This window comes from Ruegeria sp. AP7, from assembly GCF_056539905.1.
The window spans coordinates 56,747-113,511 of sequence record NZ_JBQFVT010000003.1 but is presented as its reverse complement, the minus strand read 5'-3'; the positions used below and the strand labels follow the sequence as shown (position 1 = coordinate 113,511).

Here is a 56,765-nt window from a genome sequence, read left to right as displayed (position 1 = left end):
ACAAACGCCGGATGCGAAACTGCAATTGGTTCCGAACCGCGGGCCGGTGATATCGGTATAGGTGCCTCGGCTGTTGGTTGTCGGAACGCCGCCACATGCGGGTGGCATCACTGCAGCCATCCGAGCGGCGACCTGTGCTGTTTTTTCAGCAGCAACATAGTGGAAGGCCAATCTGCCGAAATCTATCAGGCCCAGGAAAATCAAAAGGAACAACGGCAGGACAAAGGCAAGCTCAGTGACCGTCGACCCATCTTCGTGACGGCCAAGTCGCGACATTTCGCGGGTTATCTTGTGAATGCGGCGGGTCATGGTCCAAACACCCGGCTGCGATCTGTGATCGTGGTTTGGATCTGCGCCGTCGCCGAACCTCCGACCAGTTGGAACAGGGGCGTGAACGGCAGATTTGAAATCGTCAGTGACGCGGTCAGGACGGCAACCGGTGTGGGCGAAACGCGGTATTCACCTGCGTTGCCAACGCATTCGAGGGACAGCGAGTCTAGACCAACAGCAATGTCAGTGGTCGAAAGCGATGTCAGAGTGTTTGAGACAGCAGCTTGGAAATCGCCGATTGCAGCGCTTGGCGAGGTGGTGCACAGGTCCGACGGAGCGATCCGGCCAACATAACGAGCAGTGTCCCGAACCCCCGTGATCGCATTTTGATAGGACCAGAAAACCCGCCCCCCTTCGACGATCAGGGCAAATGTCACTAACAGGATTGGCAAAAGGATCGCAAACTCGACCAACGCCGCGCCGGACTGGTCGTTGCGGAACCGGCTAAGGGTATTGCTGATATGATGGGAGGCACCAAACATGATCATTACTCGTAAAGCTGAACTAGATCGTGAACGATGCCGCCAACTCCGGCGCCGCCGATGCCATCCGATACGGTCTGAATGACCTCACCATAGATGACGGCGTTCGCACCGGTGCTGCCGGATTCCGAGGGGCGGATCAGAAACATCTCGATGAAACTTGTCACCGGAATGGCGCCCGACCCGCCGTTCAGCTCATCCTGAAAAGTCGCGCAATCGATACCGGCGACGGTGATGACACGACGCGTGGGATCGGCACGACCGGCAGAGGGGGGTTGGCACGAAGGCATGCTGCTTTCTGCTTTGCCACCTGCGGTCAGGATAGCTTCCAGCGTGGCCTGGTTGGTGACTTCTGCATTATAGATGTCGTACCGGGTGCCACCAGTCGGGAACCAAGGCGGAATGCCAGTCGGGAGAGGGCCGCTGAAATCTGCGCCATAGTTAATGGTAAGATACTCAGTAAGCCCGTTAGTAAAGACGCCATTGCCTATGCGAGGTGTCGGGCAAGTGCCACTGGCAAAACAATCGTCTAGCGGCAGTCCAACGGTCGCGGCCGGATCAAGGACCCCGTTCGCGTCATAGGTGGGCGACAGCTGGCTGGTGCAGTTGTTTCCATTACCCGCAGTGATCCAACCGTCCAGGACATGCGGGGAAGAGGCGAAATTGTCGACGTCGTAGCGCGAGCCGTTGCTGAACTGCCTGGCGCTGGATTCAAATCGGTCGAAACGTGTGTTAAAGCCCGCCACCATGTTGCCCACGCTCAGACCCGGTCTGGTTTCAACGGCTCTTTGGCTGAAGCACATGGATACAGCGCGCGACGCGGCCAGAGCACATGAATCTTCCTGACCGTTTGGCGCAGGTTCGCAGGCGCCGGACGTGTCGATGGCCAGATTCTGATTGGAAGACAGAAAACCGAAGTTTCCGGGACCCCATTGTCCATTGCCGCCCTGACTTACCATTCTGATCAACTGCCCTTCGGTTAGATCGAGGCTGGGTTGCGGCAGGCAGATGAACATGGGGGTGATGTCGCAGGCCATCAAGGTGAACCCTGCCACAGCCTCGGCATTGACGCTGGAGAAAGGCTGCGCATTGCCCAGCAAAGCCGCCGCTGCCGCTGCGAGCGGAGTACTGACCTCGTGCGTATCGACGATCACCCGAACGAATGCAGCAATCGGCCCGCTGGCAGGATCGGTCGCGTCCAGCAGTTGCGCGGGTTGAGCGGGATCGGTTGCAGTGGTCGGCGGGTTTTCGTAAAACCGCAGCTGGTAATCCGTTGCACCGGACAACAGCTGATCCTTGTTGCGAATGCCAAAGCTTTGACGGTCGCGGATCATGTTTGCAGCCGCATTTGTGGCGCGGGTGATTGAATCCGGGCGACCATCAAGTTCCCCCGCAGCCGCAAGGGCAACATTGTCCGCAAAGCTCTGCAATTCCGACTGAGTGGTGGTCACCCGACCAATGTCGAATGCAAGGGCGGCCATTCCGAGCATCACCGACAGGGCCACCGCAACAAAGACCAGTATCGCGCCGTCTTCGGAGCTACGGAATTGACGTATGAATTGAGCGAGGGACACGGTCGAAACCTTCGTTGGTCGATTCAGTTGATGATGGATTCTGTCACTTCGGTGCCGCGGCGGACCCGGACTATGGTTTTACGCACCGGTTCTTTGATGTCCTGCGCAACAACCGGCTCATCAATCAGAAGATCGTTAAGTCGCGTCATGGTCAGCGTCTTGTCCTCGGTGTCATCAATAGACCGCAAGGTGAGGCTCAGCCGACCGGCACGTTGCGCCAGAGCAAGGCGCTGGACCTGATCCGGGGTAACGGCAACAGTAACCGTACGTGCAACAACGGGTTGGTCGGTCTGTTCGTCAGATTCCTGATCAACACCAATGACCCTGATGTTTTGCAAAATTGTGACGGCGTGCATGTCTCTTTTTTCGCCAGTGGTCATTACTACATCGACCCGATCACCGGGGGTGACAAAGCCCCCTACGGCGGTTTCGGCATCAACCTCAATGGCCATGGCGCGATGATCTGCGCCCAGCGTCTGAACGATGGTGACCTTTTCACCAAAGTCGGAAACCTTGCTGTTCAGGATCAGTTCCCCCTGAGCAATTGCGCGACGAGCGCGACGGGTCGGCATGCTGGCCGCCGCAATCAGGTCGTCGTAATCTGTAAAGACGCCCGCGGGTACAGCACCACGGGGCCAGTCAATGGTTGTCAGCGCGCCGGGCTCGATTTCTTCACCAAACGAAATATCGCGCGATGCAACGACCACGCTCACCATCTCGCTCTGGGCCTCGACATTTGCGGACTGAGCGTCAAATTGAATGTAATCCCGAGCGACGTAAACCGACCCTCCGGCTACGACCAGGCCCGTCAATGCAGTGAAAATGGCAGAGAGTCTCATCTGGTGCTCCTTCAGCTATTTCCTGGCGTTTTTCGAATGAACCGATCTGAACGGTTGCACTTTGCCAGCGGATCAAAAAATTTATCCTGGGCGATAAGCACGCGGAGCTGGGCGCACCGCGTGCTTTGTATTCCTTAGGGCATCAAGTTGTCTGCGGCGGTGAACTGGCCTAGAACGTCACCGCTCACCGCTACCAGGACGCCCGTCCCAAGCGCCGCGACGATGGTCAGGGCGACACCGTATTCCACGATGGTCGCACCGCTTTCGTCGCGTGCCATGGTCTTCATCTTTACATAAAGCTTCAACATTTTACTCTCCTAGTTAACTCACTAGTTACTCATGGATGCCGCCCAAATTCGCGGCGTTCTAACCCCCCCATATGGACGGAGCCTTCCATAAGGTTAGGTCCCGCCATCAGGGCGCCGCATCCTCCAAACCGCGGAGAAATACACGTCAAGATTGTAAGATTTGGCAGTTTGGCCGGTTCTTTGCCGCAAATTGGCCCGATTCCTTAACGGAATCTGAATGGCCAGATCCGTGATTCTTTCCCACCTGACGGGCCGCTAATTGCGGTGCCCGGCGGCTTTGCTGCACAAATGGACTGAAGGATTCACCTCATGAATCCAGCATGATAGCCGAGAGACACGACCCGTTGGAACCGGACGAAGTACAAGACCGGGAACTGGCCTTCGTACAATACCGCATTGAAAGAACGAGGATCGCTTTCGATCTGGTTTGATCCTGAGATGGATTGGACACCGCCACCTTCAGCCAGGCGCGGCCGTCACCAGAGTTTCAGCAACGCCGTGATCCAAGCGTGTCTGACCCTGTTCTGTTCGGGATGCGGCTTAGGCAAACCACAGGCTTCGTGGGCAGTCTCTTGCGGCTGACTGGCTTGTGGACTGAGCCGTGCCTGATTTCAGTGCCCTGTGCCGCCGTAAAAGAACGTTGAACGTGAGCCTTCCGTATCGTGGCGGATGCGGCCCGCTGCATCTGCTGATCGACAGCACCGGCATCAAATCTGAGGGCGAAGGAGAATGAAAGTCCCGCAAGCATGGTAACCCCAAGCGGCACATTTGGCGTAGAATACACGTAGGCATCTACGAGGAAACACTGGAAGTGCACGCCGTTGAAGTTACCAAAAGCAACGCCGGACACGCGCCATTACTTCCCGAGTTGCTTGATCAAAACTACTAGATCAGAACATCGGGTCAGTGACCGCAGACGAGGCATACGACGCGCGCAAATGCTACGGCGCGATTGTCGCCCGCAATGCCCACGCCATCATCCCGCCACGCAAGAACTCCAAGCCATGGAACCCCACATCCGCCTGTGCCATTGCCCGAAATGAGGCGGTCACTGCATCTCGATACCCGGGCCGCGCTATCTGGCAACGGTGGAGCGGGTATCACCACTTGCAGAACGGCACTGCTGACGCATTCGAGTGGCGTTGCTATTCGCCATCTGCAATTGGTGGCAGCAAGTCCGCACCATTTCTTAGCGGGTCAACTGGAACCCTCGGTGGAGTGTGCCGCGCGCAGCCTATTTATGTAGCGACGTGAGAAACGTCTTTGTCCGGCGAATAAATATCCAAGATGTTCCAATGTCCGGTTGTTGGCGTCGGGTTGTTGATCATCGGGACATCCAAAACCGTTGGCTTGCCACTGGCGATTGCCGCCTCCAATGCGGGCAACAATTCGTCAGCAGCGCTGAGCCTGTGTCCTTCTGCACCATAGGCCCGCGCTATGTCGGCATAGCCCGGCCCGTTTGCGGGCGCTTCGGCTGATCCGGGGAAGGTCGTTCCATAGGTCAGGCCGTAATGCGCTTTTTGCAGTCCTGCGATGGTCCCAAACGCGTTGTTGTTCATCACAAGCCAGATGATGCCCAGATCAAGTTCGACAGCTGTTGCCAGCATTGACGGGTTTTGACCAAACCCACCATCGCCGACCAGGCTAAGCACCACCCGATCAGGCGCCGCCAGTTTCGCACCGATCGCACCCGGAGGTCCAAAACCCATCGTAGCGAACCCGCCCGGTGTTAGGATCGAGCCGGGAGTCAGGATATCGAACTGTTGCCCTACTCCGTTCTTGTTCCATCCAACGTCAGTGGTGATGATCGCATCTTCAGGCAGTGCCTTGCGGGTATCCGCCAGAATACGCTCAGGCATCATCGGAAAGGCAGATGAGGTCGCCATTTCCACGTTACGCGCTTTGAAGTTAGTCCGGAATTCAGCAATTTTCTTTTCAAGCGCGGGGCGTTTGAAACCGCTCGGATACATCTCGCGGGCAACCCGGTTGAGGACGCGCAACGCGGCCTTGGCGTCCGCAACGACACCGATCTCGGTGGGATAGTTCCGGCCGATCTCTTGCGGTTCGATGTCGATGTGAATGACTTTAGATCCGGGAATGTTGAACGTGTAGCCGGGATACCAGCTGGAGCAATCGGCCTCTTTGAACCGGGTACCCACGGCAAAGATATAGTCCGCGTTCAGGCAGGACTGGTTGACCAATTCGGTGCCCCAAAACCCGGTCATGCCTAACACTAGCGGATGGTCGTCCCGCAACGCACCTTTACCCATCAGTGAATGCGCAACGGGCAGCCCCATATGCTCAACGAATGCGCGCAATTCCTCACTGGCTTGTGCCAGAAGGATACCGCCGCCGACATAAGCAACCGGTTTTTCGGCCTGCGCCAGTGCTTCAATGATTTCACGCGCGGTCTCGTCGTCAATCGAGGGCTTCTTGAGCGCGCGCGTGTTGTCGCGGATACGGTCGAAGCTGTCCGAGGGGATCACTTCCGAGAAGATGTCCATCGGCACATTGACCAGCACCGGTCCTGGCTGGCCGCTTTCGGCAAGATGAAACGCCTTTTCCAGTATCTCGGCCATCAAGTCTGCCCGGTCTACCCGCCAGGCGCGTTTGACAAAGGGGCGATAGATCTCCCACTGGGCAGCGTCCGCGTGCAAGTTCACCTCCTGATGCGGATGCTTGCCGTAGTAATGCGTGGGAATGTCACCTGCGATCACGACCATGGGGATACAGTCCAGCGCCGCGTTGGCGACCCCGGTGGCGCAGTTTGTCAAACCTGGGGAGAGGTGAGACAAGACCACCGAGGCCTTGCCCGTCACGCGGGCATATGCATCCGCCGCGTGGCTAGCGATTTGTTCGTGTCGTACTGTGACGAAATCGATGGGGCTTTCGGCAAGCGCAGCCAGAACCGCGATGTTCGTGTGGCCGCATAGACCGAACACATGCTTGACCTTACGGCGTTCGAGAAAGTCAACGATATGTTCGGCAACGGTTTTGCCTTCCAGTTTCGCTCCGTCCATTACGCGACCTCCTGTCCGTAGAACTCACCGAACAGGTCCGGCTCCGAGGGACGGTCCTCGGGGATCGGACGACTGACCCAGGTGTAGTTCATCATGTGTTTCATGGTGACGTTTTCATTTGTGATGTTGCCGCCCCAGATGCCACAGCCCAGGCTGCTGGTCATGGGCATGCCATTTGTCCAGGCACCTGCGTTGGCTTTGGACTGAGGCTGTCGCACCATCATTCGGCTGACCGGAGCCAGACGCGCGAGCTGATCGATATGATCGTCATTGTGGCTGTAGATGCCGCAGGAATGGCCCTTGCCCCCGGTGCTATAAATCTGGTTGACCGTTTCTAGCGCGTCATCGAACGTGTCGAAGTGGTAAAGCGCCATCAATGTGGTCAGTTTTTCCTTGGAGAACTTGTGCTGCGGTCCGATTTGTCCCTGATTTTCAACCATCAGAAACTTGCGATCTTCGGGAATGCTAAAACCGGCGACCTTGGCCGTTTGCTGCGGCGGGCAAGCGATGGTCGGGAACGTGCGGCTGCCCTTTTCATCCCACATGGCGGCTTCGAGCATGGCCTTTTCTTCATCAGAACACAGGTACCCACCTTCGGCCTCAAGCGCTTTGACCATATCGTCGTAAATCGAACGCTGGATAATGATGTTACCGTCGGCCGAACATCCCGAGCCAAAGTCAGAGGTCTTAGAGATGCGAGTGTTCTGCGCGGCGATGTCCAGATCGGCGGTCTCATCGATGACAATGGACGAATTGCCCGCGCCGACGCCATAGGCCGGACGCCCTGAACTATAGGCCGCTTTAACCATGGGCTTGCCGCCCGTCGCCAGCGTCAGGTCACAAATCTCCATCAGATGCTGCGTCAACGGGATCGATGGTTTGCGGATCGACTGGAACAGGTCTTCGGGGGCACCGGCGGCGCGGCAGGCTGCGCGCATGACTTCGACCATCTCAAAGGTGGTATGGGCGGTTCGCGGGTGCGGACTGAAGATAACCGCATTCCTGGCGTTTGCGGCGGACACGCCGGTCACCGGTGGTGTCATCGCAGGATTGGTCATCGGGATCAGAGACGCGATCACACCGGCAGGTTTGGCATATTTAACCAGGCCCTTTTCTTCGTCGACTTCGACGATACCGGTCGATGGCGTGCGCAGGACATCGCGCAGTACCATATGGATTTTGAACCGTTTCGCAGGACGTCCCTCGCGATCACCGATACCGCTCTCGTCCACGCCTTGCTGGGCCAGACGCGTGAAGGTTTTCTCGTTTCCTGCGTACCACGCAATGGCCTGAGACAGGCGGTCCAGCCTGTCCTGATCCCAATCCTCGATCTCGGCCATGGCATCGCGGGCGCGTGCCAGCATATCGGCCGCCATATTGCGGTCGTTTTCAGTGAGCTCTTTGCCCATGATAATCCTCTTGGTGTTTTGGAATTGCTGCATCGGGCATACGGCGCTGTGATCGCGCCTCGCCGAATGTTCGCTTGGCGTGGCTGAGACAGCGACGCGCGTGTTCTTCATATCCCAACTCGGCAACGCGGCTTTGGTTGGGCAGTTCAATAGAATAATCGACGGGCGGCATCCGTTCGATGATGCCGGTGAAGTCAATCCAGCCTTCGCCAGGATAGAGCCGCGCATCGCGGGCAAGTTGGATCATGCCCTCGCGCGTATCAGCGATGCCGGGCAGGCAATCAGAGATGTGCAGGAAGTGAAACAGGTCCGAAGGGACGTGCAAAAGCTCCCCGAGATCCACTCGGCTGAGGTGCAGATAGAGCGTGTCGACCAGAATACCACCATTCGGCTGATCAGAGGCGCGGACGATATCCAGCGCCTCATCCAGAGTACGAAGGCGGGAAAAGCTTGGGAACTCAAGGTCCACAGTCAGTCCATAGGGTGCTGCCAGTTCGCAGGTCTCAGAATAGACGTCGATCAGAAAGTCACGATCATCGCGGGTGTTGGTCCACGCGCTCATGATCATGCGTTTGGCGCCGAGTTCCCCGCCGATTTCCAACGAGCGCTCAAAGCTGCGCGGGTCCACGTCTTCGGTGATGCGCGCAATCTCAACATCAAGGACTTTTAGGCCGGTTGTCGAAAGAGCCGTCTTGGTGGCCTGCACCTGCGCCTTGTCGATCGGGGATTGGGTGAATTCGCCGGGCACATGCATCGGAATGAACCGAGGGCTGACGGCATCGTAACCGGCCCGCGCGGCGATATAGACCAGCTCGGGCGGCGTACAGCCAATCAGCGTCAGATGCGCCAAGGAATAGAGAGAGGGGCTTGTGCCAGCCTCTTCGGGTTTCACCATGAACGACAGCTCCACGTGTCTGCGAATCTAAAATTCATCACACGTAGTAAAAAATATATGATATTTTTTAAAATATCAACTTTTAATACTGGGCAGGAAATGAAAATGCCCGGGCAATAGCCCGGGCGTGCTTAACCTTCGTATTGGCAAAGCTTTAGATAGTGACCCAGTCGCCTCCGGACTGGTGAGAGCGAACTGAGGCATCAATGAATCGAACACCGTCTGCGCCTTGATCGACACTGGGATAAGAGAGCCAATCGGCCGGAACGGCAACGCCATCCCGACGCGCGGCGACGGCCATGGCAAATTCCGTATAGAGATTGGCCCAGGCTTCAATAATCCCTTCGGGGAAGCCGCGCGCAGTCCGGATCAGGCGTTCCGCGTCGGGGCCGACGCCGTGCCCGTGACCTCGGCTGATGATACGATCCGGCTCACTAAACCGATTGAACTTCAGCTGTTCCGAATTCTCCAAGTCCCACTCGAGGCCTCCTTCGTTCCCGAATATCCGCAACCGCAACCCACCCCGATTTCCGGGGGCAAGGCGCGTCGCCATCAGGGTTCCCGGAATTTCATTTTGGTAACGGGTGAACATGAAAACTGTGTCTTCCAAAGGCTTTGGCGCGCCGCAAACATGGAATTCAGCCCGCAGATCGGTCATCGGCAGACCCGAGACAAAACTGGCGAGATGCGCGGCATGGGTGCCGATATCGCCGACACAACTAGTCGGGCCTGAAATCTCTGGGTCCAGCCGCCACTTTACATGAGGCGCATCAGCCACATCGTCGGGCGTCATCCAGTCTTGCATGAACTCAACATGGATTTGGTTGATCTTGCCGATGCCGCCTTCTGCAACGATCTGCCTGGCCTGACGGATCACAGGAAAACACGACATCGCATAGCCGACAGCAAAGACCTGCCCCGTACGCGCAGTGATCTCCTCAAGCCCATCGGCCTCGGCGACCTCATTGGTCAAAGGCTTGTCGCACAACACGTCAATGCCCGCCTCCAGAAACGCTTTGGCCGCGCCGAAATGAACGTGGTTTGGGGTCGTGATCATGACGGCATCTACGCCATCCGGGCGCGCCGCCTCTGCCTGTGCCATCTCGTCGAATGACGCATAGCACCTGTCTGCTGGCAGATACCACTCGGCGCCACGCGCTTTGCTGCGCGCGGTGTCGGAACTGAGCGCACCCGCGACGACCTCCCACTGGTCGGTCATTCGCGCTGCCGTTGCTTGCGTGACCGAGATCCGTCCACCGCCAACAACGCCCAGCCGCAAACGGCGAGACAACCGGGGGAATGGGCCGTCAAAGTTCAGGTCTTCGGGTAAAAGTCTCTCAGCCATTCTGAACCTCCATTCCGGGAACCCACGTGCCTTCGGGCAGAATTTCAACCGCCATGAAGATGCTGGGGGTAATCGTCTCGTATTGATGCCAGGGATAGTTGCCTTCGGCGTCATACATCGGCTTGTGCGTCGTGCCCGGGGCCATGAACTCTTCGAGGTAAAGAGTCCCGACATCCCGCTCTCGGCATTGCTGCATTTTACCGAAGCCAACGATTTGCGTGTGCACTTCGCGAAACCCCGGAACCGGGCAGAACGGGTGATCCTTGTGCAATCCGACATTCAGCGGAACCGAGCCGGAATGGTACATGGTCAGTCCGACGTTACCCACGAAGACCTTTGGCGACATGTAGTGGCTGACACCGCGCAAGCGTTCCTCTTGCCGAACGTCGAATGCAGATGGCCATGTATCTTTCACCCATGCGAACAGCTCATTGTCATCAGCATGGGCGTCGAACCCGTAGACAATAACTGCGCGTGCTACGCCTTTGAGTGAGCTATCTTGAACGATAACAGACGAAAGCGGTGCAATGTTTTGATCCTCAACAGAGATATCCCGCTCCCCTAGGTTCAGAACAATTGCGCGACCCTCGACAGACATTCTGTCTTCATCGGTGATGTGCTGGACACGAAAGAATGGCTGGGCAAAGTCGAGTGTCTCAATCGGCATGCGCCAACTCCTTCCTCTCATCGATCAGGAAATCGACCGGCAGAGGTTCCGGTGCTGCGCAACTGCTTTCTATTGTCTGGTAAGCACCGAATTTCGGTGCCCGTTCAATTGCGTCCATGACCTCGAACACATGGTAGGCAAGCGCTCCACTTGCGCGGGGTTGGCGCCCTTCTTGTGCCGCAAGGGCCAGGTCCAAAAGACCGAGGCCACGGCTGTCTTTGTTAAACCCGTGTTTGTTTTCGACCACCTGCCAGTCTTCGCGACCGGCTGGGCGAGGCTGATGAGACCAGCGCGAGGTGTCCTGCGTTTTCAGCCAGACATCCCCCTGAAAGATATTGGCACCATGAACCGGGTCAGGGTCGGGAATGCTGATGGTGCCGTTTTCACCGTAGACCTCGAACCGCGGCGTTTCGCTGTCCCAGACGTCGAAGCTCATGGTCATCGACCCTATGGATCCGGAGGAGAACTGAAGCAGGCTTAGAGAGTGCGTGTCGACCTCGACATCCATCCATTCGCCGTTGCGCGGGCCGTTTTCGATCATCCTTTTGTCGAACGTGCGCCGTGCCATTCCGGCGACACGGTCAATTGGTCCAAGACAGCAGATCATCGCGGTCAGATAATATGGCCCAAGGTCCAGCAAAGGCCCACCTCCGGCCATGTAGTAGAAATCCGGGTTGGGATGATGGCGTTCCGTCCCGTGCGTTCCGACATGGGCAAATACCCCAGTTGGTTTCCCGATAGCACTTTCATCGATCAAGCGCCGAACAGTCTGCCAGCGACCGCCTAGAAACGTGTCGGGCGCGCAACCGACCAGTAGCCCCTTTTCAGTGGCCGTATGCAGGATCGCTTTTCCATCCGATCGGTTCATGACCAATGGCTTTTCCGAATAGACGTGCTTGCCCGCCTCCAAAGCGCGCAGGCTGATGTCGGCATGAGCTGCCGGAATAGTCAGGTTCAGAACACAGTCAATTGTCGGATCGTCGAACACCTCATCCGGTGAGCAGGCCTTGACGATGCCATATTGATCCGCCTTGGCGCGGCTTTCTGATGGATCGAGGCTCGCGCAGGCCGCGACCTCGACGTTTGAGAATTTGGATAGTGTTTTTAGATAGATATCACTGATACGACCACAGCCGATAAGGCCGACCCGGAAGGTTTTCGATGTCTCACGTATCATCATTCCTGTCTTCGTAAAGAGGTAAGTAATTCGGGGGCATGGGTCCTTTGTTCCGACCGCCCTGGTTCATCTGCTCCCAAGCGTGGGCAAGTATTCCGACCGAGCGGGACAGGCAGAACAGGCCCCGCGACAGGGGCGCGGGAAAGCCAAGTTCGCAGAAGATCACGGCTGTCGCGCCATCGATATTCATGGCGATGGGTCGACCGCCACGTTGACGGCCGAGTTCGGCCTGAACCTCTTCTCCGATATCGGCAAACCTGCCGGAAACTGTGCCATCACTAGCGGCATCGCGAACCAGCTGCATCAACCGTGGCGCGCGTGGGTCGACGGGCTTGTGGAATCTGTGACCAAAGCCCGAGACGATCTTGCCGTACGTCTCGCGCCAGCTGTCCAAGCCGTCCCGAACAGCGTCATTCAGCGAAGCTCCCGCATCCATGCGGACCGCGATATCATAGTACAGCTCGGCGCATTGTTCACCTGCTCCGCCATGCACATCACCCAGCATGTTCACCGCAGTCGCCATGGCATTATTTAGACCTACCCCACAAGTGGCCGCCATACGCGCAGCCGCGATTGAGGGGGCCTGTGGACCGTGATCCACGCCTGCGACCAAAGCGGCCTCGAACAGGCGCGCTTGTGCGTCGCTGGGCAGATCGCCCCGCACCATCAACCAGATCATCTGCGGGAAGGTAACATTCCCGATCAGGTCTTCGATGGGATGGCTACGAAACGCGATCTGGCCGGGCTTCATGTCGATGATGGAGGTGCGCCACCATTGGCGCACAGCTTTTTCATCGCTCGTCATTATGTTTGCACCTCTTTCATCGTCTGGGTTTTGCTTTGCGCGGCAAGGCGAATGGGCGCATTGCGCGCGCCATAACCAGCATAGCCCATACGGCGTTCAACGATTTCGAAGAAGAAGCCGTTAAATATCGGGCGGCTATATATCTGAAAATACTCGGCACCCGCTGCCCGGTCGTAGAGAATGTTGCCCTCGCGCAGTTGGGCGATCAGATCATCATCCAATCCGAAGGTCGCTTGCAGATCGGCGTAGTAGTTCTCTGGGATCATCAAGCTGGGAAAGCCGGATTTACGCAGCTGATCCGACGTTTCAAAAATATCGTCCGACTGGAAGGCGATGTGCTGAACACCGGCCCCAAACCCATCTTCAAGGAATGACGCTGCCAGAGTTCTGCGCCCAACGGCCCCGTTCAGGTTCAGGCGCACTTCGCCTTCGGGACTTTCGATAGCCTGGCTTTGCACGACACCGGACGGGTCGGCGACGTTCACGATAGGAGACTTTGCCATCTCAAAAGTTGAAATGTAGTAAAGCAGCCAGCTTTGCATCTCATCATGGCGCATTGTCTGTGCCAGATGGTCGATACGGCGCAGACCAGCAGGCTGGGTCGCCTTGGTTTTCGCAACCGGCTCAAACTCGATGTCCCATACCCGATGCAGATCGGATTTCTCGTCGATGAAATGAACGACATTGCCACCGACACCTCGGATGGCTGGGATATCCAACTCTCCGGTCCCCACCGGCTGAGAGAAATCAGGAGCGCCCAGCGCGGTCGCGCGCTGAACCGTCTGATCCGCGTCTTTGACGCGCAATCCCATGTCACAAACCGAGGGACCATGGCCCAGGAACGCCGAATGGGCAAAACCTTCCTTTTCGGTATTCACAACGATGTTTATCGCGCCCTGCCGCCACAGCTCGACGGACTTGGTGACGTGTTTTCGCTCCATTCGAAAACACATTGCTGACAGCATGTCTGCCAGCTGCGCGCCGCTTGTTTCATCCGCTGTAAATTCGACGAACTCAAAGCCTGACGCATAGACGCGTTCCGGTAGATCCGGGATGCCGAAGTCGGTTCCCGGCTCGGTCCGGGATACCTCATCCAGGAGGTTCACCAGCGATCTGTAACAGTCACGCGCCAGCGTTTGACCACCGGGTTGCGGCGCTGCTTCGTTGACACGTGCGATGGACCAAGGCCCCGTGTATGCGGCGCGGGACAGCACCCGTACGAAGCCCGCTAGGTTCAGCGATCCAAGCCCCGGCAAGAGCCCGAAATGCCGCTTGAGCCTGCGGATATCCATTTCAAGCCGGGGTGCATCGGACAGTTGCACATGGAACAGGCGCTCTCCGGGAATGTCTCGAAGGCGCGCGGGCTTGGACCCGTCAGCCAGCGAGAAAAAGGAGTTTAAGGCCAACCCGAAATGCGGGCTGTCAATCGCCTCGACAATGCGCAGCGCCTGTGCGTCCGAGTGGATGAGGTCGGACCAGGGCAAGCCCATATAGGCCAGACGTACCCCCATCGCCTTTGCAATCTCGGTCGCTTCCCCGAGGTCCGTGATCACCTGATCTTCGGTGGCGTCGGCGTCCATCTCAAAGGCAGACCCAATGAGCAGCAGTTCTGTGCCCAACTCGCCCATCAGATCGAGTTTGCGCTTCAGCCGATCAAAGGCGCGCTGTCGACCGCCGCCAGATTGACCTTCAAGGTTATGGAACGGCTGCAGCAGGCAGATTTTCAACCCGAGGTCTGAGGCAATGTCCCGGATTTGCGATGGTGACACGTCAAAGGCAGTCAAATCCGGTTCATGCAGTTCAACCCCGTCAAATCCTGCCCCGGCGATGGCATGCAGTTTCTCTGCCAAATCGCCGGGGATGGATGTTGTCGATACCGACAGGCACATTACCCCTGGTACCCAAACATACGTGGCAGCCACAGAACCAGATCGGGCATCAGCATCATGATTATCAAGGCGAAGATGAGCACCGCCAGGAAGGCCCAAATCTCCGAGATAATCTCACGCAGCGGAATGTCCGTCACGGCGTTGATCACAAAGAGCAGAATGCCATACGGCGGTGTGATCAGGCCGATCATCGAGTTTACGACGACCAGCACTCCGAAATGCACCAGATCAATCCCAAGCGCTTCGCAGGTTGGAATGAACAGGGGCACGATCACAAGAATGATCGTCGTCGCATCCAACACGCATCCCAGCGCGAGGATCAGCAGGTTTACGAGGATCAGGAACACAATTGGGCTAACATCCGAACCCTCCAGCAAAGCCGAGATCGACTGTGGAATCTGCTCCTGAATGACGATGAAGTTCAGAATGAACGCGCCACCGATGACTACACCAACGGCTGCCGACGAACGGGCACTGTCAACGAAGACCTGATAGAGACCACGGAACGACAGGGCGCGATAGAAGAACGCTGCCAGCAGCAGGGCATAGAATGCGGCCACCGCGGCGGCCTCGGTAGGTGTGGTGACACCCCCGTAGATACCGTAGAGCAGGATCGCGGGCATCAACAGCGCCGGAAATGCGTTCGCGGTTTTTGCGGGCAATTCACGCAGAGGAATGGGTTCTTCCAAAGCAAAGTTCCGCTTACCGGCCAGATAGTAGTTCATCGCCATGAGGACAACGCCCATGATCAGGCCCGGCAAAATACCGGCCAAGAACAGCGACCCGATAGAGGCCTTGGAAACGAGCGCATACAAGACCATGGGGATCGAGGGCGGAATGATCGGGCCGATCGTCGCCGACGCCGCAGTGATTGCGGCTGCATAGCCCCGGCTGTAGCGGCCATCCTTGGTCATCATCTCAATAATGATCTTGCCGATCCCGGCGGCATCCGCGACAGCCGAGCCAGACATGCCTGAGAAAATCAACGACGCAACTACGTTGACGTGCCCGAGGCCGCCCTTGAACCGCCCGACCGCAGCGACGCAGAAGTTCAGCAAGCGGTCGGTGATCGACCCCGCGTTCATGATATTGGCGGCGACTATGAACAAAGGCACGGCAAGCAGGATCGTGCTTTTGTAGAAGCCTTGCAGGATTTTTTCACCCGCCAGCGCGACGTCCAGACCAGCGACACCCAGATACATCAGTGACGCCAAAAGGATGGAATAGCCGATAGGGGTCCCGATGCCTGCCAGAACAAAAAGGGTTAGCAGGCAAGAAAGAAGTTCAAAACTCATTTGCTTGCGTCCTCGTCGTCTTCCACGTCAACGCGAGGGTGATCGTCGACCACGTTGTATCCCACAACCATTTCAAGTTCGGTTTTTGGTGGGCCGTTGCGCATGATGTCAAAGAACAGCCAAGCATACCGCGCAGCAACGACCAGCATGAACACGGCATAGATCGAAAACACGGTTCGCAGCGGTATCTTTTCGCCCGAGAAGGGGTTACGAACGGTCGCGGTCTTGCGGATTTTCATCCAGTCGATGTAGTCCCAAGTTGGTAGAAAGCTGTAGAGCATCCCAACCACGATTGCCGCTGCCGCCAGCATCGCAAAGACCTGACGGACGCGTCTGGGCACAGACAGATAGATAATGTCGAATTTTACGTGATCCCGCTCGCGCACGATGAAGGCGCAGCTGAAAAAGATCACCCAAACCCAGAGGATGCCGATCAGTTCCAGCGTCCATCCTGCAGGGGTAAAGAAGTACCGCAGCAGGATTTGCAGCAGAAATATCAGGAAGATTGCCGCCAGCATCCCGCCGGCAATCGCTTCGGTCAGTCGGGAGAACCCCTTTATGAAGTCTTTCATTGCGGTTCTCCCTCCCTTGCAATGCAGGCTTAGTTGCCCAGAGCGTTGATCTTATCCAAAACGCCTTCGGGCCACGAACCGGCGAATTCGCTGTCCAGATACATGGATTGTACCTGATCGCGGAACGCTGCGAGATCGGGTTCGTAGATCTCCATGCCCTGCTCTTTCAGGAAGCTTACAAGATCTTCTTCTTTCTGAAGCTGCTTTTGGCGACCCGATTCAGCAGCTGCATCTGCAGCTTCTTGAACCTTAGCTTGCTGTTCAGGGGTCAGGCTGTCCCAAACCTCTTTGCCGATGGCAATATAGTTCAGGTCCACCAGATGTGACGTCAGAACGATCTGGTTGGTCACTTCGTAGAACTTTGCGTCCACAACGGTCGGCAGCGGGTTGTCCTGACCGTCAACAGCACCGGTCGACAACGCAGTGTAGACCTCCGAAAACGCCATTGGTGTCGGAGCCGCACCCAGAGCCTTACCCAGGAACTGCCATGCGTCGGTGCCCGGCATCCGCAGGTTCACACCTTCCAAGTCGGCCGGTGTCGAAACCGTCAATTCATCTTTGGGCTGGCGCAGGTTTACCTGGCGACGACCCAGATACATCACCGACAGCAATTTGACGCCCAGCTCTTCTTCAGCCTTCTGCTTGAAGGCATCCATCAAGGGATCGTTGAAGACAGCAACCTGATGCGCGGCGTCCTGATGGACATAGCCTGCGGTGAAAATCGAAAACTCGGGGAAGAACTGTGCCAGTTCCTGCGCCGAGGTGATCGACATTTCCAGGTTACCGCGGCTGATCGCGTCCAACTCGGTACCTTGTGCAAAGATGGTGCCGTTATAGCTGGGCTCATAACTCGCGAAATCGGCGACCATCGGTGCGAAAACTTCGGCCATGGCGACCGAACGCTGATCGGTTTCCGACCCCGAGGTCGCGAGGCGAAGTTGCACTTTATCCTGCGCCAGCGCACCGCTTGTTGCGCTGAACAGAACACCGGTGGCGACCAGGGCTGACACAGCAGCCCGGCGTGTAAGTTTGAAAGTCACTTTTTTCCTCCCTGAGACATCATTGATGCTTCTTTTTTGACGATTCCAAGTTTTGACCTATTTTGGACATTTTGCAAGATTTTTTACAAAATATCTGATATTTTATACAACCGATACATTTGCGATCGGTGCTTGCCGAAACCTTTCTATCCTGATCGTTTCGCCTGTTCTGCAAGAATTCTGAATGGCTTCAATGACTTGAAGCGTTCTGAAACCTTCCCATCCCGACACAATAGGCTCGGCTTCGTGCCGGGCCACTTCAACAAAATGCCTGAGTTGATTGACCAACGGGTCAGAGGCGCCCTTCTTGAGCGCTGTGGACGAAATGGGGGTCCACCAATCTCTTTGCTCACCCCGATAGCTCCAGAGCCGGAGGTCAGGGACGGATAGCGACCCATGAGAGCCACCGATCATGTAGCTGCTTTCAGTGGTTGATGGATAGATTGGATATTCCTGAGACGTCATCTCCCAACTCCATGGCGCGACGATGCTGTCAGACACGCTTATGGTGCCAATGGCTCCGCCTTCGAACGTCAGCAACGCGCCAGCAACATCCTCGTTGTCGTAGCCACGCTGCGATGCAGCCGATTGCGCCTGAACGGTTACGACCTCTCCGGCCAGATACCGCAGAAGATCAACGTCATGGACAAGATTAACCGAGATGGGTCCTGCGCCGGGTTTCTTTCGCCAGGGCGCAGTGTCAAAATACTCGTCGGGCTTATAGAACCAACAATTCGCATGGATTGCACGAACATCACCGATCTGCCCATCCGAGATCGCCTTCTTTGCCGATTTGATCAGTGGATTGTACCGGCGATGGTGTCCAACCATAAGCGGTACGTCTGCCTTCTCCGCCTCTTGAACAAGCTCTAGTGCCGCAGCAGCTTCAACGGCAATCGGCTTTTCCACGAGTATGGGGCAACCGTGCCGTATGCACGTGAGGCCCTGCTCGACATGAAGTGTCGTTGGGGTCGCCAGCACAGCGCCGTCCGGGGTCTGATTGGCGAACATTTCTTCAAGAGTCTCGTAACACGCGACCCCATGTTCATCAGCATACGCGCGGCCTTCGTCGCTGGGATCGACAAATGCAACAAGATCGACATGACGCAACGCACGTATTGCATCTGCGTGGCGACGCCCAACAAGGCCAATGCCGACGATGGCAATGCGAAAGTTCTGAGGCACTTTGGTTCCTTTCGGAGGATCCAAAAAGCTCTGGATCCTAAGTTTGCGACTAGGCTGCAACGCCCAATTTGAACACGACCGTATTGGGGTTTTTCCGATTCCGCAATAATGTATGATATTTTTATTTTTACCATACATCAGTTTGGATTGCTGATGACCTTCAATAATGATAGATGAACGAGGAAACCAAGAATATCGGGTGAAATGCATGGCGAAGCAGCCGTCTACGATAGGTGCAAGCACGTATCAGCGCATCAAACGGGATATCATTTTCGGAGAGTTGCAGCCCGGCTCGAAACTTAAGCTGGACGCTTTGAAAGAGCGGTACTCAGCAAGCCTTTCGACGCTTCGTGAAACGCTGAACAGGCTTGCCAGCGACGGGTTTGTCGAAGCTCCCGAGCAACGGGGTTTCCTGGTCACGCCGGTTTCCCGTGAAGATCTGACCGAGATCGCAGAGCTGCGCGCCCTGTTGGAATGCCACGCATTGGAATTGTCGATTGCAAACGGCGACACGGATTGGGAAGGCAACCTTGTCGCCGCGCACCATAAGCTGCACCTGATGGAACAGCAGCTGCTAAAGGGAGATGACTCTGAGAAAGAAACCTGGAAACGGTATGATTGGGAGTTTCACCAAGCCATGATCGCGGCGTGCAACTCCAGGAACCTTCTGACGCTGCACTCGATCATCTACGATAAATACCTGCGCTATCAAATGCTTGTACTAACCTATCGCGGCGAAGAAGCCGTCGAGGAGCATAAAGGCATGTTCAATGCCGCCTTGGCCAGAGACGCGGATACAGCCAAGAAGCTGCTAGTGGATCATATCCGGAACGGCCTCGCACACACGTTAGAGGCCATGTAGCCCGCCACATCTAATTGAATTGCTGTAGATCCACCCGCGAACGACTACAGACGCGTCTAAGAAGCAATGTAGGTGCGTGCTTAACGTTGCATTCCTATCATTGATTTCATTCAGAAAATTTGGGTGTCTTCGCCCATAATTTTTCACAGCACTTGCGCATAAGTTTGCACGGTTCACTATACGCGCTCAATTGTCGATTGTCGTAACGTGGCTCGATCAACTTGGACACACCAAACTCAATCTAAAGTGCATTCTTCTTGGAAGTATTCAATCCAAAACTGAACAACACAACTCAATTGCGAGGTAATGGTAGATCCCTTTCAATGTAGCGCGGCTCGGTCGGCCTTCTCGCAGGCAGCCAACTAGTACTTTGGCGACATACAAGTTTTGCAGCAACTCTGCAAAACGCGCAAATACATGGCTCCGTAGTGCGAGCCCACTCTGTTTGGAGGAGCTTGTTTACGGTTAATTTGAAGCTGTATCTAGCTCCTGTAGAAAGGGCTTCAGCCGCAGTACTTTCGTACCTCAGTATCCCTAAGCCCGGTGGCCACAAGCATGCATCTGTTTCGCGCCTCGTAATAGTACCCACGAGCATACCACATGACCGCTTCGGGCTCGTTTCCATCTGAAACCATCCAAGCTCCACGCAAGTATTTCACGGCGTATGTCAGGTTGGTCTGAGCGTCCAAGAGGTCGGAAGGCTGTCCGCGAAATCCCATCTGGCGCGCTGTCGCAGGCAGAATCTGCATCAGGCCGTAGTAAGGGCCATTTCGAGCATTGGGACGATAATCGCTTTCTCGTTGGATCACACGGTGGACTAGGCTCCTCGGAACACCGTTTGCGTCCGCAGTTTCGTCGATCATCACACGCAGCTCAGGGGTCTCACCGGGATAAAGTCGGGTAATTGGCTCTGCGGGTTCCTTGCCGCAAGCGGTAATAAATAGCGCGGCAAGAATGACTGTGTATCGCATCAAAATTCTCATCTCATTAACTACAAGATTCATCAGCGCTCAATTACGTTTGATATTCAATATCCCAAGGTATTGTTGGGCGGGATTTAGCCAGATTTGATTTGGCACCTAGTACCGACGGTGCACTCTCTTTTCAGTAACGACATGCCTCTTTTTCTGACGCTCACGCAAAAAGACAAACAATCCTGACCCCAAGATCAGTGCGATACCGATAGCGACAGGCAGGTTTGGGAGCTCGCCCCAGATGACCCATCCCCAGAAAATGGCCATGGGAAGACCGACATATTCAAACGGTGCCACTGTAGCCGCGTCTGCCATGCGGTAAGCCTGGCCAAGGCAATACCCGATGATTGCAGAATTGATTCCTAAGCCAATAAACAACCAGCGGTCAGACCCTTCGGGCCAAACCCAAGCCCGCAGCAAAAAGATCAAGCTTTCGTTCTCGAACTCGTTCGCAAAGCGCCCATCCCCTGCCACTGACCAGAACAACAGGCTGACAACGATAAAGCACGCCTGAATGTAAACAGCCATTGCTGAGGCCTTGGACTTTGCGCCAAGAAAACGGGTTAGCACGTTGTTGAGGGCATAAGTGAAAGCAGCTGTAGAGACGCGCATAACATTGCATTCCTTCCATTGATTTCATTCAGGAAATTCGTGTGTGCTCGCCAATAACTTTGCGCGGTATTTGCGCATAAGATTGCACGATTTGCCCATAACTTTGCGCTATTGAAAGAGCTCGTTCAATTTTTGGTAGTTGTCGCGCAAGCCAGTCAACTATAAGCGTTATTCCTCAATCGAAAGTGCGCTTCCATAAGCGAAATTCAACCCTAATAAGAAGGATGCAAGGTTACCTGCAACTACTTGGTATTAGTTCAGCGATCTTCTCGCCGAGCATCAAGACCACTATTTGGTACAGTCTTGTTATAAGAACAGAAACCTCGATCAGCATTGGCACCGAGATGGTCAGGCCCGCCATTTCACCAAATTCCTATAAGCCGACGGCGACATTCCAGACCATTTTCGGAAGGCCCTCGAAAACGCGGTGGGGTCTGCATAGCCAAGCCGCAGTGCGGTCTCACCAACGGACTTCCCTGCCGGACCCAGCAGCTTCTTAGCTTCTTCCAGTTTGACGCCAGATATGACCTGAGAGGCTGATTGCCAATATGGGGCCAGCCGCTTGTTCAATGTCTCCCGGTGGAAACCACATAGGCGCGCCAGTTCGTCTACACCAAACCCCGGCTCACCAAGATGGATTCGGATCAGGCTCTGAAGCCCAGCCAGAAAATCTTGCGGTGCCGCAAGGTCAGGGTCAGTGACAGGAAGGTCTGACGGGTTCTCCAATATTTCCGGGATCAATTGATGGCTCAGCCAGGTTGAAGGAAACCGGATCGAAAAGCCCTGAGGGCTACACTTGATGGCATGAACACCATGAAAATGCTTGGGCAGCACGTCAGGTTCGCTGACCCGTAAGATGATCTGGCTCGGGTCCCATCTGAAATCCATAACCCGGTGCAGTAGTGATATCCAAATGCTCGCCAGAAATGCGTCGGTCTGTCCGGGCGAAACCGAAATGTTGAAATTCCGCTTAGCACTGAAATAAGCGTGCTCGCCTTCCACAAGCAGTGATTGTGTGACCGCGTTGGATTCTTTCGAGACGGCTTGAGTGTAGCGCGTAAAAAAGTCGCCCAGCGTCAACGCCTCGGCCAACATGTCACCAAGAGGCAGAAACCGAACAAGGTCAATTGATTGACCAACTTGCGCACAGAAATCCGGCGATGTTGCGTCAGCAGCGGCTTGATGAATTTCATAGATCGTCTCGTGTGGCAGGAAATTCTGGCGATCCATCACTTGGGATTCACTAACCCCCAGAGGATCTAGAACGAAGGCCGGTTCAACACCGGCGCCACGCAATGCAGCTACCACGGGTGCAGCAACCGATGCCCGAACCAAAGGCAAGGCCTTCTTTGTGTTTTGATCAAATGCGCCCATGTCGCCCTCAAATACCATGAAGTTGACGACAGAAAGACAGCAAACACACAAAAAGGTTCCAAAAGCTTGCAGAATGCCAAATTAATTTGGCAAAGCCTGTCATGCTGTCAGGCAATATCCGGCAATCACTCTAAAATCACATTCAGAAATATACATCAGTGATTCGCATTTGGAGGGCCTCAATGACACCGAATCTCAAACATATGGTGGCCACAACGGCCTTTTCTGCAAGCTTGGCAATCGCGGGCCAAGGTTTTGCGCAGGAAGAGAGCTTTCCGATCCTATTTACCAATGTGCACGTGTTTAACGGTGTCGATGAAAAGCGAATTGAGAACGCAAACGTTCTGGTCTTGGACAACCTGATCGCAGAGGTATCGGCGGAACCGCTGGCCGTTGCCAATGCCCAGATCATTGACGGTGGAGGTCGAACGCTGATGCCGGGCTTGATCGACGCCCACGTGCATATGGCAATCACCGAGCCTGTCGCGGACCTGAGGGACAACTTCGACTGGATGTACTGGGGCGCAGTCTCCACGATTGAGGCCGAGAAAATGCTCTTGCGTGGTTTCACAACCGTTCGGGATGCGGGTGGCCCGGCAATTGGTCTGCAAAAAGCGATTGATCGGGGTAAGGCCGTTGGCCCACGTATCTACGCCTCTGGGCCTGTGATCTCGCAAACCTCGGGGCATGGCGAGCATCGGGTTTATACCGAACCCCATCCGAACTTCATGGGGGCGCAGCCGTCTTTCTTCAACCAGCATGTCGAGTTCCTGGCCGATGGCGTGCCCGAAGTCTTGCGTGCAACGCGCGAAGCGCTGCGCATGGGCGCGGTGCAGATCAAGGTGATGGCTGGAGGTGGCGTGTCATCTTCGGTTGATCCGTTGCACACCGTTCAAGGATTACCGGAGGAGTTGGAGGCGTCGGTTCGCGCAGCAGCCGATTGGGGGACCTATGTGATGGTCCACGCCTATAACGACGACTCGATCCTGCGGTCACTGGAAGCGGGCGTCATCAGCATAGAACATGGACAACTGATGACTGAAGTATCAGCGCAGGCCATCAAGGATTCTGGTGCCTGGATTGTCCCGTTTTATTCTCTGCTTGGGCTTGATGAGGAAGTTGTCAAGAAGGCGCTTGGCCCTGCGGCGGCACCCAAATTCCTTGATGTGCAGGCAGGTGCGCGCAACCAGATGAAACTGTTGAAAGAGTATGAGATCGAGAACGTTGCGTTCTCGACCGATATCATCGGCGACCCGGTTGCTCTGACCAAACAGAACGATGAGTTCAAATACCGGCTGGAGGCGTGGACTTCGTACGAAATCCTGCAACAGGCCACGTCAAAATCGGCCGCACTTCTGGCAATGTCAGGAAAACTCAACCCCTACCAGGCAGGCCCGCTGGGCGTGATCGAACAGGGCGCATACGCCGATCTGCTGCTGGTCGAGGGAAACCCGGTCGAAGATGCCGAGATCCTGGTCGACTACACCAACAACATCGACCTGATCATGAAAGATGGCGTGATCTACAAGAATACACTCGATTGAGTGTCGCGCGGGGTGAATTTACCTCGGCATCCCGCGCATCCCCGGCTTTACAAATGGGAGCCTATTAAAGTGAGAAATCGAGCCAAACTGAAATTTGCTCCAACGGTTCTCGCATATTTCTTGGCTTTGCCGGTTCATTCGGAAGTCGCACGTATCGAATGGGCAGACTTGATCGATGAAACTGCTCAAAACTACGAAGATCCATTCGTCGAATTGACGGGCAAACAGCTTAACGCGCTTCGCAAATTGGTCCGGTTGCGTGCACAGCAAGGAAAAGGCGGGTCGACGCCAGAGCTGTTGGATCAGATTAAACTGGATATCGAGGCGACCGAAGCAAACCTTGCTGAGGAAGGTGTTGATGCAGACTGGCTGATTTCCCAACGCTGGGTTGTGATGGAAAGACGTGATAAGGCGGGCACGGCCGCTAACCTTGATTATGATGGCGTGACCGTTTCATTGGGCGGATTTGTGATCCCAGCACCCCGCGACGAAGATGGCTCCCAAATGGCATATATCGTGCCGGAACGTGGAATGTGCAGCCACGTACCGCCTCCGCCACCAAACCAGATGGTACGTTTGCGTCTAAGCGATTCATGGACACCATCGACAGTCTACGAACCCATCGTTGTAACTGGTCAAATCAGGATCGAGCCGACGCAGAAGGAAATGCTGGTTGTTGATGGTCCCGTCCTCATGAAGGCTGCGTTTACTTTAGAGGTCGATGACGTTCATACTTTTGGACCAATCCAGACTTCCAAAGAGGCTACAACCAATAGGGCAAGTGTACTTATGGGAAGAACAAAAGCGACTGGCGGGGCTATCAAAGACGAATAGTGACACGGACCAACCGACCTGAATATGGTTCAGAAGGGGCGTTCAGTTAGGTGGGCCGAATATCTGCTTGTCAGAGACTGAAGGGCGAAAGCGGCGATAGGGGAGCGCATGAGGGTTTGGCTATTTAGGATAATTGGGCTTGTCGCAATTCTCGCTTTCACAACTGTCGCTTTTGTTTGGTTGTTGCTTGCTGCTCCGATGTTCTCGGACATGCGGCGCGACCTTGTAGAAAGAGTTCTTTCGGAACAAATTGGTCGGCCACTTCTAGTAAACGATGATGTAAGCGTCGCGCTTGGACGCATTAGTCACATCTACGTCGGTGGCGTGGTCATCCCGAGCCAGACAATGCCGGAGTCACCACTTGTAAAATTGAACCTGCTGGAACTGGAGTTGGACATTGCCGCTTTGACCAGCGGGCTTCTGCATTTTGACAATCTGGTAGTGGAAGGCCTCCAAGCGAATATTCTTACAGCCGCAGACGGCACCACAAGTTGGCGAAAAGATAGGCCAACACCCAGGCCCGTGTCCGAGGAACCTGTATCAGCGGATGAACAGAAAGACGTCGCTAGCGCTGATAGTGTCGATGAAAGCGACACCGAAAGCAGCGGAATCCTGAACTTTCTGAGCGACAAGAATGTCAGCTTCACGTCAATCGGGTTAAACATGGAAGACAAGGTCTCAGGCTTCTCGTTTGTGTTTGACCTTCAGTCACTCACGCTCGAACAAGTAGATAGTGGACAAAGAACAAAGGTCTCTGGATCCGGCTCCGTCAACGGTCAGGGTTTCGAAATCGAAGGCGACTACCCTCGCGACGCGCCATTTACGACGCGCGCCAGCTTTGGGGAAATGACCGTAAGCTACGATGGCGAGGCGTTCTCGGAAGACGAAGGTGGTGGCTATCGAGCTGTATTGGAGATGGACACCGGTGAATTCGGTGATTTTCTTGATGTCATCGGGCTGGAACGCGTTCTGGAGGGCAATGGTCAACTGCAAGCAGAGCTTGTGTCTCAGGACGCTCTGAAGATCGAGGCGTTCACAACCACGGTAAGCCTGGAGGATGGGCAGAAACTCGAAGCTGAGGGTTCAATAGATGACCTCTACACCGCTCAGGGCGTCGATCTACTTTTCAACGCGCGACTTCATCCCGAAGGACAGCCGCCGCCAGCAGCAAAAAGTATCCAAGAACTGAAGTTTACCGGCTTTGAAATGCATATGGTCGGATCTCTGTCTTCCTTCGAATTTGAGAAGTTGCTGTTCCAAACCAATGCATTTGACCAGGGGTTAGACGTAATCGGTCCAGCCTCTATCGAAAGCATTCGCCGCATGCCAGATGGCCGCTTGGCCATGCTGGGCATCGCGCTGCGAGCTGGGCCAACTGAGAAACCGATCCTGAAAGCCGAAGGGGAAATTCTCGATCTGCTTCAGCTTCAGGACGTAACATTCGATGGTGTGCTCGACGGGCCCGCAAAGTTGCTTCTGCCCAACCTCGATGAAGACTATGTCAACCAGTTCGGCGGCATCAAAGCCGATTTCAACATAACCAATGCGGGTGGGCCGGTTTCACTCAACAGGTTTAACGCGACCACCTACGAGACCGATCTCTTGGCGCTCGATCTCGCACTATCTGTCAATGAGCTAAAAGGGCTTGCCGGTCTCGATTTCGACGTGAAATTGGACGTCGACGACAGCGCCGAGTTTCTAACCGCAGTGAACCTGCAACCTGTCGAGATCGGAGCACTAGCTATCGTTGCTGAAACCTCCAAACAGGGCGAGGACTTTGATGCCGCAATCCAGTTTGAAGCCGGGTCTTCGCATCTTCTTGCGGCTTTAGACGCTGATTTCGCCAAGGGCGCTACTGTTGTTCGGGGCAACATCACGAGCGAAAGGCTCGATCTCAACGACCTGAAGAACCTGACTGCCGTGCTGGACCAACTGAAGAGCTTGGTAGGCGAGACCACAAAGGAACCTGAAGCCGAGGTTCAACCTTTGGTTTTACCGAAGGAGACAGACGTCCAGCCCTTAGTGTTGCCAAAGGAAAAAGGGAAACCTGCCGATCTTCTGGATGTGCAGCGCGTGCTGCGAGAAGCTGACGTCGAGGTACAGATCGAATTCAAAGAAATTGAAGGGCAGCAAGGCGTAACATCTGTTTCCAGCCAATTGTCTGCCAAAGAAGGAACCGTGGATTTCGGCCCTCTTCAGATGACTTATGGCGGCGGAAACTTTAGCCTGCGTGCGGTCATGGATCTGATTGACTCACCTGACTGGCTTTCGTTGTCGGGATCAACCTCGGGATGGGAATTCGGTGAGATCCTTGATGAATTGGGAATTGGTATTGATGCCTATGGCCGTTTGAGCGGGGAGTTCAACGTCTCTGGCGTTACCACCTCGGGCAAGGCCTTCATCAACTCCATGCGTGGCAATGCGTCTTTGTCGATGTCGCAGGGCTATATCAGTACTAGTTTGCTGGAGTTAGCCGGGCTGGGTATCTTCCCATGGCTGTTTTCGGAGGAGTTCCGACAAGGTTACACCGACATCACTTGCGTGTTCGCCCCCGTAGATATTCAAGCTGGGCGGGTGAGCACAAACTCCATCATCATTGAAACGGGATCGGTTCAATTGGTTGCCAAGGGGCAAGTGGATTGGCTGAACGATACGATAGCAATAAGAGCGGAGCCGCGGCGCGTTGGAAGACCCCTATCCCGAAGCGCCTGGCCTTTTAATGTGACGGGCCCGCTTTCGTCACCAAAATTCAAGCTGGATGTGGGCGGGTCTAGAAACAAGGCTCCGGGCAGCGCTGATGCTATGCCTGTCGACAGGCAACCTTGTGTGCCGGACATCAATCAATTGCAATAGTCGGACGCGACCTAGTTCTTCAGTGGTTCCGGCTGTTCAGCCTGACATGTCAGAACCGCCTCAATGGCTTTTGCAGACCCGCTGAGGTCGAGTTCAACCTCGGCGCCACTTTCACCAATAATCGTGACGCTTTGGCGTTTTCCAAACTCGGTTACAAACGCCGGGTTGTCGAAAAAGGCATAGCCACCAGGAACTCCATTCTTGAAGACACCCACCGCTTCGCCTTCGAATCTCGCATCACCAAAATCGAACTGTACGGTCCCGGTCGCCCCGTCCTCGATTTGAACCCAGGCCGGATTAAAAGCGGCAAAAAAGCCGCCGGCCTGATTGGGTGCTGCACCGATTTCAACGGTCATTTCATTTTCAAAGAGTTTCCACGCGAGACAGCCGCTACCCTTTTCGGGATCAATCAGGATTGTCCAGTCCCCGGATTCACCCCATCGCTCCATACCGGCACCCCACACCGCGCCAGTGGAGATCAATGCCATTGCTGTCAGCGCCAACCTGTTCATCAAAGCCCCACACATGTTCCGCTAATCCTCAGATGCAATCAGATTATCGCGCTGGTTCATTCAAATACAACCATTCGATTTCTGGAATGTTGAGCCACCGCTTATGCGCCCTTGCCCTGAAAAAGAAATCACCTTCGGCCTCTGTTAGAGAAAATATGACGCTTAACTACCCTAGAATTTGCCAGAGTTGTTCCAGGTTTCTTTCGGGCCGATCTGTTCCTGAACATCCCAATGTTCGACGATCTTTCCACCCTTGAGCCGGAACAAGTCAAAGACGGCCCAATCGTCCTCGTCTTGTTTTACATGGCTAAAGGCAACCACGAAATTTCCTTGGCCGAGTAGTCGGTGAACTTTGACGTATTGCGTGGTTTTTCCACCATTGGTCATCTCTCCAAGTTGCTTGGAGAAAGCTCCCAATCCGTCGGCTATTTATGGGTTGTGCTGATCGTATTGCTCGGTCGATATGTAGTCATTCACAAGATCAGTGCGCCCGGCCATCAGGACCTTGTCGATGAACCCTTGCACCACGGTCTTGTTGGCCTCGGTGAATTCGAGATCTTCGATTTCGGTTGGGCCATCCACTATGCTGCGGCCCGAGACGGTTGGCCATTAATAGCCGGCAATCACATCCCAATGCTCGACGATTTTACCTTCTTCGTCGGTATCAAAGATATCGGCGGTCACCCACAGCGCTTCACCACCGTTGAGGCTTTGATACACATGCACGAAGACGAAATTTCCGTCCTCGATAGTACGCAGAACCTGAATGTCGCGCACCGGATTCCGCCCAAGAAAAGGCGTGAAAAACTCGATGAAACCTTTCTTACCGTCGCGTACACCCGTTGAGTGTTGCGTGTAGCGATCCCCGGTATATTTATCGAGCGCTTCGACCATTTTGCCGTCTCGAATGCCTTCCAGATAAAGGCCCTTGGCATTTGCCACGCGGATACTGTCAGTCACAACATGCACTCCTGTGTCATAGATTGGTTCAGCTAATACCAACAATGCTCAACAACGCGTCACGGCCAGACCAAGCTACAATAGCGGACAAGGTGCCTGTGACCATGGCAGGAACGCCATCTTTCCAGGTGTCCCAGATCAGATGACAACCAACTGCACCAATGGATGTGCCAAGAATTGCGAACGCGCCCAAAGTTCCGATCCAGGATCCCTGAAACCAGATCGCGATTGCGCCAAACAATTCAACAACACCAACCAAGGCCATGATCTGCCGATTTAACCCGTACTTGATGAACATCGCCAGTTGGGTTTCGAAAATGAACTTCTGCCAGCCGAAGATCTTGATCGAGCTTGCGAAGAGGAAAAAGAGAGACAACAGCCCGACGAAAACAGTGATCGTAGTCATTCCGCAGCCTCCTGAACCGGGTACGAACAATCCGCACCGAGAGCATCTAAAAACGTTTCCTGCGCGGTGGCTACGGCAGCATTCATTGCGTTGGCCAGAGCGCCAATGTCCGACGGGTCGACGACAGTTCGCAATGGTCTTTTACCGTAGGGCAGGTTCAACAGATCGGCGATGGCATCGGCAACTATTGCAGGGGACGCCTCAACAAAGCTTTTTTGCGCCAACCCCATGAAGCGTCCGGCCATCGCCTGTGCTTGTTCCAATGTTGGGCCGTATCCAGCCATGCGTTCCGGTTCATCCGTTGGCGGCGATTTCTGCATGATGCCTGTGTCAAATGCGCCGGGTTGAACGATAAGGGATTCCAGTCCCAATGGGGCGAGTTCAAGAGCATAGGTCTCGGCGACTAGTTCCAGCGCCGCTTTACTGGCTGCGTAAAAACCGCTCATAGGCAAAGCCAATCGGGACACGTCACTGGTGATGCTGATCACCGTGCCAAAGCCCTGGGCGCGCATATTGGGAAGCACGGCGCGCAGCACGCGAACCGGTCCCAGCACGTTCACATTCAGCATGTTCTGAAACCGAGCCGCAGAAATGGTCTCGTTGAGCCCTCCAACATAGATCCCGGCATTGTTGATCACGACATCAAGTGGGCCATCCAGCTTTAACATCAGATGGGCAATTGCGCTGTCTACGCCAGCGTCACTGCTGACATCCAGTTCAATGGGGAAAATTTGCCCGGATACCGCCTCTAGACTGGCCGCCACGTCGGCGTTTCGCCCCTTCAAAGCGCGCATTCCGGCGAATACAGAATGACCTTCGCCCGCAAGTCTGATGGCCATTTCTTTTCCGAAGCCGCTGCTGGCTCCGGTGATCAGAATATTCATCTTTCTGTTCCTCTTGTGGTCGAGAGGAAAATGGCAATCGATAGACATAATTGGAAATAATCAATACTTCTTCTTAGTATGAATGAAATTGATGGAATTGATCTTAATCTACTGAAATCTCTGCAAGCGCTCATTGCGGAACGGCATGTTGGACGTGCTGCGCAGCGAATGAACGTAACGCAACCTGCCATGAGTCATACTCTGGCAAGATTGCGCCGTGTGTTTGACGACCCTCTGTTCGTCAAGCAAGGGCGCGAAATGGTGCCAACAGCGCGCACTCTGGACCTTGCATCGCGGTTGAACACGATCCTTTCTGAGATCAGCGTGCTGACTGCGCCGGTTACGTTCTCACCTGAAAACGCGGGCGCAACTATTCGAATTCATGCCCATGATTTCATTGCAACCAGTTTCCTTGCAAAGGCGGTTCGGCGTATTCGAGAGCAAGCACCAGGGATCGTGTTCGAAATTCATAGTTATTCAGATCACAGCTACCAGATGCTCGATTCCGGGGATGCCGATTTGATCATTGGCGCAGGACTTCAGGCAAATCCTAAGTTTCTTCAAAAGCTTCTACTGCGCGAGCGCCTAGTGTGCCTATTGGACCGAACCCACCCAGCTTTGAACAGCTGGAATGCCGAGACGGTCTTTTTATATCCACACATCCGGCTGAACCTAATGGTCAAACAAGATGACCCAATTCACCTTTATGGAAAGGATCAGGGTTTGCCCCTTCGCCAGGTTGGGCTGGTGACTGATAGTCTGCATCTGCAACCGGCCTTCCTGGAAGGAACAAATCTAATCGCTTTTGTGCCGGAAACGCTTGCCCAAGCCGCCGCCATCAACAGGAACCTAGTCATGCGCGAATGCCCTTTTCACCTGCCGGAATTGGGGATACGCGCAATTTGGCATGAACGAGACACAAGATCCCCCCTTCTCAGCTGGATCCGTAGCCAACTGGAAACATAGCGTTCATTGGATCTAGTACTGCTCTTCGGTTCCAACTGTGCAATGAGGCCAGTAATGTTGTTCGCCAACCTCGTAGGAAGGAGAACTTCAAGGGCAGCGTTAGTTCTTGTTAATCAAAGTCGACCCTACTGAGTTTACCGCAGATTTCTGGTTTCCCAGAGACTAGATTGCAGCCTCCAGTAGATCAGCTTCGTTGTGCTCGAATGTCAGCTCCGCGAACTACGTCAACAGCATCCGGATAACCTGCCCAACGACAGCTCTGGGCTGTACGCCGAAAATTTACTAAGTCCACTTTCTGCGCATCGCAGACCTTCGCGAGAATCCAATATTCCTTAGGGTGGCCCTTTGCGGATTGAGAAATGCAAAGGGTCGTAACCACAACGACTAAGCCAAAACTTATTGAATTCGTCGCCGATGCCGACAATCGCGCAGCGCAAGACTATGGGCGAACTGCGCAAACTTATAGGATGTGCGAAGTGTTATGCGCAAACCTACACTAGATGTAGGTGCTCGCATAACGCTGCACTACCGACATTGATTTCATTAAAGAAAATCCTTGAAATTTGCCCATAATTCTGCGCGATATTTGCGCATAACTTTGCACGATTTGCCTAAAAGTTTGCACACTCCCATTTTCGATGCCGGATTAAATCCTTCCGAATGTTCCCTTGAGGTCTGCGACTTGTTCTGCATTCAACATTCGGGTTCGCATACCACGCACTGCCACGAGCAACTTGGCCGTTTCTTCCAGCTCTTCTGCTGCACAGACCGCTGAGAAGAGGTCTTTTCCAGACACGACGGGACCGTGATTGGCCAATAGAACCGCACCATATATGCCGCCCAATTCGCGGATCAAATCACCGGATCTTGGGTCGCCCGGCTTAACGTAGGGAACCAGTTTGACCGTACCGACGCGCATCACCACGTAGGGTGTCAGCGGTGGAATACAGTCATCTGGATCGGTGTCTTCCAAACAGGACAGAGCAGTGGCCCAGGTCGAATGCAGATGAACCACGGCGCCCGTTTCTGGCCGCGTCTCATAGAAGGCTTGATGCAAGAAAACCTCTTTTGTCGGCTTATCCCCGGAGACGTGGTTCCCATCCAAATCAATCTTGGCAATGCGCTCGGGGTCGATATCGCCCAAGGTGGAATTGGTGGGTGTCATGAGGATTCCGTCGTGTAGACGTGCAGAGACATTGCCCGCAGTGCCGACGGAAAAACCACGCGCAAACAGCGAGGCACACAGTTCCGACATCTGTCGTCGCAGCGCCAATTCTTCAGAACTCATTTACCTGCCTCCATCATTCTGAGTGCCTTTGCGAAGAAGTCCGGAGCGCCAAAGTTTCCGGACTTTAGAGCCATCGCAATGAGTTCAGTTTTTCCAACGCTCAGGACTGGCACGCCCGGGTCGATCTCTGGCCCAATTGACATGGCCGGAGACCCCAGTGCCTCAGAGATGACCTTGGCAACAGCTCCCGACGTCTCTCCTCCTGCCACCGCAAGGCGCTTGTACCCAGCATCGACAAGTTCTCGTGCTGTATCTGCAAAGAGATTGTCCAGCTTTTTCGCCACAGCCTCCTGACCGAATTTGTTTTGGATCGCCCGCACGTCATCCGGGCTTCCCGATGAATACGCGAGCGGTGCCTGACCCGGATGCGTTTCAAAGAAATCCAGAAGCGTTTGCGTGGTCACATCCCCGGACATGACACCCGGAACATCGATGGCGAAGGTCGGATGGGATTTCGAATGAACATCAATCTGTCCACGGGTCGCGCCTGAGCAAGACCCGGCAAGGATAGCGGCAGGCCCAGAGATACCTGTGAACACACTGCCAACTGTTTTGGACGAAGCTTTTCTGACGAAGTTTCTGGGTAGACCCAATGCTATCCCGGATCCCCCGGTAATGAGCTTGGCATCCTTCAGAGCCTCGCCCCAGGCCAGCAAATCTTCGTCCGAAATCGCATCGCCGATCACAAAGCGTTCGTCGGCGTTCTGCAAAGCAGCAGCAATCGCCTCCGATCCTTGCTTCACGGTGTCAACTGGCACCAACCCAACTTCTTCTTCGGTCTGATGCTGCAACCACCGCCTGATGTTGGCGTCCGTCATCGGAGTAAGAGGGTGATTTTCCATCCCGGACTCGTTCAACAGCTTGCCGAGCACAAAAAGATGGCCCTGATAAACCGTACGCCCCGTGGTGGGAAAGGCCGGACAGAAAACCACCTTTTGCGCACTCAGTTCTTGCGCCAGTGCTTCCGCAACGGGGCCGATATTTCCTTCCATCGTGGAATCGAATGTCGAGCAATATTTGAAGATGAACTGCTGGCATCCTTGGTCCGCGAGCCACCTCAAGGCACTCAGACTGTCTGCAATGGCTTCCTTGACCGGTGCAGTGCGGCTCTTGAGCGAGATGACGCCCGCTTCGATCTCCTCGTCGGCTGGGGTCGTTGGAATACCCGGAAACTGAGCCGTTCGTAATCCACCTTCCGGCTCAACGCCCTTGGCCAAGGTGTTCGCAATATCACTCGCTCCGGTAAAATCGTCCGCTATGACACCGATTTTCATAACTCAATGTCCCTCTTCGGTCCTGGATCCAACCTATGGATATGCGGTGCCGCACCGACGGGAAAAATCTCACGCACAAGTGGATCATGGCCGGGCACGATAAGTCGAGGATGCGAGGCCAACCTCTCCAGGGTCTCGAAACCATCCATCATGTCTTGCAGGTCGACGACGATAGGAAAGGCTTTGCGCGCCATGAAATTCTCATAGTAATGCGAGGCATCAGAGGCGAGTACCATCCACCCGGCTGCCGTTCTTACGCGCACGCATTGCAACCCGCGCGAATGCCCTCCGATGCAGTGCACCGTTACCCCATCTGCAATCTCGGCTTCTCCGTCGTAGAACACGACCTTGCCCGAATAGAGACGCTTTACGACCTCGCAGACATGGCCAGCCGTGAAAGGCGCACGTAGGTGGTCATGGCACATGCAGGGACCAGTGGCGAAGGCCATTTCCGCCGACTGCATGTGCAACTTCGCGTTAGGGAACATATGCAGCCCCCCTGCATGGTCATAATGAAGATGGGTCACGATGACCTCAGTCACCGCTTGCGGCGCGATGCCTAGAGGCCGCAAAGCCTCGCGAGGGTCCAACGCGATGGGACGACCACGGGCGGCAGCCTCATCGGAGTCGTAGCCAGTATCGACCAGAATGACTTTTTTGCCGCGTTTGAGCACCCAAACGAAATAGTCCATCGCATGAGGCGCGTTGTGATTGTCATCGATGATGAAACTGTCAGCTCGAGTCCGGGCGTTGCGATCCGCGTATTTCACGGCATGGATCTCCCAATCGTTCATCGGATGACCTCGGAATAATGGTGAACTACTTTGGTGGCGATCATATCAGCCACTGCCGTATCGAAGGACTGAAAATGCACGCTTTCTAGATGGGCAGAGAACGCCGCGCTGTCATCATAAACCTCATAGAGAAAAACTGTCTCGGGATCGTCGCCGAGGCATACGTCAAACTGCTGGCATCCGATTTCTTCACGTAAAGAGGTTGAAGCGTTTTCGACCATCAGCGGTAGAAAGGTGTCTCTCATACCGGGCTTGAGAGTGAAGGTGACAGTAACTACAAACATCAGACTGAAAGTCCTTTCAGACGTGAGAAAGCGCGTTTTGCTACGGGCAGTTGGCTGAGGATCAGACCAATATTGAGCATCAGCAGAATGGCCGCACCGGGTCGTGAAAAGAAGACCGAAAGATCCCCATCCGACAGAAACAGTGACCGGCGGAAGGTTTCGTCAAACAGACTTCCCAGAATAACACCGATAACCAACGGGGCGATTGGGTACTTCATGAGGTTCATGAAATAGGCAACGGCGCCGACGCCAAGCATCAGGTAAAGATCATTGATGCCGCCGCCGACGCTGAAAGACCCAATCGTTGTCAGAACCATAACGACGGGCAAGAAGATGGTCTGCGGGATGGCAAGTATTTTGATAAATACCCGAGCAGTGAAAAGCCCCATAAGGAACATCGTCAGTGACGCCAGCACCAGGATTGCAACCACGCGTAGAATGATCTCGGGGTCTATCGTGGGGCCCGGGATCACGTTGTTGATCTTGAAGGCCCCCATCAAAGCCGCAGCGGGTGGTGAACCGGGAATGCCCAAAACCAAAAGCGGGATCAGAGCGCCACCAATACAGGCGTTGTTTGCAGTCTCCGAACACAGCAGACCTTCCAATGACCCTTTTCCAAACTTGTCGCCGTCGGCAGATACGGTCTTGCCGACACCGTAGCTGACCCAACCGGCGACATCTTCGCCCACGCCGGGAAGCGCTCCTACCCCGGTCCCAATCACCCCTGACCGGCCAATGGTGGGCAGGTAGCGCCGAATAGAGCTAAGGTTCGGAAGAACACGGCCTTTCAGGGCCAGAACCTTCCCGGCCTCAACGTGCCTCAAACCGTCGATAATTTGGGGAATGGCAAAGGCCCCCATCAAAACTGGCACAACCTGAAATCCGCTCATCAGGTAAGACCAGCCGAAGGTATAGCGCGGTTCAGACAACAGAGGGTCAAGCCCCACCATGGACATCGCAAGCCCGATCAGACCGGCGATCCATCCCTTAATCACCAGGTCTTCGCTCATCAAAGTGCCAGAAAGCAGAATGCCGAACAGGGCCAGCAAGGCTTTCTCCGGGCTTGCGATGTTCTTTGAAACCAAAAGCAGCGCCCAGACAAAAATCAAAAGCGTGATGGTTCCGATAACTGTGCCAATAAAACTGGCCGTTGTGGTCAGCCCAAGTGCTTCGCCCCCTCGACCCGCTTTAGCCAAAGGGTAGCCATCCATGGCCGTCGCCGCGCTCGCTGCTGTACCGGGTATGTTCAGCAGAATAGACGGGTAAGAGCCGCCGTAAATCGCGCCGACATAGGCGCCGAGCAATGCGATGAGAGAATAGTCCAGCGGGATTTTGTTGCCGAAAAATCCCGTCAGGATCGTCACTGCTAGGGTTGCCGTAAGGCCCGGCAATGCGCCGAACGTGATGCCCAGGAATACGGATGCAATCAAATACAGATAGGTCAGCGGGTCCACTGCCAGGCCCACGAATGCAGCCCCAAATCCAGCCAGTTGCGAAAGAATAAAGTCCATCCGGTCAATCTTTCCATAGCGGACGAAGCGTCACGTAGTAGTGGTATTCGATTTGCTTGAAGATTAGCCCGCCGCGCGCGGGCACGTTCTGCCGAAAAACAAAGGCCATCGCACAAACGAGGATGAGCGGGGCAAGTATTGCCACCAATGGAACGAACCGCAAAACGCGTTCGGAAGCCGCTTTGGTCAACACCACTAGTGTTAACGCGACCCACAAGGCCAGTGTGAACCAATCATCACCGTGTGCATTCCAATCCGCCTGAGCAGGAAACGCGGCGAACGCAAACAAACCGGCGACGACAACTGCGACACAGGCCACCAAAGCACGTCGCGCATGACCACCGTAGTAGCCGTAAGTCAAAGCTGTAATCAGCAACCCAGAACACAGTATGAAGTCCACTCTGGGGACCAGACCGACGACATATGCAAGAAGCATCAGGCCGATTGTTGATGCTCGATAGGCTTCCGACTTATCCCATCCGATCCCCAAAGCACTGAGCGCGTTTTGGGCTCCACCTGAACGGATCGAAATAGCCAGCAAGACGAAGGACAAGCCAAGCAATCCACCGAAGATGGACAGCGGTACAATTGCAGCCGAGTTGTACCAATCAGATCCACTTACACCTGCGCGGTTTTCACCCCAAAGCGGGATGTCCGACGTCTTCCAAAGGAAAAAGGTGGAAATTGCTATCAGACCAATCGATGCCCAAAAATCGCGCGCCCGCATGATCAGTGTAACGTCAGGTTTGTCCATTGCCTGCCTCTTGTCGGAAAGGGCGCGATCAGGCGCGCCCTTTCAAAAGTGATCGGATTATGGCTTCTCGATACCCAGCGACGCCGGGTCGACGGTCGCTGCGCCCAGATCTTGCAAGGTATAGGCAAAGGTAGCTTCGAGGTTCGCAAACAGCTCTTGAGCTTCTTCGCCGTGTTGACCACCGACATCATAATTGTTTGCAGAGGCCCATTCAGCGACGGTGTCGGAGGCAATCGCTTGCTCGAAGGCATCACCAAGCGCGGCCTTTACGTCGTCCCCGGCTGAACTGTGAACTGCAAAACCGATGGCCTGTTTGAGCGGCAAATATTGGTCGAGACCGTCATAGATGCCAAAGGCAGATGGCACCGTAACTCCTGCAATCTGCGCATCTTCGGGCGTCAACATCGCGAGCGGTTTAAGTTGACCGCCTTCGATCAACGGGGCCTGTTCAGCTAGAGAAGTCACAACCAACGCAACTTCACCCGCTATCGCTGCTTCCTGCCCTGGCGCTGAGCCTTTGTATGGAACAAACTTGAATTCTGCACCGGACCCTTTTTCGATTGCCAGAAGGTTCAAGTGGTGGATCGAACCTGCGCCGGAAGCTGCCGCTGGAATAGTTCCAGGAGCAGCTTTCGCAGCGTCAACCAGCTCTTCCAGGGTATTGTAAGGACTCTCCGCCGGCACCGAGATCAGGTCAGGTGATCCGCCAACAATGAACGGATACCAAAAATCAAATTTCTTATCCCAACCACCTTGCACAGCAGCGGTGACGTTCGACTCTGACAGACCAACCAATGTATAACCATCGTCTGGTTGGTTCATGACATAGACCATCCCGTTGGAGCCTGCGACACCACCTGTTTGATTGATCACATTGATCGAGACTGGAAGGTGTTTTTCCATCTCGGCCATGATCATTCGGTTGATCGTATCCGTGCCACCTCCGGCCCCCCAGACCACAGCTGTAGTGATATCGCGATAGGGATAATCCTGCGCAGCAGTTGCGCCTGCAATCCCGGTCGCCATCACGGCTGCGGCCGCCAACCGCCCTAGCTTTAGTTTCATTTCCAAGTCCTCCCAAACAGCTTCGCGTTTATTATTGCATTTATTTGCGTATACATTAAAGAATGCATTGTCAACGGACTGTAGTGAAAGCTGCTATCGCGCTATGAATGCGAAACGGGAAGGAAGCGGGCTAAGATGAAAAAGAATTATGATGTGGCAGTGTTCCATGGGGACGGGATCGGCCCTGAAATTATGGCCCCTACGCTTGAAATCCTGCGTCAGCTCTCGCGCGGCAGTCCTTCCTACGAACTGGTGTTTACAGACGCTCCGGCAGGCGCAGGCCACTACGCCAAAACTGGAGAATCGTTTCCGGTTGGATCACTCGAAACTGCGCGCAACGCTGACGCGATTTTGCTGTCTGCAATGGGCTTGCCGGATGTTCGATATCCTGACGGAACCGAGATTTCACCGCAGATTGATCTGCGAAAGCAGCTGGGACTTTTCGCTGGTGTACGTCCAGTAAAGGTAAGAAGCGGACAAATGACCCCCTTGGCGCTGCCGCCCGGAAAAGAGATCGACTTTGTCTTGATACGCGAAAGCACAGAAGGACTGTTCTTCACTCAAGGCGCTGGAGAAGTTACCGAACACGAAGCACGTGAAACTCTGCTGATCACTCGTGAGGTGTCCGAAAAACTGTTCCGTTTCGCGTTTGAACTCGCCCAGAACCGCAAGAGAACCGGGCGCGGTCAGGGTCGAGTTACATGTGTCGACAAAGCCAATGTATTCCGCGCCTTTGCATTCTTCAGATCGATGTTTGATGCAGAAGCCGCCCACCATCCCGATTTGCAGGCAGACCATGCTTATGTTGATGCCACCGCACTGTGGATGGTCCAAAAACCTTGGGAGTTTGATGTCTTGGTGACCGAGAACATGTTCGGAGACATCCTCTCCGACCTTGGTGCAGGTCTTATGGGCGGTCTTGGACTGGCTCCGTCAGCAGATATCGGGTTGAATCACGCTGTATTCCAACCCTGCCATGGTTCCGCTCCAGACATTGCAGGACAGGGTGTAGCCAATCCTTTTGCGATGATCCTGTCCGCAGCAATGATGCTTGAATGGTTGGGGTTGACCCATGATCACCCAGGCCTGTCCAAAGACGGCGAACGGTTGCGTGAAGCCGTGGAAAAGGTGACTGCAAACGGACAGAACCTGACGCGTGACCTAGGTGGCACCGCCGGAACGCAGGACGCAGCCTCATCGGTATTGGAAGCATTTCGGGCATGAATACTCGAAAAACCATCAGAGTCGCGTGTGTGGGTGCAGGGTATTTCAGCAAGTTCCACTACGAAAGCTGGTCCCGAATGCCCGGAGCGGTTCCGATTGCATCCTGCAACCGTGATATCAACAAGGCGAAAGAAACAGGACTGACGGCTTACGACGATCTGTCGAAAATGTTGGAGATCGAAGAACCTGATCTCGTGGACATCATCCTACCACCAGTGGCGCAGGCCGACGCCATCCGAACAGCACTGCGCTCTGGAATAAAGTTCTTGATCTGCCAAAAGCCATTTTGCCTGTCTCTAGACGAAGCGGAGAAGATCGTCTCCGAGGCTGAATTGGAAGGCGCAACTATTGTCGTGCATGAGAATTTTCGCTTTCAGCCCTGGTATCGCGCAATCAAACAGGCGATGGTCGAGGGTCGAATTGGGACACCGCTACAAGCGACTTTCCGGCTTCGGCCCGGCGACGGACAGGGACCACGAGCCTACCTTGACCGGCAGCCGTACTTTCAGGAAATGCCGCGTTTCCTCGTTCATGAAACAGCGGTTCACTGGGTCGACACATTCCGATTTTTATTCGATGCGCCCAGTGCAGTTTATGCGGACTTGCGCCAAGTTAACCCCGTTATCTCGGGCGAGGATGCAGGTTACATCCTGTTTGACCACCCCAACGGTTTGAAAGCTCTGTTCGATGGCAACAGATGCCTTGACCACAGTGCCGAAAACCTGCGCCAAACCATGGGCGAAGCTCTCATCGAAGGAACGGAAGGATCACTGGTTCTTTATGGCGACGGCTCAGTAGAACTCCGAGGTTTTGGAAAACAGGAGCGACAGCAGATTCTACCTCCAAGCGATCATGATGGGTTTGGAGGAGACTGCGTACACGCCTTGCAAAGTCACGTCGTTTCAGGCCTTGTAAAGGGCACGCCGCTGGAAAACACGGCTCGAGACTATTTGGACGTGATCCGAATCGAAGAGAGCATCTATCTCTCGGCTGCGGAGGGACGAAAGATCAACCTGGAGACGCCGTGAAGGGTCAAGACGCAAAAACTCTTTCCAATACGCAACGCGCTGTTAGGGATTTGCGACAGATGATCCTGTCCGGCGAACTTGCAGCCGGAACTGACCATCTGGAATCGGAACTCGCCGAGACCCTTGGCATGTCCCGCACCCCGATACGGGAAGCTGCGCTGATGCTGGAAAGTAAGGGCTTGCTTGAAATGCGGCCCCGAAAGGGCGTGCGAATACTGCCTGTTTCATCAGATGATATGCGTGAAATCTACGACATACTGACGGAACTTGAGAGTCTCGCAGCACAGCGCGCCGCTGAAGCGAGTTACACTGAAGATGAATTAGCGGTACTTGCCGGATCAATCGCAAAAATGGATCAAGCCATCGAAACCGAAGACCTGGAAGCATGGGCTGAGGCCGATGAATTATTTCATCAGGAACTCGTTCGGTTGGGCGGCAACAAACGAGTCGAAGCGATTGTCGCCATGATGAGCGACCAGGTGCGCCGCGCACGCGCAACGACGTTGTTCATCAGGCCCCTGCCCGTCAAATCCAATGAAGATCATCGGGTTGTTTTCCAAGCGATTAGTGAAGGTCGACCGGATGTTGCCCGTGAACGTCATCGAGAACACAGGCTGCAAGCACAGGCAATGCTTTGCGGGATACTCGAAAAGCATCGGCTCAACAGCCTCTGATCTTCTGGTATCCGGTCGTTAGTCAACTAAAGTAACTGCCTGTTTTCGGCACCAAAGGCGCTCCGAGTACTTGTCCACCGCGGTAATCGGCGGTTGCGTCCGGCGGCTCTAATATTCTTTTTTCATGGTCGCTCAAACAATCACTGCATCGATTGAGGTTGAAATAGTTCGACTTCGTATTAATTTAGTTCGATATCGTGCTATTGGAGAGTGAAGATGCCAAACCGAAGACGTTTTCTCAAGATTCTAGGCGGAGGCACGATACTGGCGGCAACCGGCGCGGTTGGGTTCCTCGTCACACGCACGCCGCATGACGCGTTGGCTCCGTGGACGCCGAAATCTTATGACGACCCACGCAAAGCCGCCTTGTCCTACGCGATTCTCGCCCCCAATCCACACAACTTGCAACCTTGGCTGGTCGAGTTCGTTGGGCAAGACAGGGTGCGCATCCACCGTGATCCTGATCGCGAGCTTCCGAAAACCGATCCTTTCCACCGCCAGCTCTATATTGGCCTTGGTGCATTTGTTGAGACGATGGTACTGGCAGCAGGTGCTCTCGGGTTTGATACCGAGGTCAAATTGCTGCCAGATGGGGATGAAGGGCCTATTGCAGAAGCAGTGTTTGTACCTGGAGGGGCAACCGATCCACTTTCAGATCAAATCCTCAACCGACATTCAAACAAAGAACCGTATACTGAACAGCGGCTGTCCGAGGCGGAATTGTCGGTCCTTGAAGACTACGCCACTCTGATAACCGACGAAGATTTGGTGGCCCGTATTCAAGACCTTACGAAACGCGCTTTCGAAATCGAAATGCGAACACCGCAGACCTTGAAAGAATCCGTGGACCTCATGCGGATCGGGAAAGCAGAAATCAACGCCAACCCGGACGGGATTGAGTTACGCGATCCGTTTCTGGAAACGCTGCGACTTACTGGCCTATTGGACAACGAGACCCTGATGAACGTTGACCACCCAGGCACTCAGTCACACATGCGAGGCTACTTCGCCATGCTAGACGCGACGCCGGAATACGCAGTCCTCACGACGGCTACAAACACGCGAAGCGATCAACTCGATGCCGGGCGTCAATTGATGCGTTTTTACCTGAAGACAACCGAAATGGGCCTGGGCGTTCATCCGGTCAGTCAGGCCCTTCAGGAGTATCCTGAAATGGCCGATGAATACGCTCTCGCCCATGAGCTTCTTGCGTCACCGGGCCACACGGTGCAAATGTTGCTGCGTTTGGGGTATGGACCCAAGCCAATTGCCACACCCCGCTGGCCGCTGGAGACACGAATTCTGAATGAAGCCTGAAGATGAGACCAACGAAGTTTACCGGTTCTTCACCGAGGTCGGGATCATTAATCAACTGATCTCGACCAAGCTGGAAACGTTCTTACCTGGTCGAATGACGGCAACTCAATTTGGAATTTTAGGCCATCTGGTCCGGCGCCCCGAGGGAGAAACGCCACTACAGCTATCGAACGCATTTCAAGTGCCCAAGACGTCGATGACGCACATGCTCGCGAGCCTTGAAAATCTAACCCTGATTACCCTTGAGACCAACCCCAAGGACAAGCGTTCGAAAATTGCCCGGTCGACACCGCATGGCGCAGAGTTCCTGAAAGCTTGTATGGATCGGATGTCGACAGCTCTTGGTCCGGTTTTGTCCGAACTCGGGCCCGAACCGTTCCATGAATCGCTGCCTAATCTGACGCTCATACGCGAAACTTTGGACAGCGAGCGCGACTAGCGGAAACCTGCGTCGACCCAAGCAAACAGAAAAGCTCTCAGAACATCATGCAATCCGCGCCCGGCGGCAGTGGCGGTGATCCTTCTGGCAAGGTGGGCGTGTAGTCAAATGTCACAATCTTCGCGCCGCCATCGAATGCCACGAACAGTTGGTTAGATCCTGGCCTTATGGCGATGCCCTCCGGGTCAGTGCCGAACTCCAACAAACTTTGCTGGGCGAGCAGTTGGCCATCTGCCGTGAACTCATACAGGCTGTTTGACCCTTCCCAGTCATCAACAATCAACATGTGACCGGTGCGTGGGTCAATCGCAATGCCTTGTGCCTCGCTTAACGGGGGAGAGAGCTTCATGGTATCCAACCTCGCCGTCAATGCACCCTCTGAAGTGAACCAAGACAACCGTTCCGGGTCATCTTCTACGGTCACGATCTGCCCCTGGGCATTGATCGCGATGCCTTCGGAATCCGCAAAACCACCTTCAAGTTCAAAGGGTGCTCCTAAAGTGACTCCTTCTTTAGAGACACGTTGAAGACGGCCGAGACCATCACCCAGTAACAAGTGATCCCCTTCAACAGCAATTGCTTTGATCCGAAAGAGATCGCTGGATATTCGGCGCAACTCATCCCCTTGCAATGTAACGAGAATTGCTTCGGGCCCCTCGTTGGCAATCCACAAGCCACAAAACGTTGGATCGTAGTCAAGGCTTGCGGGTTGGTTGAGCTCGTAGCGCCCAGTTTCGCGAAGCTCCAATGCCGTGGCCGGAGAAGCCCCAGCGCAGATCAATAAGGCTATGGTTCTTGCAAACACTCAGGATGCTCCCGGAAAGGTATGTTGTTTTAAAAAAACTATACCTGATTATTGCGCCCCTTCAGTGAGAAAGAACAGTTCAATGGGCTGAGCAAGGCCACGTATTTCATGATCCCCACAGCTAACGAACATGTTCGGCGCAGCACTTGCAACGGCTGACGTCGCCAACACCCTCTGACCAATTGATTTTGTTAAGTTTTCAATTCGGCTTGCGACGTTCACCGCACCACCCAAAACCGTAAAATCAAGCCTGCCGGGGCTGCCGATGTTACCGTAGCTGACCTGCCCAACGTTGATCCCAATTCCAATGTCCAAGGGCGGTTTTTGGAACTCGTCTCGTCTAGTGTTGAGAGCTTTCAAACCACTCAGCACACTCTGCGCTGCAAGAGCCGCCATTCTGCAACGGTCGGCATGGTTTTTTTGAGCTTCAATAGTGAAGATCGACAGGATGCCATCACCCATGAACTTGAGGACGTCTCCACCGTTGTCTTCTACGGCTTTGACTACCAAATCAAAATAGTCGCTGAGCGTGTCGAAGACTTCTTCTTCCGAAGAGGTTTCGGAAAGTGCCGTAAAGCCTCGCAGATCAGAGAACATAACCACGGCATCCAGAGTTGTTCGCTCACCGCGCTTGATGTTGCCGCTCCAGACTGCCTCGGAAGGCCCATCTCCTAAATAGGTTCGAAGTAGACCTTTAGACGATTTTCGCATCGTCACAGGTTCCAGAGCGGAAGAAAGGGCAGGTAAGACCGCTTCAATCAGCCTTAGATGTTCCGGCGAGAATCCATCCGGCGCCTGTGTAACGAACGTACAACCATGCAGCGATCCATCACCGTAACAAAGCAAAGTAGCGTAGTAGTCGGTGCCGCCTTGCTCTGCAAATTCCAAATAGGATGAATGCTCTATTTCTGAGTCCAGTTGCTGGAGACTTTTATGAAGCGGCTTTCTATTCGCCAGAATATACTCGAATGAGCTCCCAACATAACCATCCGTCAACGTCGTCTCATGTGTGACATCGTAGCTGTCGGTGCCGTTGGGCGTCCAAACCACGCCCCAAGCAATAAGCAGTGGATTGGCAAAGCGCTGGCCAATGTTTGCTCGCCACAGCGGAACTCCGGCTTCGACCAAGGAAGAACAAAACTGTGACACCACCTTTACGGGATCGCCGGAGCGACGACCTTCTGTAATCATCCATTCGGTTAGTCGAGTGACTTCTTCCATGTACCCAAATTAGTCGCTTGCAAAGGATGAGCAAAGACTATTGGAATTGCATTGTCGCTTACATTTATTGAGCCGCCTGATCTGATTGGTTCAACAGAAGATTGTAGCCCCTCGCTTGGGCGAACTTCAGTAGAATCCAATCTCGCTGACGTCTACGCGGGCCTCGTGATCGCGCCCGTAGGCTACAACTCCAAGTGAGGTGATTGCGTCCGCAACAGGAATAGCGCGTAACATGGAACCTGAAGCCTTGAAGCCTGACAGAGGCAAATAAACTCTGTCCATTCGTTAGAAGTTACAAACGCGGCCTGATAGTATTGCCACGGAAGCACCGTGCCACGCGTTCTGAGGTGAACGAAGTATGGCTCGCCGTTCCCCCGTACCAATAGCCTGACGCCTGATACACCCTCATCTGGTCGATCAGACAATTTGCGTCGGAATTGGATGAAACCGCCGTTGTTTTCTGTACTGACGGTTCCGGTCAGCCGCGCGAATGCGACATCACCTTCCGAACGAAACTGCACCTGTCCTGAGGAAACACCTCCCATTACGGTGTCGGCAACGTAGTCCCAACGCGCCTCCGGAGACTTGGAGAAGTCTTCTGCAAGATTTTCATCAGCCTGAGCCATAGAGCATCCGATGATAACAAGACCTGAAACAAGCCCAAGTAAGCTGGCACGCATATTGTTCCTTCTCAGTTCAGTATCGCAATGGAGAGGTTCAACGCCGTGGCAAATGCGACCCACGCGAAGTACGGCAGGAAGGCCAGTGCGGAAACCCGATCTGAATTCCTAACCTGAGTGATGAACATGACGATGACAGCCAACAACGCGACAATGACCAAAAGGGCAAACCACGGCAGTTGCAGTACGAAAAAGGCCGGGGACCACAAAAAGTTCAGACCCATCTGTGTCCACCACAGCTTCATGGCGGTCGAGCCGCGGTCTGTTTCGAACTGACGCCAACCCACCATGCCGATCAAGACATAAAGCACCGTCCAGACCGGCCCAAAAATCCAATTTGGAGGATTGAAAGCCGGTTTAGAAAGCTGGGTATACCAATCGCCGGGTGCGGTCAGTGTACCGATCAGGATGCCGCCCCCCAAGGTGAGCGCAAGAAATGCTACGCGGATCAGCCAAGTCGACATTGTGGGACAGCTTTCAGCAGTCCTTGGTCGACACGTTGACAAGCGCTTCAGAAGTGAAGGTCGCAGTACTGATCTCATCGGCATCGGTAAATGACACCGTGGCACCTTCGATCTCCGACCCCGTTACAGTGATTTCGCGTTGCCCAATGGTGTCGTCTACATCGATGGTAAAAGCTAACCTGTCCCCGGCCGCAAGGGAGGCGATCTCAAGTTCAATTGTATCTTGCCCGTCCACGACCGCTGGAATTTGCCGCAGGGCGTCCGCACCCTCAACGAACTCAAGAGGTTGGAAGACCTCCACGCCTGCACCTTTTTCGGTAACATCGAAAATCAAACGTCCGGCAGATTGCGACAAGTCGATTTTTAGGGTCGAGGCTTCTACTTCGCAAGCTCCGACATTTGTCAAAACAAATCGGTCCTTAGGCGCGCCTTCTATGAATCGAATTTGTACACCAGCCTGAAGGGAAGTGGCCGCAAGTAATCCGAGGGTCGCTGCAAGAATACTCTTCGGGCGCATGTTTATCTCCTTCCCAATGGGTTCTTGATAGATACGCTTCGGCGGGTTTCATGGATCAGACTTATACCCTTTGACCATCGTGGTTTAGCCGACAGGGCCTTTCGAAGTTCCATGCACCGCTGTCAGAACGGCGAAGTCAAAACATGCCATTGTCATTCTCGCTGTTTGCTGGAACTTCCTGAAGAACGTCCCAGTGCTCGACAACCTTCCCATCGACATCCAGGCGAAAAATATCGATCCCTGCGTACTCGAGACCATCGGGCCAGATTTGGTGGCAATGCAGAATAACGTGGTCGTCTTCAGCAAAGGCACGTTTGATATCCACACGCTTTCCCGGGTATTCGGCGGCCATGCGCTCGAAATATTCGATAAACGCTTGCTTGCCGTCGCCAACATGCGGGTTGTGCTGCGTATAGGTTTCCCCAACAAAGATCTCTATGGCCTCGGCAGGTCGACACTCGTTGAACATCATTTCGTAGAAAGCGATGACGTTTTTCTTGTTTGTTTTGAGGTCCGGCATATTGATCTCCAAATCGACGTTTGCACCGCCCAAAAAAATGTTGGCCCACGCAAGTCTTGGAAGCAACCCGGCAAGGACCTCAATCCCTAATTGGCAAGAAGTTACCGGCTTGATTTTGCGTTGCGACTATTTCACGGGTTAGCCACTTATTCGGTTTCTTCAAAGTCTATGTGAATATGATTTCCATCAGGATCGGCCACATGGATTTGCACCTTTCCAGCCCCCGGGACATCAGTTTTGCGATACTGGATCTGACACGAGATCAGTTTTTCTTCGAATGCTCTCAACCCTGTGGCTGAGAGCGCAAAATGCTCGAGCTTGAGCTTCACTTCGGAGCCGACATTAGGCGTTCCTTCGTGACCCACAAGGTGAACCACGGCGTGATCACCCGCATACAACCACGCTCCGGGAAACGGAAAATCAGGGCGGGCCCCGAGTTTTAAACCCAAGACCTCTTCATACCAAGTAACCATCTTAGGCAACCTAGTCGTCACAATATTCACATGATCCAGCCGCTCAATTCTCAGCTAAAAACCCTCAAGCACGAGCTTACCTTTGGCCTTGCCGCTTTCGAGGATAGCATGCGCTTTCGCTAAGTTGGTGGCATTGATCCTACCAAGTGTATCGGTTGCTGTGGATCGGATCTTTCCATCGTCTATCAAGCCGCCGACCTGATTCAGGATTTCGCTTTGACGGTTCATATCCCCAGTCCCGAAAAGCGACCGAGTGTACATGAACTCCCAATGCAATGAGATCGATTTGGGTTTGAACGGCGCGATGTCGAAGGTCTCAGGATCATCAATCAACCCAAAGCGACCTTGAGGTGTCATCACCTCTCCAGCTTGGGAAGCATAAAGCTGGGAATGGTTCGTGGAATAAATGAAATCCACGCTGTCGATACCGAGAGCCTCGAGTTGTAAGCCAAAAGGTTCCGCATGGTTGATGACATGGTGTGCGCCAAGCTCTCGAACCCAGTCTTGTGTCTCGGGCCGGGACGCAGTGGCAATCACCGTCAAGTCAGTGAGAGCCCGCGCCAATTGAATGGTGATTGACCCGACACCGCCTGCGCCACCAATAACCAGCAACGTATTGGCCCCGCCGGAAACGGCATCATGAACTCGCAAGCGGTCGAACAGCATCTCAAAGGCAGTAAGTGTCGTTAGCGGCATCGCCGCAGCTGCCTTCGCCGGTATGGATTTTGGCGCTGATCCGACAATACGTTCATCCACCAGATGAAACTCGGCATTGGTTCCCGGTCGGTTTATTGCCCCGGCATACCAAACTGCATCTCCCGGACGGAAAGTCTCAACCGTTTCGCCAACTGCTTCGACGATCCCTACTGCATCCCACCCCAGAATATCAGGTGCTGGACCCGCAGGAGCGCGTTTCTGCCGAATTTTCGTATCGACTGGGTTCACTGACACGGCCTGCACCTTCACCAACAAGTCATGTCCGTTTGGCGCCGGTTTGTCGGCCTCGAAGTCGATTAAGGCGTCCGCCCGATCAATCGACCCCGTCTCACGGTATCCCACGGCTTTCATAACGTGCTCCTTTGTTTGGCTCTGTATCAACCGATGACAGTCATTTCATTCAACGTGAACTCAGCTACGGCGCCTTCGGTTGCTTCCAGGTAGGCCGCAAGGTGCTGTGCACCCATGTGGGTTTGCCAAAGCTCTCGGCTTTCCCAATTTTCGTAGAACACAAAATGAGCCGGGTTGTCGTTGTCCTGATGCAGGTCGTAGTTAATGCAACCCTCTTCGGAACGCGTAATGTCGATGAGCTTGATAAGCTCGGCCTTTACGAGGTCGATCTTGTCGGGGTTGGCTTTGATGTTGGCGACGATTGTCAGCTTGGCCATTGGAATAAATCCCTTGTGTTCTTGAGCGATGCGCAAGATTTACGCCGCAGCCCTTTCGGGATAAACAGGGCAAGATCGAACATATAATCCGGAAATTCCGTTTAATGCTTTTGGACAATCTTCGTTTGTTTCTGACCATAGCCGAGAAAGGCAGTCTTGTGGCCGCAGCGCGCGAGACAGGGATGTCGAGCACGACAGTGTCCGAGCGGCTCGCGGCTCTAGAGGCACATTACAGTGTGGTTTTGTTCAACCGTACCACCCGTTCCATTAGGCTGACCGAAGAAGGACGAGTACTAGCCAATGGGGCAAGAAACGTCCTCAGTGAGATTGCGGAGCTGGATACACTTGTTCGGCACGGCGCCGAAACTCTGTCTGGTCCAATTCGCATAAGCGCGCCGATTGACTTGGGACGGAGCATTGTCTCCAAGGTTATTGCCGAATTCACCGAAGAGAACCCTGCCGTCTCAATCGAGCTGTCCCTCTCAGACGGTTATGTCGACCTTGTAGGCCAGGGTTTCGACCTCGCCGTTCGCTTCGGCAACATCACAGACAGCTCGCTCAGATTACGAAATCTAGGAAGCTACCAACGTTTCGTATGTGCGTCCCCAAGTTACCTAGCCTTATTCGGAACGCCCGAAAAACCAGAAGATCTATTAAACCACAACTGCTTGGTCATGAGGTTTGGCGACGTGATCGATAACGTTTGGGAGTTTGGATCAGGACCAAATGCCCAGCGCGTATCGGTAAAAGGAAATCGAATAGTCAATGATGGTTCCCTCATCCGCGATTGGGCGATTGCAGGCCATGGGGTCGTATTGAAGTCCGAGCTGGATGTGGGCGGCGACGTTAGATCTGGCAGACTTGTTTCTGTCTTGCGCGATTTCCTTCCACCGCCGAAACCTTTGCAGATGATGTTTCCGCCGAGCCGAGCCCAACCACGTCGCATAACGGCCTTAGCTGAGCATTTGCGTCGCAAATTTGGTGTGAGTTAAGGCCGCAGGGGAAGTCACTAATCTGGCAGCAGCTGTGTTTGCTCAATAAATTTCAAAGTCGCCTGTGCCAGCTCTGTGCCAGCATCTTCTTGAATGAAATGCCCCGCTTTAGGCACAACGGTATGGTTTTGACCAACTGCCCCAGGGATCGACTTTTGGAACAGTTTGTCTACCCCTGCCATGACCCTGTCATCTTCTCCAAAAACAGTCAGAAACGGGGTGTTTAGGGTCTTGAGGGTTTCCCATGCGGCTCGGTTGGCTTCAGAAGCTGGATTATCAGCTGTGTCAGGCACCAACATTGGAAACTCTCGAGCGCCTGTCAGATAGCGCGCATCCGGAAACGGTGCGTTATAGGCTGCGACCTCTTCATCGGAAATCTTCGATGTTGTACCGCCGAATACAATACGGCCCGAATTAAATTCAGGCACGGATTGTGAATATTCCCGCCATGAAAGAAATGCTTCACCCAAGGGCACGTCACCGGTGGGCAAGGCCGTGTTCGCCACAACAACACGAGAGAAACGCTCGGGCATACTCGCGACCAGCCGCAAGCCTATTAGACCGCCCCAGTCCTGGCAAACCAATGTGATGCCCGTTAGGTCAACTTTCCGCAACCACTCGGACATCCAGTCTACATGGCGTTGGTAGGTATAATCGAACCGCTCGGTTGGCTTGTCCGACCGTCCAAACCCAATCAAATCAGGAGCCAGAACTCGATGGCCCGCATCTTTGAATAACGGAATCATGTGCCGATACAGGAAGCACCAGGTTGGCTCTCCATGCATCAACAATACGGGCGGTGCCTGTTCCGGTCCCTCGTCCAAATAGTGCATTCGGAGACGACCGCCTTCGGTATCATCCACATCAAGATAATTCGGGCCGAATGCGAAATCTGGCAACCCGTCAAACCGATGGTCAGGTGTTCTAAGGAACTTCATAGTGAACTCTCCAATATGCCGACGGTATTGGCCAAGCAAAAGTGATCGATAAAACAAAGACGGTCCAGTACCAGCGTATGTCGACGTCAGGTTTGCATTTGTTCGCCGCCCTTCTTCTCTTGCTCGCAGCGAAGGTCCATTTGTATAGATCTCGGATTTTCTGCTCCAACAAAAGGATTGGTCTCAAAGACCTCATCTTGCCAGTTCTTCTGAGCTGAAGCAGAGTTCATCAATGCGAATCGCCAAGAAGCGCATCAGAAGAAGAGCGCAAGTCCGGTCATTGAGACAACCAAGAAAAGTAGAGTCATGATTCCACCTGAGCGAACGAAATCGACCACCCGGTAGCCTGCCGGGCCCATGATCAACGCGTTCACTTGGTGTGTTGGGATCAAAAATGAGTTGGACGTTGATATTGCCACCGTGAGAGCAAACACAGCCGGATTGCCACCCGCGGATACGGCAATAGAAACTGCTAGTGGCACCAGCAGGACAGTTGCGCCTACATTGGACATGACCAGCGTGAACGCCGTTGCCAAAACGGCGATCCCTGCTTGCAAAGACCAGATCGGCCACCCCTTCAGAAGGGCCAACACATGCGCTGCAATCCAATCCGCAGTGCCGGTGTTCTGAACCGCCTGACCTAGCGGGATCAGTGAAGCGAGTAGAAAAACAGTACTCCAACTTATCGACTCGTAGGCTTCGTCAATCGAGAGCACACGGCTCAACACCATCCCAATAGCGCCGGTCAACAGGCACAATGACAAGCGCAGATCAGAGAATAGAATTAAGCTCAACGCTATTAGGAAGAAGGCGAGCGCCCATCCGACCTTGTGTGGTCGTAACTCTTCCTGGGGAAAATCCGAAGTTACGACGACAAAATCCCTGTCCGACTTAAGTCGTGTCAGACGGTCCCACTGCACGTGCACGACACAGGTATCGCCGACTTGCAAAGGGACTTGCCCGATATGCGTGGCAACATGATCTTCGGTTTCCACATGACTCAGTGTTTCTTCGCCACGCTGAATAGCCAACAATGACAACCCGTGAGTCTGACGGAGACGCAAGTCAATCGGAGTCTGACCAACGACCGATGAACCGGGCGGAATAACAACCTCTGCCACCCCCGATTGGGTCGCGGCGAAATCATCTGCAAAGACATCTAGTTGGGGTAGGATATTTAAGCCGTAAGGCTCAGCGAACTGATGCTCTACCACACGGCGCAGGCCAAGCACTGCAAGCCGCGCCGGGGCTTCGATCTTAGTATCAGCCATCGGCGCAATGACCTTGTGGCCGCGATAAGATGTGCCAAGAATGTACATGTTATGGGCGACCATCAGATCCGCGAGCGTTTGCCCGATGATGATCGAGCCTTCAGGAACACGTATCTCGAACATATCAGCTCTAAGACCATAGGTGTTTTCGACATAGGTCTGCATGGATCGAGCTGAGCTTGCGTCTTCTCCACGCTCCCGCTGCGCTGGGAGGACCCAACGACCAAAGAGCACAAAGTAAAGCACCCCTGTCAGCACCAGCATCACACCGATAGGCGTGACTGAAAACAACCCAAATGTCTCCATTTGTTGGTCAGCCGGAAGGGATGAGTTTGCTGAAACAATCAGGTCATTCAACAGGATGAGGGGCGACGACCCGACCAATGTAATCGTACCACCCAGAATCGCGCAAAACCCCATGGGCATCAGCAACCTACTCATCGGGATTTCCGTACGTGCTGAGATACGGCTAACAACGGGTAGAAAGAGCGCAGCAGCTCCAACGTTCTGCATGAAAGAGCTAATGACACCAACCGTTGTTGATATGATTGGGATGATCCGGGCCTCTGTCGTGCCACCATTCTTGAGGATCAAGGCCGCAACCTTTGACATAAGTCCGGTCTTATCAAGCCCAGCGCCAATTACCATAACTGCGATGATTGACATCACAGCGTTCGAGGAAAAACCTTCAAAGAGCCTGGAGACATCGGCAAGATTACCTAGCCCCGGTAGATAGCTCAGTGCGCCAAGCAGCACCATTACAAGAATTGCTGCGACATCGATCCGTATAATCTCGGTAACAAAAAGTAAGACCGTAAAAGACAATAGACTCAATACGGCTATCATTTCGTAAGTCAGTGCTGGTAATTCCATATTGTACTCCCAACCTAACGTTACCTAACCAGCAGCAAATACGAAGGACCAACTCTGCGCCGCAGATAAGGCCAAAATCCATCAGGCCGTCTCACACGGCTTGTTTTCTCGGATGTGGTATCTGCTGAAACCTGGATTTCGCCAACACAAAGAAATGCTGATGATAAACTCAAAAGCCTCTCTCAATCACCGCAATCGGAGGGAAGCAGTCCATTCGCAGACTTGTGATAGATCCCCGCTTCCAGAATTGATATTGCCGTACCTGCGAAATGAGCGCGTCCAAACCGGCGCGCTCACTCTATTTTTTATTGCCTGTCACTAAGGAGTTAAGAGTGATGCATCACTCTGCGGCAACAGCTTCCTCTTCTAGCGCTGGGTAGTCGGTGTATCCTTTTTCGTTACCACCGTAGAGGGTAGTTGCATCCAGCTCATTCAGCGAGGCGTCTTTCTCCAGCCGACTGACAAGATCCGGGTTGGAAATGAACGGTCGGCCAAAAGCCACCAGATCGACGGCACCGGTCTCAACCGATTCAATCGCCATTTCGCGATCATAAGCGTTGTTGCCCATTTTCGCACCGTCAAACAATTCATAGAGCGCCTTTAAATCGCCACCTTCAGGAATATCGCGCGGGCCGCCGGTCTGTCCTTCCACGAGATGGAGATAGGCCAACCCATAGCTATTCAACAATTTGATCGCATGGGAGAACGTCGCCTGCGGGTCGCTGTCGGAGATGTTGTTGGCGTCCGAGAACGGGCTGAGGCGAACACCAACGCGGTCGGCGCCCCACACGTCGACAACCACGTCCATGACTTCCTCCAGGAATCGCGCTCTGTTCTCGACAGGACCGCCGTAATCGTCTTCACGCCTGTTGGACTCGTCCCGCAGGAACTGATCGATCAGATATCCATTGGCTGCGTGGACCTCGACACCGTCGAAACCAGCCTCTTTGGCGTTTTCCGCGGCCCTCCGGTAGTCGGAAACAATGTCCGCAATTTCTTCGATGGCCAGAGCCCGCGGTTCCGAAGTTTCGACAAACTGCTCACCATCAAAGGTCATAGCCTTAGCGCCAATTGCGGATGGCGCAACAGGGGCGCCGCCATCCTGCTGCAAGCTGTAATGCGAAATCCGGCCAACATGCCAAAGCTGGATCACAATCTTGCCACCCTCAGCATGGACGGCTTCAGTCACTTTTTTCCAGCCGTCGATCTGTGCTTGGGAATAAATGCCGGGCGTCCAAGCATAACCTTTGCCTTGGGGCGAGATTTGCGAAGCTTCCGTTATGATCAGACCAGCACCCGCCCGCTGCGCATAGTACTTGGCCTGCAATTCATGGACGCTGTCATCCTTGGCTCTTGCCCGGTTGCGGGTCAGTGGCGCCATGACAACGCGGTTTTTCAGTTCTATTGCGCCAGCTTTGATGCCGGAGAACAGTTTTTCATCAGCCATTGCTGCTTCCTTCTTTAGTAAACTTCGTTCAGATATTATTGGACCATTTAGTCCAATATTAGGGTCAATGCCCGTTGTTTGCATTTGTGTCAGGTTTCATTTCTTTATGGTGGCGGGAGGCCTTATGGCGAAATCACCAACCGGGCTTGTTTCAGGGTTTGCGATATCTGCTCAGCGGGAACGCCCGCCTTGCGCAATGCCAAAGTGCCGATTGCAAGGGAAGAATAGGCGCGCGCTTTGTCGAGTGCCTGGGCCGGATCTGAGGGCTCAAGTGCTCTCGCAAAAATCTCGTCAATACTCTCCAAATGGTGCCGCCCGAGAGCCGCCACTTCATCATCGTGCGGCGCAAGCTCAGTAAGGCAGTTTATCAGCATACAGCCGTCACGGCCGCCTTGCGGGTTCGCCAAAGCTTCCAAAATCGATCCAACGGGATCTTCCCCACCAGTGTCTGCAACTGCACGCAGAGTTTTCAATGCACGTCTTGAATAGTGGCGGAGGGCTTTGTGAAACAATGCCTGCTTGTTGCCGAATGCTCCATAAAAGCTGGAACGGCTCAAACCCATGGCCTTGGTCAGTTCGTCCAAGGACGCGGTCTCGTAGCCCTTGTGCCAAAATACGCACAAGGCTTTTTCCAAAGCCTCAGCTTCGTCAAAGGCACGAGGCCTACCCGGGCCTGCGGGCGACTTGATGTCTGCAAATTGAAGAGTTTCTTTGCTCATGGCATACATGTGGAATGATCAGTCCAGAAGTTCAAGGGACCAGCAGAGGATTTTGGATTGGTTAGTCCGAATTACAGCCAACGACAGGAATTTGTTAGGTTTGTAGGAATGCCAGACCCGCCAGTCGCTATCAGTATATGACTGATGTATATCAAAAATGCCGGCAGGTACTTGTGCGCCAGGACCGTGCCACAGTCATGGCCGCGTCAGAGGCTTCGGTCTGCTATCATCAGACAACAAGGGTGGATTCGATGACTAAAACAGAGACCGAACAGTTTGAGCACATCCAGTTTAGGATCCCTAAGGCGAAACTGGATGAGTTTAACGCCATGGTCTACGAGCGCTACGGTATGAAGCATGGCGGCAAGACCAAGATGTTTCTCGATCTGATTGCGGAACATCAGACATCGCAGAGGATCGCGCTGTTGAAAGCAGAGATAGAACGGTTGGAACAGCGAAGGCAGGAAAAGCACGCGCTTTAGAAAAAACCTCACCGCCGGGCAGATAGTTCCTGTGGCCATGGGTGACGTGAAGCAGTTGCAAATCCAGCACAAAGAAACGCGACTTTCCTGTAGTAATAGATACTACAACTTACAGTTGACGTCCTAAGTGAAGACCGTTGTCCCGTCAAAGTGCTAGCGGAATCCAATCGGAGCTGACCCCCTGCCGGTGGAATTCCAGGAGGGCGCGCAATGTCTGAAGCTGAAGCCACCATCAATTTGGTCGACTACGACGATATTAAAACAAGAATTGAGCTCGAATTGGGTGAGACCCCACTGGGCTGGTCGGGGATCGTGACTGAGCTCTTTGAGCAGATCAAAGCGCGCAGTGACGAGCTTGAGATCGACTATCCGAAGGTACTCCAGATCAAGGAGAAATTTGGCGAACTCCGGATTTACTTCAGCAAGGTATCCGAGGATGAACGCATCCGCGGCTGGGTCGCTGCTACTATCAATAGGGCGAACCAGTGTTGTGAGCGATGCAGGAACGCGGCACGCTCTCAGAATTTAGGAAGCTGGATCATTACGTTATGCTGTTGGTGCGCGCATGAAGAAGCGGCCAGGCGGTTCAATGAGCAAAAACGCCGCTTCTTCCGCCCAACGGATGCACCCGAGCACCTCGTCTGTGCGGTCTGTGGCTACGTTGGACATATTGACCGATCCGATGACAGGCGGAGATGCCCCTGCTGCGTGAA

58 protein-coding genes and 2 pseudogenes (2 of these 60 running past the window's edge) are annotated in these 56,765 nt (G+C 54.1%); 14 read left to right on the top strand and 46 right to left on the bottom strand.

Annotated features, from left to right (window positions below; all coding sequences use genetic code 11):
* The 5 genes from ACR0KN_RS07730 to ACR0KN_RS07710 form a co-directional block, all read right to left on the bottom strand.
* On the bottom strand, positions 1-309 hold the 5' portion of the coding sequence (locus tag ACR0KN_RS07730; RefSeq protein WP_170473873.1) for a TadE/TadG family type IV pilus assembly protein. The gene continues 387 nt to the left of window position 1, outside the view; 309 of the gene's 696 nt are visible here — the first part of the coding sequence; the start codon lies at positions 307-309; the stop codon falls past the left edge of the window.
* Positions 306-812 (bottom strand): TadE/TadG family type IV pilus assembly protein, encoded by a 507-nt coding sequence (locus tag ACR0KN_RS07725; RefSeq protein WP_480652611.1) that lies wholly within the window; start codon positions 810-812, stop codon positions 306-308. Before ACR0KN_RS07725 ends, ACR0KN_RS07730 begins: the two co-directional genes overlap by 4 nt.
* A 5-nt stretch (positions 813-817) precedes the next feature.
* Complete coding sequence (locus ACR0KN_RS07720) at positions 818-2,386, bottom strand: pilus assembly protein TadG-related protein (protein WP_480652609.1); 1,569 nt, start codon at positions 2,384-2,386, stop codon at positions 818-820.
* A gap of 23 nt (positions 2,387-2,409) precedes the next feature.
* The gene (cpaB, locus tag ACR0KN_RS07715) at positions 2,410-3,225 is read right to left on the bottom strand and encodes a Flp pilus assembly protein CpaB (protein WP_480652607.1); all 816 of its coding nucleotides are present in this window, start codon (positions 3,223-3,225) and stop codon (positions 2,410-2,412) included.
* A 134-nt stretch (positions 3,226-3,359) separates the two neighbouring features.
* Positions 3,360-3,533, bottom strand: coding sequence for a Flp family type IVb pilin (locus ACR0KN_RS07710; RefSeq protein ID WP_319546034.1), 174 nt, complete (start codon positions 3,531-3,533; stop codon positions 3,360-3,362).
* A gap of 396 nt (positions 3,534-3,929) precedes the next feature.
* On the opposite strand from ACR0KN_RS07710, the pseudogene ACR0KN_RS07705 reads away from it, so the two are divergent.
* Positions 3,930-4,637: pseudogene (locus ACR0KN_RS07705) on the top strand (IS5 family transposase); the annotation flags it as partial.
* A 134-nt stretch (positions 4,638-4,771) separates the two neighbouring features.
* On the opposite strand, the gene ACR0KN_RS07700 reads toward ACR0KN_RS07705, so the two are convergent.
* The 12 genes from ACR0KN_RS07700 to ACR0KN_RS07645 form a co-directional block, all read right to left on the bottom strand.
* Positions 4,772-6,553, bottom strand: a complete 1,782-nt coding sequence (locus tag ACR0KN_RS07700; RefSeq protein WP_480652605.1) for a thiamine pyrophosphate-binding protein — start codon at positions 6,551-6,553, stop codon at positions 4,772-4,774.
* Positions 6,553-7,962 carry an aldehyde dehydrogenase family protein gene (locus ACR0KN_RS07695; RefSeq protein ID WP_480652603.1) on the bottom strand — a complete coding sequence of 470 codons (1,410 nt, stop codon included), beginning with the start codon at positions 7,960-7,962 and terminating at the stop codon, positions 6,553-6,555. Before ACR0KN_RS07695 ends, ACR0KN_RS07700 begins: the two co-directional genes overlap by 1 nt.
* A complete protein-coding gene (locus ACR0KN_RS07690; protein WP_480652601.1) occupies positions 7,943-8,872 on the bottom strand; it encodes a sugar phosphate isomerase/epimerase family protein in 930 nt (309 codons plus the stop codon). Before ACR0KN_RS07690 ends, ACR0KN_RS07695 begins: the two co-directional genes overlap by 20 nt.
* Positions 8,873-9,011: 139 nt before the next feature.
* Positions 9,012-10,202: a Gfo/Idh/MocA family protein gene (locus ACR0KN_RS07685; protein WP_480652599.1), complete on the bottom strand. Its 1,191-nt coding sequence runs from the start codon at positions 10,200-10,202 to the stop codon at positions 9,012-9,014.
* Positions 10,195-10,869, bottom strand: coding sequence for a hypothetical protein (locus tag ACR0KN_RS07680; RefSeq protein ID WP_480652597.1), 675 nt, complete (start codon positions 10,867-10,869; stop codon positions 10,195-10,197). The genes ACR0KN_RS07685 and ACR0KN_RS07680 overlap by 8 nt, the downstream gene beginning before the upstream one ends.
* Positions 10,859-12,046 carry a Gfo/Idh/MocA family protein gene (locus ACR0KN_RS07675; protein WP_480652595.1) on the bottom strand — a complete coding sequence of 396 codons (1,188 nt, stop codon included), beginning with the start codon at positions 12,044-12,046 and terminating at the stop codon, positions 10,859-10,861. The genes ACR0KN_RS07680 and ACR0KN_RS07675 overlap by 11 nt, the downstream gene beginning before the upstream one ends.
* Positions 12,036-12,851 (bottom strand): citryl-CoA lyase, encoded by an 816-nt coding sequence (locus tag ACR0KN_RS07670; protein WP_480652593.1) that lies wholly within the window; start codon positions 12,849-12,851, stop codon positions 12,036-12,038. Before ACR0KN_RS07670 ends, ACR0KN_RS07675 begins: the two co-directional genes overlap by 11 nt.
* Positions 12,851-14,773, bottom strand: coding sequence for a bifunctional sugar phosphate isomerase/epimerase/4-hydroxyphenylpyruvate dioxygenase family protein (locus ACR0KN_RS07665; protein WP_480652591.1), 1,923 nt, complete (start codon positions 14,771-14,773; stop codon positions 12,851-12,853). The genes ACR0KN_RS07670 and ACR0KN_RS07665 overlap by 1 nt, the downstream gene beginning before the upstream one ends.
* Positions 14,740-16,035: a TRAP transporter large permease gene (locus ACR0KN_RS07660; protein WP_170473842.1), complete on the bottom strand. Its 1,296-nt coding sequence runs from the start codon at positions 16,033-16,035 to the stop codon at positions 14,740-14,742. The genes ACR0KN_RS07665 and ACR0KN_RS07660 overlap by 34 nt, the downstream gene beginning before the upstream one ends.
* The gene (locus ACR0KN_RS07655) at positions 16,032-16,607 is read right to left on the bottom strand and encodes a TRAP transporter small permease (protein ID WP_170473839.1); all 576 of its coding nucleotides are present in this window, start codon (positions 16,605-16,607) and stop codon (positions 16,032-16,034) included. Before ACR0KN_RS07655 ends, ACR0KN_RS07660 begins: the two co-directional genes overlap by 4 nt.
* Positions 16,608-16,636: 29 nt before the next feature.
* The gene (locus tag ACR0KN_RS07650; RefSeq protein WP_170547153.1) at positions 16,637-17,647 is read right to left on the bottom strand and encodes a sialic acid TRAP transporter substrate-binding protein SiaP; all 1,011 of its coding nucleotides are present in this window, start codon (positions 17,645-17,647) and stop codon (positions 16,637-16,639) included.
* A 102-nt stretch (positions 17,648-17,749) separates the two neighbouring features.
* Positions 17,750-18,856 carry a Gfo/Idh/MocA family protein gene (locus ACR0KN_RS07645; protein ID WP_480652589.1) on the bottom strand — a complete coding sequence of 369 codons (1,107 nt, stop codon included), beginning with the start codon at positions 18,854-18,856 and terminating at the stop codon, positions 17,750-17,752.
* A gap of 184 nt (positions 18,857-19,040) precedes the next feature.
* Here ACR0KN_RS07645 and ACR0KN_RS07640 point away from each other — a divergent pair, with 184 nt between their 5' ends.
* Complete coding sequence (locus ACR0KN_RS07640; RefSeq protein WP_010443508.1) at positions 19,041-19,694, top strand: GntR family transcriptional regulator; 654 nt, start codon at positions 19,041-19,043, stop codon at positions 19,692-19,694.
* A 503-nt stretch (positions 19,695-20,197) separates the two neighbouring features.
* Here the strand turns inward: ACR0KN_RS07640 and ACR0KN_RS07635 are convergent.
* The 3 genes from ACR0KN_RS07635 to ACR0KN_RS07625 form a co-directional block, all read right to left on the bottom strand.
* On the bottom strand, positions 20,198-20,665 hold the full coding sequence (locus ACR0KN_RS07635) for a lytic transglycosylase domain-containing protein (protein WP_260023805.1): 468 nt from the start codon (positions 20,663-20,665) through the stop codon (positions 20,198-20,200).
* Between the two features lie 108 nt (positions 20,666-20,773).
* Entirely contained in the window at positions 20,774-21,280 is a 507-nt protein-coding gene (locus ACR0KN_RS07630) for a DMT family transporter (RefSeq protein WP_480652586.1), read from the bottom strand.
* 348 nt (positions 21,281-21,628) lie between these two features.
* Complete coding sequence (locus ACR0KN_RS07625) at positions 21,629-22,654, bottom strand: helix-turn-helix domain-containing protein (RefSeq protein ID WP_480652584.1); 1,026 nt, start codon at positions 22,652-22,654, stop codon at positions 21,629-21,631.
* A gap of 182 nt (positions 22,655-22,836) precedes the next feature.
* Between ACR0KN_RS07625 and ACR0KN_RS07620 the strand changes: the two genes are divergently transcribed.
* From ACR0KN_RS07620 to ACR0KN_RS07610, 3 genes are all read left to right on the top strand, one after another.
* Positions 22,837-24,198 (top strand): metal-dependent hydrolase family protein, encoded by a 1,362-nt coding sequence (locus ACR0KN_RS07620; protein ID WP_480652582.1) that lies wholly within the window; start codon positions 22,837-22,839, stop codon positions 24,196-24,198.
* Positions 24,199-24,267: 69 nt separating this feature from the next.
* The gene (locus ACR0KN_RS07615; protein ID WP_480652580.1) at positions 24,268-25,032 is read left to right on the top strand and encodes a DUF3299 domain-containing protein; all 765 of its coding nucleotides are present in this window, start codon (positions 24,268-24,270) and stop codon (positions 25,030-25,032) included.
* Positions 25,033-25,140: 108 nt separating this feature from the next.
* Complete coding sequence (locus ACR0KN_RS07610) at positions 25,141-27,885, top strand: AsmA family protein (protein WP_480652578.1); 2,745 nt, start codon at positions 25,141-25,143, stop codon at positions 27,883-27,885.
* An 11-nt stretch (positions 27,886-27,896) separates the two neighbouring features.
* Here ACR0KN_RS07610 and ACR0KN_RS07605 read toward each other — a convergent pair whose 3' ends face one another.
* From ACR0KN_RS07605 to ACR0KN_RS07580, 6 genes are all read right to left on the bottom strand, one after another.
* Entirely contained in the window at positions 27,897-28,397 is a 501-nt protein-coding gene (locus ACR0KN_RS07605) for a hypothetical protein (RefSeq protein ID WP_480652963.1), read from the bottom strand.
* A gap of 171 nt (positions 28,398-28,568) precedes the next feature.
* The gene (locus ACR0KN_RS07600) at positions 28,569-28,784 is read right to left on the bottom strand and encodes a nuclear transport factor 2 family protein (RefSeq protein WP_480652576.1); all 216 of its coding nucleotides are present in this window, start codon (positions 28,782-28,784) and stop codon (positions 28,569-28,571) included.
* A 42-nt stretch (positions 28,785-28,826) separates the two neighbouring features.
* The gene (locus ACR0KN_RS07595; protein ID WP_480652574.1) at positions 28,827-28,979 is read right to left on the bottom strand and encodes a hypothetical protein; all 153 of its coding nucleotides are present in this window, start codon (positions 28,977-28,979) and stop codon (positions 28,827-28,829) included.
* Between the two features lie 27 nt (positions 28,980-29,006).
* Positions 29,007-29,357, bottom strand: coding sequence for a nuclear transport factor 2 family protein (locus tag ACR0KN_RS07590; RefSeq protein WP_480652572.1), 351 nt, complete (start codon positions 29,355-29,357; stop codon positions 29,007-29,009).
* Between the two features lie 28 nt (positions 29,358-29,385).
* Positions 29,386-29,763, bottom strand: coding sequence for a DoxX family protein (locus ACR0KN_RS07585; protein ID WP_480652570.1), 378 nt, complete (start codon positions 29,761-29,763; stop codon positions 29,386-29,388).
* Entirely contained in the window at positions 29,760-30,647 is an 888-nt protein-coding gene (locus ACR0KN_RS07580) for an SDR family NAD(P)-dependent oxidoreductase (protein WP_480652568.1), read from the bottom strand. The genes ACR0KN_RS07585 and ACR0KN_RS07580 overlap by 4 nt, the downstream gene beginning before the upstream one ends.
* A gap of 78 nt (positions 30,648-30,725) precedes the next feature.
* Between ACR0KN_RS07580 and ACR0KN_RS07575 the strand changes: the two genes are divergently transcribed.
* On the top strand, positions 30,726-31,613 hold the full coding sequence (locus ACR0KN_RS07575) for a LysR family transcriptional regulator (protein WP_480652566.1): 888 nt from the start codon (positions 30,726-30,728) through the stop codon (positions 31,611-31,613).
* 646 nt (positions 31,614-32,259) lie between these two features.
* Here the strand turns inward: ACR0KN_RS07575 and otnC are convergent.
* From otnC to ACR0KN_RS07540, 7 genes are read right to left on the bottom strand one after another with little or no spacing between them, the layout of a single operon-like run.
* Complete coding sequence (gene otnC / locus ACR0KN_RS07570) at positions 32,260-32,901, bottom strand: 3-oxo-tetronate 4-phosphate decarboxylase (RefSeq protein WP_480652564.1); 642 nt, start codon at positions 32,899-32,901, stop codon at positions 32,260-32,262.
* Positions 32,898-34,175: a 3-oxo-tetronate kinase gene (gene otnK, locus ACR0KN_RS07565; protein WP_480652562.1), complete on the bottom strand. Its 1,278-nt coding sequence runs from the start codon at positions 34,173-34,175 to the stop codon at positions 32,898-32,900. Before otnK ends, otnC begins: the two co-directional genes overlap by 4 nt.
* On the bottom strand, positions 34,172-34,969 hold the full coding sequence (locus tag ACR0KN_RS07560) for an N-acyl homoserine lactonase family protein (protein ID WP_480652560.1): 798 nt from the start codon (positions 34,967-34,969) through the stop codon (positions 34,172-34,174). Before ACR0KN_RS07560 ends, otnK begins: the two co-directional genes overlap by 4 nt.
* The gene (locus ACR0KN_RS07555) at positions 34,966-35,253 is read right to left on the bottom strand and encodes a putative quinol monooxygenase (RefSeq protein WP_480431811.1); all 288 of its coding nucleotides are present in this window, start codon (positions 35,251-35,253) and stop codon (positions 34,966-34,968) included. Before ACR0KN_RS07555 ends, ACR0KN_RS07560 begins: the two co-directional genes overlap by 4 nt.
* Positions 35,253-36,764 carry a tripartite tricarboxylate transporter permease gene (locus tag ACR0KN_RS07550; protein ID WP_480652558.1) on the bottom strand — a complete coding sequence of 504 codons (1,512 nt, stop codon included), beginning with the start codon at positions 36,762-36,764 and terminating at the stop codon, positions 35,253-35,255. Before ACR0KN_RS07550 ends, ACR0KN_RS07555 begins: the two co-directional genes overlap by 1 nt.
* Positions 36,765-36,768: 4 nt before the next feature.
* The gene (locus ACR0KN_RS07545; protein WP_480652556.1) at positions 36,769-37,518 is read right to left on the bottom strand and encodes a hypothetical protein; all 750 of its coding nucleotides are present in this window, start codon (positions 37,516-37,518) and stop codon (positions 36,769-36,771) included.
* 57 nt (positions 37,519-37,575) lie between these two features.
* Positions 37,576-38,583, bottom strand: coding sequence for a Bug family tripartite tricarboxylate transporter substrate binding protein (locus tag ACR0KN_RS07540; protein ID WP_480652554.1), 1,008 nt, complete (start codon positions 38,581-38,583; stop codon positions 37,576-37,578).
* 135 nt (positions 38,584-38,718) lie between these two features.
* Here ACR0KN_RS07540 and ACR0KN_RS07535 point away from each other — a divergent pair, with 135 nt between their 5' ends.
* The 5 genes from ACR0KN_RS07535 (at position 38,719) to ACR0KN_RS07515 (ending at position 43,265) form a co-directional block, all read left to right on the top strand.
* Positions 38,719-39,807, top strand: a complete 1,089-nt coding sequence (locus ACR0KN_RS07535) for an isocitrate/isopropylmalate dehydrogenase family protein (RefSeq protein ID WP_480652552.1) — start codon at positions 38,719-38,721, stop codon at positions 39,805-39,807.
* Entirely contained in the window at positions 39,804-40,835 is a 1,032-nt protein-coding gene (locus ACR0KN_RS07530) for a Gfo/Idh/MocA family protein (protein ID WP_480652550.1), read from the top strand. The genes ACR0KN_RS07535 and ACR0KN_RS07530 overlap by 4 nt, the downstream gene beginning before the upstream one ends.
* The gene (locus ACR0KN_RS07525) at positions 40,832-41,509 is read left to right on the top strand and encodes a GntR family transcriptional regulator (protein ID WP_480652548.1); all 678 of its coding nucleotides are present in this window, start codon (positions 40,832-40,834) and stop codon (positions 41,507-41,509) included. Before ACR0KN_RS07530 ends, ACR0KN_RS07525 begins: the two co-directional genes overlap by 4 nt.
* Positions 41,510-41,725: 216 nt before the next feature.
* Complete coding sequence (locus ACR0KN_RS07520; protein ID WP_480652546.1) at positions 41,726-42,826, top strand: Acg family FMN-binding oxidoreductase; 1,101 nt, start codon at positions 41,726-41,728, stop codon at positions 42,824-42,826.
* Positions 42,816-43,265 carry a MarR family winged helix-turn-helix transcriptional regulator gene (locus tag ACR0KN_RS07515; protein ID WP_480652544.1) on the top strand — a complete coding sequence of 150 codons (450 nt, stop codon included), beginning with the start codon at positions 42,816-42,818 and terminating at the stop codon, positions 43,263-43,265. Before ACR0KN_RS07520 ends, ACR0KN_RS07515 begins: the two co-directional genes overlap by 11 nt.
* A 37-nt stretch (positions 43,266-43,302) precedes the next feature.
* Here ACR0KN_RS07515 and ACR0KN_RS07510 read toward each other — a convergent pair whose 3' ends face one another.
* The 9 genes and pseudogenes from ACR0KN_RS07510 to ACR0KN_RS07470 all read right to left on the bottom strand — a co-directional run bounded on the left by ACR0KN_RS07510 (position 43,303) and on the right by ACR0KN_RS07470 (position 49,330).
* Complete coding sequence (locus tag ACR0KN_RS07510) at positions 43,303-44,070, bottom strand: hypothetical protein (RefSeq protein WP_480652542.1); 768 nt, start codon at positions 44,068-44,070, stop codon at positions 43,303-43,305.
* Positions 44,071-44,118: 48 nt separating this feature from the next.
* The gene (locus ACR0KN_RS07505) at positions 44,119-45,291 is read right to left on the bottom strand and encodes an adenylate/guanylate cyclase domain-containing protein (protein WP_480652540.1); all 1,173 of its coding nucleotides are present in this window, start codon (positions 45,289-45,291) and stop codon (positions 44,119-44,121) included.
* Between the two features lie 329 nt (positions 45,292-45,620).
* Positions 45,621-45,836, bottom strand: a pseudogene (locus ACR0KN_RS07500) (CIA30 family protein); the annotation flags it as partial.
* Positions 45,837-45,982: 146 nt separating this feature from the next.
* A complete protein-coding gene (locus ACR0KN_RS07495) occupies positions 45,983-46,435 on the bottom strand; it encodes a TspO/MBR family protein (protein WP_480652539.1) in 453 nt (150 codons plus the stop codon).
* Between the two features lie 13 nt (positions 46,436-46,448).
* A complete protein-coding gene (locus ACR0KN_RS07490) occupies positions 46,449-46,952 on the bottom strand; it encodes an aggregation factor core (protein ID WP_480652537.1) in 504 nt (167 codons plus the stop codon).
* A 136-nt stretch (positions 46,953-47,088) separates the two neighbouring features.
* Entirely contained in the window at positions 47,089-47,472 is a 384-nt protein-coding gene (locus ACR0KN_RS07485) for a nuclear transport factor 2 family protein (protein ID WP_480652535.1), read from the bottom strand.
* Positions 47,473-47,618: 146 nt separating this feature from the next.
* On the bottom strand, positions 47,619-47,975 hold the full coding sequence (locus ACR0KN_RS07480) for a VOC family protein (RefSeq protein ID WP_480652533.1): 357 nt from the start codon (positions 47,973-47,975) through the stop codon (positions 47,619-47,621).
* A 24-nt stretch (positions 47,976-47,999) separates the two neighbouring features.
* Positions 48,000-49,013, bottom strand: a complete 1,014-nt coding sequence (locus ACR0KN_RS07475) for a zinc-binding alcohol dehydrogenase family protein (RefSeq protein ID WP_480652531.1) — start codon at positions 49,011-49,013, stop codon at positions 48,000-48,002.
* Between the two features lie 26 nt (positions 49,014-49,039).
* The gene (locus tag ACR0KN_RS07470; protein WP_170797705.1) at positions 49,040-49,330 is read right to left on the bottom strand and encodes a putative quinol monooxygenase; all 291 of its coding nucleotides are present in this window, start codon (positions 49,328-49,330) and stop codon (positions 49,040-49,042) included.
* Positions 49,331-49,434: 104 nt separating this feature from the next.
* Here ACR0KN_RS07470 and ACR0KN_RS07465 point away from each other — a divergent pair, with 104 nt between their 5' ends.
* The gene (locus tag ACR0KN_RS07465; protein ID WP_480652529.1) at positions 49,435-50,322 is read left to right on the top strand and encodes a LysR family transcriptional regulator; all 888 of its coding nucleotides are present in this window, start codon (positions 49,435-49,437) and stop codon (positions 50,320-50,322) included.
* A gap of 17 nt (positions 50,323-50,339) precedes the next feature.
* Here ACR0KN_RS07465 and ACR0KN_RS07460 read toward each other — a convergent pair whose 3' ends face one another.
* The 4 genes from ACR0KN_RS07460 to ACR0KN_RS07445 all read right to left on the bottom strand — a co-directional run bounded on the left by ACR0KN_RS07460 (position 50,340) and on the right by ACR0KN_RS07445 (position 55,570).
* The gene (locus tag ACR0KN_RS07460; RefSeq protein ID WP_480431837.1) at positions 50,340-51,260 is read right to left on the bottom strand and encodes a haloalkane dehalogenase; all 921 of its coding nucleotides are present in this window, start codon (positions 51,258-51,260) and stop codon (positions 50,340-50,342) included.
* A gap of 254 nt (positions 51,261-51,514) precedes the next feature.
* On the bottom strand, positions 51,515-53,404 hold the full coding sequence (locus ACR0KN_RS07455; RefSeq protein WP_480652527.1) for an SLC13 family permease: 1,890 nt from the start codon (positions 53,402-53,404) through the stop codon (positions 51,515-51,517).
* 340 nt (positions 53,405-53,744) lie between these two features.
* Entirely contained in the window at positions 53,745-54,851 is a 1,107-nt protein-coding gene (locus ACR0KN_RS07450; protein WP_480652525.1) for an alkene reductase, read from the bottom strand.
* A gap of 122 nt (positions 54,852-54,973) precedes the next feature.
* Entirely contained in the window at positions 54,974-55,570 is a 597-nt protein-coding gene (locus tag ACR0KN_RS07445; RefSeq protein ID WP_480652523.1) for a TetR/AcrR family transcriptional regulator, read from the bottom strand.
* A 251-nt stretch (positions 55,571-55,821) separates the two neighbouring features.
* Between ACR0KN_RS07445 and ACR0KN_RS07440 the strand changes: the two genes are divergently transcribed.
* Complete coding sequence (locus tag ACR0KN_RS07440; protein ID WP_170626281.1) at positions 55,822-56,052, top strand: DUF1192 family protein; 231 nt, start codon at positions 55,822-55,824, stop codon at positions 56,050-56,052.
* A 210-nt stretch (positions 56,053-56,262) separates the two neighbouring features.
* Positions 56,263-56,765, top strand: the 5' portion of a protein-coding gene (locus tag ACR0KN_RS07435; RefSeq protein ID WP_480652521.1) for a hypothetical protein. Its footprint extends 13 nt past the window's final position; 503 of the gene's 516 nt are visible here — the first part of the coding sequence; it begins with the start codon at positions 56,263-56,265; the stop codon falls past the right edge of the window.

Coding starts and splice junctions, on each gene's coding strand:
- ACR0KN_RS07490 (WP_480652537.1), bottom strand. CDS start 46,952: ATGCGCCCGAAGAGTATTCTTGCAGCGACCCTCGGATTACTTGCGGCC.
- ACR0KN_RS07540 (WP_480652554.1), bottom strand. CDS start 38,583: ATGAAACTAAAGCTAGGGCGGTTGGCGGCCGCAGCCGTGATGGCGACC.
- ACR0KN_RS07605 (WP_480652963.1), bottom strand. CDS start 28,397: ATGAACAGGTTGGCGCTGACAGCAATGGCATTGATCTCCACTGGCGCG.
- ACR0KN_RS07620 (WP_480652582.1), top strand. CDS start 22,837: ATGACACCGAATCTCAAACATATGGTGGCCACAACGGCCTTTTCTGCA.
- otnC (WP_480652564.1), bottom strand. CDS start 32,901: ATGAGTTCTGAAGAATTGGCGCTGCGACGACAGATGTCGGAACTGTGT.
- ACR0KN_RS07505 (WP_480652540.1), bottom strand. CDS start 45,291: ATGGAAGAAGTCACTCGACTAACCGAATGGATGATTACAGAAGGTCGT.
- ACR0KN_RS07465 (WP_480652529.1), top strand. CDS start 49,435: ATGCTTTTGGACAATCTTCGTTTGTTTCTGACCATAGCCGAGAAAGGC.
- ACR0KN_RS07485 (WP_480652535.1), bottom strand. CDS start 47,472: ATGCCGGACCTCAAAACAAACAAGAAAAACGTCATCGCTTTCTACGAA.
- cpaB (WP_480652607.1), bottom strand. CDS start 3,225: ATGAGACTCTCTGCCATTTTCACTGCATTGACGGGCCTGGTCGTAGCC.
- ACR0KN_RS07520 (WP_480652546.1), top strand. CDS start 41,726: ATGCCAAACCGAAGACGTTTTCTCAAGATTCTAGGCGGAGGCACGATA.
- ACR0KN_RS07630 (WP_480652586.1), bottom strand. CDS start 21,280: ATGCGCGTCTCTACAGCTGCTTTCACTTATGCCCTCAACAACGTGCTA.
- ACR0KN_RS07580 (WP_480652568.1), bottom strand. CDS start 30,647: ATGAATATTCTGATCACCGGAGCCAGCAGCGGCTTCGGAAAAGAAATG.
- ACR0KN_RS07625 (WP_480652584.1), bottom strand. CDS start 22,654: ATGGGCGCATTTGATCAAAACACAAAGAAGGCCTTGCCTTTGGTTCGG.
- ACR0KN_RS07495 (WP_480652539.1), bottom strand. CDS start 46,435: ATGTCGACTTGGCTGATCCGCGTAGCATTTCTTGCGCTCACCTTGGGG.
- ACR0KN_RS07455 (WP_480652527.1), bottom strand. CDS start 53,404: ATGGAATTACCAGCACTGACTTACGAAATGATAGCCGTATTGAGTCTA.
- ACR0KN_RS07560 (WP_480652560.1), bottom strand. CDS start 34,969: ATGAACGATTGGGAGATCCATGCCGTGAAATACGCGGATCGCAACGCC.
- ACR0KN_RS07555 (WP_480431811.1), bottom strand. CDS start 35,253: ATGTTTGTAGTTACTGTCACCTTCACTCTCAAGCCCGGTATGAGAGAC.
- ACR0KN_RS07575 (WP_480652566.1), top strand. CDS start 30,726: ATGAATGAAATTGATGGAATTGATCTTAATCTACTGAAATCTCTGCAA.
- ACR0KN_RS07635 (WP_260023805.1), bottom strand. CDS start 20,665: ATGCGATACACAGTCATTCTTGCCGCGCTATTTATTACCGCTTGCGGC.
- ACR0KN_RS07675 (WP_480652595.1), bottom strand. CDS start 12,046: ATGATACGTGAGACATCGAAAACCTTCCGGGTCGGCCTTATCGGCTGT.
- ACR0KN_RS07700 (WP_480652605.1), bottom strand. CDS start 6,553: ATGGACGGAGCGAAACTGGAAGGCAAAACCGTTGCCGAACATATCGTT.
- ACR0KN_RS07545 (WP_480652556.1), bottom strand. CDS start 37,518: ATGGACAAACCTGACGTTACACTGATCATGCGGGCGCGCGATTTTTGG.
- ACR0KN_RS07475 (WP_480652531.1), bottom strand. CDS start 49,013: ATGAAAGCCGTGGGATACCGTGAGACGGGGTCGATTGATCGGGCGGAC.
- ACR0KN_RS07585 (WP_480652570.1), bottom strand. CDS start 29,763: ATGACTACGATCACTGTTTTCGTCGGGCTGTTGTCTCTCTTTTTCCTC.
- ACR0KN_RS07600 (WP_480652576.1), bottom strand. CDS start 28,784: ATGACCAATGGTGGAAAAACCACGCAATACGTCAAAGTTCACCGACTA.
- ACR0KN_RS07440 (WP_170626281.1), top strand. CDS start 55,822: ATGACTAAAACAGAGACCGAACAGTTTGAGCACATCCAGTTTAGGATC.
- ACR0KN_RS07670 (WP_480652593.1), bottom strand. CDS start 12,851: ATGACGAGCGATGAAAAAGCTGTGCGCCAATGGTGGCGCACCTCCATC.
- ACR0KN_RS07660 (WP_170473842.1), bottom strand. CDS start 16,035: ATGAGTTTTGAACTTCTTTCTTGCCTGCTAACCCTTTTTGTTCTGGCA.
- ACR0KN_RS07460 (WP_480431837.1), bottom strand. CDS start 51,260: ATGAAGTTCCTTAGAACACCTGACCATCGGTTTGACGGGTTGCCAGAT.
- ACR0KN_RS07535 (WP_480652552.1), top strand. CDS start 38,719: ATGAAAAAGAATTATGATGTGGCAGTGTTCCATGGGGACGGGATCGGC.
- ACR0KN_RS07445 (WP_480652523.1), bottom strand. CDS start 55,570: ATGAGCAAAGAAACTCTTCAATTTGCAGACATCAAGTCGCCCGCAGGC.
- otnK (WP_480652562.1), bottom strand. CDS start 34,175: ATGAAAATCGGTGTCATAGCGGACGATTTTACCGGAGCGAGTGATATT.
- ACR0KN_RS07470 (WP_170797705.1), bottom strand. CDS start 49,330: ATGGCCAAGCTGACAATCGTCGCCAACATCAAAGCCAACCCCGACAAG.
- ACR0KN_RS07530 (WP_480652550.1), top strand. CDS start 39,804: ATGAATACTCGAAAAACCATCAGAGTCGCGTGTGTGGGTGCAGGGTAT.
- ACR0KN_RS07710 (WP_319546034.1), bottom strand. CDS start 3,533: ATGTTGAAGCTTTATGTAAAGATGAAGACCATGGCACGCGACGAAAGC.
- ACR0KN_RS07610 (WP_480652578.1), top strand. CDS start 25,141: ATGAGGGTTTGGCTATTTAGGATAATTGGGCTTGTCGCAATTCTCGCT.
- ACR0KN_RS07450 (WP_480652525.1), bottom strand. CDS start 54,851: ATGGCTGATGAAAAACTGTTCTCCGGCATCAAAGCTGGCGCAATAGAA.
- ACR0KN_RS07680 (WP_480652597.1), bottom strand. CDS start 10,869: ATGCCGATTGAGACACTCGACTTTGCCCAGCCATTCTTTCGTGTCCAG.
- ACR0KN_RS07655 (WP_170473839.1), bottom strand. CDS start 16,607: ATGAAAGACTTCATAAAGGGGTTCTCCCGACTGACCGAAGCGATTGCC.
- ACR0KN_RS07695 (WP_480652603.1), bottom strand. CDS start 7,962: ATGGGCAAAGAGCTCACTGAAAACGACCGCAATATGGCGGCCGATATG.
- ACR0KN_RS07725 (WP_480652611.1), bottom strand. CDS start 812: ATGTTTGGTGCCTCCCATCATATCAGCAATACCCTTAGCCGGTTCCGC.
- ACR0KN_RS07685 (WP_480652599.1), bottom strand. CDS start 10,202: ATGGCTGAGAGACTTTTACCCGAAGACCTGAACTTTGACGGCCCATTC.
- ACR0KN_RS07515 (WP_480652544.1), top strand. CDS start 42,816: ATGAAGCCTGAAGATGAGACCAACGAAGTTTACCGGTTCTTCACCGAG.
- ACR0KN_RS07550 (WP_480652558.1), bottom strand. CDS start 36,764: ATGGACTTTATTCTTTCGCAACTGGCTGGATTTGGGGCTGCATTCGTG.
- ACR0KN_RS07640 (WP_010443508.1), top strand. CDS start 19,041: ATGGCGAAGCAGCCGTCTACGATAGGTGCAAGCACGTATCAGCGCATC.